Genomic DNA, 56,506 nt, shown 5'->3' on the forward strand with positions numbered 1-56,506 from the left:
GAGCAGCACGCCCTCAGATGACGGCGAGCCCACCGTTGAGGAGCCCGCCGGCGAAGAGTCAGCGGGTGCGGAGCCTGGCACTCGGCCATCGACCGTCAGCCCCGAACGCACACCCACAGTGCCCCCGGCGGGTGGTGATCGCTCTACCGACGAGGACGGGTGCTCGACCGTTGCGCCCTCCGCAAGAGATGACGCCGCCCCTGCCGCCTTCCCTGCCGGGTCCTCTGCCGCCGCAGGTGCGGGCGCTGACGGGCAGGAGCCTGCCACCGGCCGCGCAGCCACCGGCAGCTCGCCCACGGACGGTCCGGCTGCCGCCTGGCCGCACGTCGACCCAAGCGAAAGCGACGAGCGCGGCGACCTGCGCGACGGCGATGACATCCAGCAGGAGCACGCCAACGGCCCCGACGACCCCGACGCCAACCCCGGCGCTGGAGAAGAGGGGATCGAGCGAGGACTGGGCCCTGACGCTCCGTCGGGTGCGGAACACGGCGACGGTGCCTGGCCGGGAGATGAAGCCTGGGCGGGTGCGGGAGCCGACGCTCCGCCGGGCACGGACCCCGACGCTCCGCCGGGCGGAGAACATGGCGGTGGTGCCTGGCCGGGAGATGAGCCCTGGCTGGGAGGTGACGCCTGGCTGGGAGGTGGCGGCTGGGCGGGGATGGGAGCCGACGCTTCGCCAGGTGTGGAAGACGGCGGTCCGCCGTGGGCGGGCGGCAGCGCCGGTGCTCGGTCGGGGGTGGGGGTGAATGGTCCGCCGGGGGTGTGGTTGCGGGGGTTGCCGGGGCTGATCCTGGCGACCGGGCATCTGCTGCCCGTCTCCAGCGTGCACCGGCTGGCTCGCACCAGCACTCTGGTGAGGATCGTCATGAACGCCGCAGGGCAGGTGCTGGACATGGGCCGCAAGGTCCGCCTGGCCACCCCCGCACAGCGCCGGGCGATCTTCGCCCGGTACGCCACCTGCTGGGTCGACGGCTGCCCGCTGCCCGCCACCCTGTGCCAGATCGACCACGCCGACGACTGGTGCAGCGGCGGGCTGACCGACTTGAAGCTGCTCGGGCCGGCGTGCCAGTTCCACAACCGCGACCGTTACCGCCACCCCACCCGCTACACCCGCCGCAACATCGGCGACGACCGGTGGGCCTTCACCTACCGCAACCCCCGAACCACCCGACTGCGGGTATAGAGGCGGGCGTGTGGGAACCGGGCGGGCCGGTCAGGGGGCGGGCCGGTCAGGGGGCGAGGCGGGCGGAGGCGACGGGGATGCCGTCCCCGTTGCTGTAGAGCGACTCGACCGGGGCGAAGGTGACCGCCCCACTCCGCCCACCGCCACGCGGCCTGAGCCCTCGCGCGTCCGAGGGCCCTCGCGTCCGGGCCTGCGCCTGATGGCTCGGACTCAGCGCAGCTTGACGGTGGAGGCGGCGGCAGGTTCGGGCAGGCCGCCCGGCCGGGCGCGCCGAGTCGGCGGCGGGCCGGGCGGCCTCAGGTGTCAGGCCGGTGCTGTCACTCGGGAACCGAGGCGACGCCGGGCTCCAGGAAGCGGGAGCCGGTGACCTCCTCGGAGATGCCCGTACGGTCCAGGTACGGCGTGATCCCGCCGGTGTGGAACGGCCATCCGGCGCCGAGGAGCATGCACAGGTCGATGTCCTGCGGCGCGGCGACCACGCCCTCGTCGAGCATCAGCCTGATCTCCTGGGCGAGGGCCCGCAGGGCGCGCAGCCGCACGTCGTCCGTGGTCGAGGGGGAGGCGGTCGAGGGGGACGTGCCGCCCTCGAACAGCGCCCGCACCTCCGGGTCGATCTGGAAGTCGGGGCCGTAGAGGCCCGGCTTGCCCGCGGCGACCAGCTTGGCGAGGTTCTCCGACACGCCGAAGCGGTCCGGGAACGCCGTGTGCATGGTCTCGGCGACGTGCAGCGCGACGGCCGGGCCGACGAGCTGGAGCAGCGCGAACGGCGTCATCGGCAGGCCGAGCGAGTCGAGCGCGTGGTCGGCGACCTCCAGCGGGGTGCCCTCGTCGGCCGCCGCAGTGACCTCGCCCATGAAACGGGTCAGCAGCCGGTTGACGACGAACGCGGGCCCGTCCTTGACCAGCACACACGACTTCTTCAGCGCCTTGCCGACCGCGAAGGCCGTCGCGAGCGTCGCGTCGTCGGTGGCGTCGCCCCGGACGATCTCCAGCAGCGGCAGCACGGCGACCGGGTTGAAGAAGTGGAAGCCGACCACCCGTTCGGGATGGCGCAGATTCGCCGCCATAGCGGTGACGGACAGCGAGGAGGTGTTGGTCGCGAGCACGCAGGTCTCCGAGACGACCTCCTCCACCTCGGCGAACACCTTCTGCTTCACGGCGAGGTCCTCGAACACCGCCTCGATGACGAAGTCGGCGTCGGCGAAGGCGTCCTTCGTCAGCGACCCGGTCACCAGGCCCTTGAGCCGGTTGGCCTGGTCGGCGGAGACCCGGCCCTTGGCCTGCAGCCTGTCCACCTCGCCGTGGACGTACCCGATGCCCTTGTCGAGGCGGGCCTGGTCGAGGTCGGTCAGCACGACCGGGACCTCCAGGCGGCGGGCGAACAGCAGCGCGAGCTGCGAGGCCATCAGCCCGGCGCCGACCACGCCGACCTTGGTGACCGGGCGGGCGAGCGCCTTGCCGGGCGCGCCGGCCGGGCGCTTGGCCCGCCGCTGCACCAGGTCGAAGGCGTACAGCCCGGCGCGCAGTTCGTCGCTCATGAGCAGGTCGGCGAGGGCCTCGTCCTCGGCGGCGAACCCCTCGTCGCGCGACGCCGTACGGGCCAGGGCGACCAGGTCGAGCGCCCGGTACGGCGCGGGGGAGGCGCCCCGCAGCTTGAGATCGACGAGGGTCCTCGCCTGGTCGACCACCGGCGCCCAGTCCTCCGCCGTGTGGTCGGGGCGCTCCACGGCCACCTCGCCGCGCAGCACCTGGGCCGCCCATCGCAGCGACTCCTCCAGGAAGTCGGCGGGCTCGAACATCGCGTCGGCGATCCCGAGGGCGTACGCGTCGGGGCCCTTGATCATGCGGTTCTGCGACAGCGGGTTCTCGATGATCAGCTTGAGGGCCTTCTCCGGGCCGATCAGCCGGGGGAGGAGCTGGGTGCCGCCCCATCCGGGCACCAGGCCGAGGAAGCACTCGGGAAGCGCGATCGCCGGAACCCCCGACGACACGGTGCGATAGGCGCAGTGCAGGGCGATCTCCAGCCCGCCGCCCATCGCCGCGCCGTTGACGAACGCGAACGACGGCACGCCCAGCTCGCCCAGGCGGCGGAACACGTGGTGGCCGAGCGCCCCGATCGCGACGGCCTCCTCCCGGGAGGACACCTCCGCCGCGCCCTTGAGGTCGGCGCCGACCGCGAAGATGAACGGCTTGCCCACGACGCCGACCGCCGCGACGTCGGTGCGCGCGGTGATCGCGTCGAGCGCGGCGTCCAGCGCGAGCAGTCCGTGCGGGCCGAAGGTGTTCGGCTTGGTGTGGTCGTGCCCGTTGTCGAGGGTGACCAGCGCCATCGTGCCCGCGCCGTACGGAAGCTCGACGTCGCGCACGAGCGCCTTGGTCACGACCTCGTCGGCGTTCCTGCCCTCCAGGAGGGCCTTCCAGGTCTCGATCGTGCTCATGCGAGGTTCTCCCAGATGACCGTGCCGCCCATGCCCATGCCGACGCACATCGTGGTGATCCCGTACCGGACGTCGGGACGCTCGGCGAACTCGCGCGAGAGCTGGATCATCAGCCGCACGCCCGACGACGCGAGCGGGTGGCCGAACGCGATCGCGCCGCCGTACGGGTTGACCCGCGGGTCGTCGTCGGCGATGCCGAAGTGCTCCAGGAAGGCCAGCACCTGCACGGCGAACGCCTCGTTGATCTCGAACAGGCCGATGTCGCCGATGGACAGCCCGGCCAGGCGCAGGGCGCGCTCGGTGGAGGGGATCGGCCCGACGCCCATCACCTCGGGGTCGACGCCGGCGAAGGCGTACGACACGAGGCGCATGCGCGGGGTCAGGCCCAGCTCCTCGGCCACCTCCTGGGCGGCCACGATGCAGCCGGTCGCCCCGTCGTTGAGGCCGGAGGAGTTGCCCGCGGTGACCCTTCCGTGCGAGCGGAAGGGCGTCTTCAGGCCGCGGATGCCCTCCAGCGTGGTGCCGGGGCGGGGTCCCTCGTCCACGGTGGCGAGCCCCCAGCCCTCGGCGGCCTTGCGGGTGGCGACCGGCACCAGGTCGCGCTGGATCCTGCCGTCGGCGTACGCCTTGGCGACCTTCTCCTGGGAGGCGACGGCGAAGGCGTCGGCGCGCTCCTTGCCGATCGACGGATAGCGGTCGTGCAGGTTCTCCGCGGTCATGCCCATGACCAGCGCCGATCCGTCGACCAGCCGCTCGGACAGGAACCGGGGGTTGGGGTCGACGCCCTCGCCCATGGGGTGGCGGCCCATGTGCTCGACGCCGCCCGCGATGGCCACGTCGTACGCGCCGAAGGAGATGCCGCCCGCGACCGAGGTCACGGCGGTCATGGCGCCGGCGCACATGCGGTCGACGGCGTAGCCGGGGACCGACTTCGGCAGCCCGGCGAGCACCGCCGCGGACCTGCCGATGGTCAGGCCCTGGTCGCCGATCTGGGTGGTGGCCGCGATGGCGACCTCGTCCACCCGCTCCGGGGGGAGGCCGGGGTTGCGCCGCATCAGCTCGCGGATGACGCGGACTACCAGGTCGTCGGCACGCGTCTCGGCGTACAGGCCCTTCGGGCCCGCCTTGCCGAAAGGCGTCCGAACGCCGTCGACGAAGACGACTTCACGGGACGCAGGCACGGGTTCGCTCCTACTTGTCGGTAGCTGCCGGAGTCCCATGCTACTGGTCGGTAACCCGTTCCGGGAGCGGTGGGCCCACCACGCCAGTGAGAGATCGTTAACCAGGGAGAAACTGTCAGGAATCAGTACATGTGGTCAACAGCGGTCTCATTCGGGATGTAAGACTCACAAACCCCAAGAATCCCTCATGTAACCCTCGTGATCGGCTTTCTTGGGGCGTTGCACTCGAAAAGGGATCCAATGCACTCCCCTGTGCGCGCCTGGACCAAGGCGCTCGCCGCGGCCGTCACGACCGCGACCCTGTCCACCTCCCTCCTCGCGGGATCCGCGCACGCCGCGCCGCCCAGCCCGATCGGCTCGATCGGGGATGACGGCGCCTGGACCGTCGAACCCGTCGGCGGCGGCCACCGGGTCACCCTTCGCCTGAACACGCCGCTGCCGGTCCGCGACGCCGTCCCCGAACTCGCGGCGGACGGCCGGTCGCTCGGCCCGGCCGAGGAGTCGCCCGACGGCATGACCCTGACCGTCGTCACCCCCGACCCCTCCGTCGCCGCGGCGTCCTCCGTCGAGGTGGCCTGGAACGGCGAGGTGCCCGAGGCCACCGCCACGGCCGCTGACACGGCCGCTGACAGGGCCGCCGGCAGGGCCGCCCCCTCACCCGCCAAGCCCCACGGCCCGCAGGTCCCCGCACCGGTCGACCCGGCCGCGCCCGGCCCGTACGCCGTGACCCACGACGAGTACGACCTCGGCGACACCGCCATCACGCTGGAGGGCCTCGGCGGCCGCCCGGCCGAGATCCGGGCGAAGGTCTACCTCCCCGAAGGCGCCCGCGGCAGGCGCCCGCTGGTCGTCTTCCTGCACGGCCGCCACTCGGCCTGCTACAACCCCACGGCCTGGACGACTTCCAACACCCAGTGGCCCTGCCCGGCGGGGCAGCGGCCCATCGCCAGCCACCAGGGGTACGACGGCCCGGCCGACGTGCTCGCCAGTCAGGGCTACGTCGTGGTGTCGGTCAGCGCCAACGGCGTCAACGCCGCAGACAACCCCTACAGCGAGGACCGGGGCGCGCTGGCCCGGGGCGAGGTCGTCATGCGGCACCTCGACCTGCTCGCCGACGCGGACAGGGGCGTGGGCGAGGCGAAGCTGGTGAGTCTCTTCGAGGGCCGCCTCGACATGGGCGACGTCGGCCTGATGGGCCACTCGCGCGGTGGCGAGGGCGTCGTCAAGGCCGCGCTGATGAACGCGGGCCGGGCGAAGCCGTACGGGATCAGGGCGGTGCTCCCGCTCGCGCCGACGGACTTCGCGCGTGCGACCCTGCCGGGCACGCCGATGGCCGTCATCCTGCCGTACTGCGACGGGGACGTCTCCAACCAGCAGGGCCAGCACTTCTACGACGACTCCCGGTACGCCGTGGACGCGGACCCGGCCTTCCGCTCCTCGCTGATGGTCATGGGCGCCGACCACAACTTCTTCAACACCGAGTGGACGCCGGGGGTGGCGCACGCGCCCGCGTCCGACGACTGGACGAACCGCAACGACCCGGTCTGCGCCGGCGCCGCGCCGTCGCGGCTGACCGCCGCCGAGCAGTACGCCGTCGGCACCGCGTACATCGCCGGGTTCTTCCGCCTGGTCCAGGGCGGCGAGCGGGGCCTGCTGCCGCTGTTCGACGGCAGCGGCGGCACGACCCCCTCCGCCGGGCGGGCCGTCGTCCACACCGTCGCACAGGCGCCCGCCGGGGACCGTCTCGACGTGGCCTCCTTCACGTCGCCGTCGCCGTCCACCCGGGTCTCCGGCGCGGCCACCGCGGTCGTCTGCGCCGGGATGCTCGACCGCTCGCCGCAGAGCGGCCTGCCGTCCTGCGCCACCGCGCTGACCACCTCGCAGGCGCCGTCCTGGACGCCCGCGACGTACGCGGGCAACGTCGCCTCGACGCCGGTGCTGCGGTTCTCCTGGAGCGACCCGACGGGCGCGGTGACCGTGCCCCTGGACAGGCCCGACCAGAACGTCTCCCGCTACGACGCGCTGACCTTCCGTGCGGCCCGGGACGAGAAGGCGACCGGCGACGTGGACCTCGCGGTCGAGGTCGTCGACAAGAAGGGCGCGTCGCGGACGGTCAGGGTGTCGGAGGTGAGCGACGCGCTCACGTCGTTCCCCGGCACGGCCTCGCCGCTGCCCAAGACCTGGCTGCGCACGGTCCGCGTCCCGCTGCGCACGCTCACCGGCGTCAAGCCGCAGCAGATCAGCGAGATCCGGATCTCGGGTGCGAGCCAGAAGGGCGCCGTCTACCTCGCCGACCTCGCGTTCACGACGATGGCCGCGGGTGAGGCCCGGACCGGCGGGCTGCCGCAGGTGTCGGTTGAGGGCGCCACGGTGGACGAGGGCGACGGGCCGGGCACGGCCACGATGACGGTGCGGCTGTCGGAGAGGAGCAAGGCGCCGGTGACGGTCCAGATCCAGACGATCGCGACCGGGGCCGCCCCGGTGGTCGCCTCGGCGGCGCAGGAGGTCGTCATCCCGGCCCGGTCCCTGGAGGCGTCCTTCCAGGTGCCGGTCGCCGGTGACACCGCTGTGGCGTCCGCGCCGCAGTCCTACCAGGTGGTCGCCTCGGTGCCGGTCAACGCGACGATCGGCGGCGGCTTCACCCGGCTCGTCGTGACCGACGACGACGGGAGCTGATCACGGGGAGGGGAGCTCCTGGACGTACCCTGGCCACTGCCGGCCGCGTACCTCCAGGAGCTCCCGCCTGCTCAGCCGGCGTCAGTGGTTCACGCGGGGTCAGGGACGGGCGTGCAGGGCTTCACGGGCGAGCCGGCCCTGGCCAGCCAGGCGCCGAGCGTCCAGGGCCGCTGCGCGTTCCGGTTGTCGCGGAACTCCAGGACGAGCGTCTCGCCCGGCCGGATGAACTCCGGACGGATTCTGATCTCGTGGACGTCGACCACCTGGGTCGCCTGGAACGAGCGCCACCGTTCCACACCCGTCCGCAGCGCGCCGGTGGGGCCCGGCGACCCGTAGGAGGGGTCCGTGCCCTCGAACCGAGGATCCGCGCACCTCGTGCGCGGCGCCAGGAACGACACGTCGGCCGTGACGCCGGCCGCCAGCAGATCGGCCCGCAGCCCCTCCGGGTCGCGCATCTCGTTGAGAACCACCGTGATCGTGCCGTCGGGGTTCTCGGTCACCGCGTACGCCGGGGTCCCGCCGCCGGCGATCAGCGGTGCCGCGACGGCCGCCGCCGCGACGCCGGCCGCGACCAGCAGCCGGGGGGCGGTGAGGACGCGCCGCCGGGTGCGCATCCCGTCCATGAGCCGCCGTCTCGCCCCGGCGAGGTCCTCGAAGGAGGCCACCGGGACGTCCTGCCACATGTCGTCGAGCGCCTTCATGGTCGTTCTCCTTCTCCCAATGACTGACGGATCTGCGCGCGGGCGCGGTTGAGCCGCGAGGCCACGGTGCCGGGCGGGATGGCGAGCGCGTCGGCCACCTCCTGGTAGGTGAGGCCGGCCCAGGCGACGAGCAGCAGCACGTCGCGGTCGGCCCGTTTGAGCCGTAGCAGGGCCCGCGCCAGCGGGCGGTTGACGGCCAGGGTGTTGACGCCGTCCTCCACCCGCGCGCCCGCTATCTCACCCGGGTGCACCCCGCTGCGCAGGTACGCGCGGTAGAGGCCCGTCTCGGCACGCCGGCGTCTGCCGATCATGTTCGAGGCGATGCCGTAGAGCCACGGCCGGGCGTCGGGGCGGCCCCGGTCGTAAGCGCCCCGGCTCTGGAAGGCGGCCAGAAAGGTGTCGGCGACGACGTCCTCCGCCTCGCCGGGACCCAGTCGCCTGGTCACGTAGCGGTGCAGGAGCGGCGCGTGCCGGTCGAACAGGACGGCGAAGATCTCCGGCTCGTGCAGCGATCTCCCGATGAGGGTCGCGTCATCCGCCGCGACGACTTCGCGGGTGGTTGTCATGCATCTCGGCCTTTCCTGGCGTATGCGGTCACCTGTACTTGCCGCGCCAGGCCGAAATGCTTCATTCCCGGGACGTACGCCGGTCGCCGGCGTCCCGGGTCACACCTCTCCCTTGATCTCCAGTCGTTCGAGCGCCTTGGTCAGCGGGTGGACGGTCAGGCCGATCTGCCACTCCCGGGCGCCCAGCGCGCGCAGCCGCGCGGCCACCGACTCCTCCGTGATCGGAGCGGGCGGCTCCCACGTGAGGCGGCGTACGGTGTCGGGCTGGAGCAGGTTCTCGGTCGGCATGCGGTGCTCGTCGGCCAGCGCGGCGACGACGGCCCGCGCCGCTGCGAGCCGCTTGGCCGCGGCCGGGTCGCGGTCGGCCCATCGGTTGGCCGGGGGAGGGCCGTCCCCGGGCCCCACGGGCTGCGGCAGCGCCGGCTCGGGCATCGTGCGGCCCCGGTTCACCGCGGCGAGCCAGTCGTTCAGGTGGCGCCGGGCGCTGCGGCCGACGAAGGGCGTGATCTCGGTGAGCGACTTGGTCGTCCGGGGCTGGTCGAGCGCGGCCTGCACGATCGCCGAGTCGGGCAGCACCCGGCCCGGCGCGAGGTCGGCCTCCCGCGCGATCTCGTCGCGCAGCGTCCACAGCTCCCGCACCACGGCGAGCCCGCGCAGCGAGCGGACCCGGTGGATGCCGGAGGTGCGCCGCCACGGATCGGTGCGCGGCGGATGGGCGGGGGCGGCGAGGATCGCGGCGAACTCCTCCAGCGCCCACTCCAGCTTGCCCGTCCCGGTCAGCTCGTCGTGCAGGAAGTCGCGCAGCTCGACCAGCACCTCCACGTCGAGCGCGGCGTACCGCAGCCAGTCCTCCGGCAGCGGGCGGGTCGACCAGTCCGCGGCCGAGTGCCCCTTCTCCAGCCGCAGCCCGAGGACCAGCTCGACCATGGTGCCGAGGCCCACCCGCTCGTAGCCGAGCAGCCGTCCGGCCAGCTCGGTGTCGAACAGCCGCCGCGGCCGGAAGCCGAGCTCCGCGAGGCAGGGCAGGTCCTGGTTCGCGGCGTGCAGGACGATCTCGGCCTCCCGCAGCGCCTCGTCCAGCGCCGACAGGTCGGGACAGGCGACGGGGTCGATCAACGCGCTGCCCGCGCCGGCCCGGCGCAGCTGCACCAGGTAGGCGCGGCCGCTGTAGCGGTAGCCGGAGGCGCGCTCGGCGTCGACGGCCACGGGTCCCGTGCCGCGCGCGAAGGCCTCCACGGCGGCCCTCAGCGCGGCGGGGTCCTCGATGACGGGCGGGATTCCCTCGCGCGGCTCCAACAGCGGCTGGATTACGGGTTCTGACACTGGCTACGGGACCTTCGGGTCATCTCTGCGGGCGGGACGCGGGTGCAGCGTCGCGACGTCGGGGGGCAACGGGGGGATGCCCGCCGCCAGGCACATCAGATCGCACCACGCGGCCGCGTGGGGCGACATGTCCTCGTCGAGCGGCGACCACGAGGCCCGCAGCTCGATCTCGGTGGTGACGGGGTCGTCCGCCTTGCTGCCGAACCCCTCCGAGACCGCCCGGGTGACCGTGCCGCCGACCGCGGCGTACCGCGCGCCGTGCGCGTCGAGCGCCTCGGTGAGCCAGCTCCAGGCCACCGGCCCGAGCAGCGGGTCCGTGGTCATCTCGGGCTCCACGTCGGCCCGTACGTAGGCGACCAGGCGGAACTGCCCCTCCCAGCCGCGCTGGCCGTCGGGGTCGAACAACAGGATCAGGCGGCCGACGGCGAGCTCGTCGTCGTCGCGGTAGACGGAGGCGCCGACGGCCCCGGAGTACGGCGCGAGCCGCTGGGGCGCCGGGATGTCCTCCAGCTCGATCTCCGGCCGGACCCCGGCGGGGCGCAGCGTCTCCAGCGCGCGCCGGAAGGCGGCGGGAGGCGCCGGCGGCTCACCGAGGGTCATGACGGAAGAGTAGGTCGGATTCGGGAGAGCGCGAAGCAGGGGGGTGGCTGTGGGGGACATGAGAGGTCGTCAAGCCGTCGCCGCCGCTCGCGTTCTCGGGCGCCCGCCTCCCCGGCGGCAGGCAGGTCGCTCGGCACTGTGATCGGCACCGTGATCAGTGCGGTGTTCGGGGGAACTCCACATCGAAGTCATCGCTCCGGGGCCTCTCGTCGGATCCACGGTCGTGGCGGTCGCTCGGGACTGATCCGACGTTGGCACGTCCCGCCGACATTTCCCCGCATCGCACTCGGCGTGTCTCGAAAGTGGTATTGGAATCGATGCCGGATGGCCGATTGACGAACACATTGCCGAGCTGTGAGGCGACTCACAGGAGGGGATGGGGTTCACCTTACGGGATCGGCGGAGTTTTTCGCGTCCTCCGGGAACTCCAGGTGGCGGGTCACGGCGCCGGGCGGCCCCCGGGCATGGCAGGCTGGTGCCGTGAAACCCCAGCTCGCCGAATCCGTCTTCGTCCGCGCCTGCCGGCGGGAGGCCGTCCCGCACACGCCCGTCTGGTACATGCGACAGGCCGGGCGTTCACTGCCCGAGTACCGGAGGGTGCGCGCGGGCGTCGAGATGCTCACCGCCTGCGCCACGCCCGACCTGGTGGTGGAGATCACCATGCAGCCGGTCCGCAGGTACGGCACCGACGCGGCGATCTTCTTCAGCGACATCGTGGTCCCGCTCAAGGCGATCGGCGTCGACCTGGACATCAAGCCAGGCGTCGGCCCGGTCGTCGAGACCCCCATCCGCGACAAGACGGGCATCGACACCCTGCGGCCGCTGGAGCCGGACGACGTGCCGTACGTCACGGAGGCCGTCGGCGCGCTCACCGGCGAGCTGGGCGGGACCCCGCTGATCGGCTTCGCCGGCGGGCCGTTCACGCTCGCGTCGTACCTCATCGAGGGCGGCCCGTCCAAGAACCACGACCGCACCAAGGCCATGATGTACGGCGAGCCCGAGCTGTGGCACTCCCTGATGGAGCGGCTCGGCGCGATCACGCTCGCCTTCCTGCGCGTGCAGGCCCTGGCCGGGGCGTCGGCCGTCCAGCTCTTCGACTCGTGGGTGGGCGCGGTCGCGCCGCAGGACTACCGCACGTACGTGCTGCCGCACACCAGCCGGATCTTCGCCGGGCTCGCGGACCTCGGGGTGCCGCGCATCCACTTCGGCGTCGGCACCGGCGAGCTGCTCGGCCTGATGGGCGAGGCCGGCGCCGACGTGGTGGGCGTCGACTGGCGGGTGCCGCTCGACGAGGCCGCGCTCCGGGTGGGCGCGGGCAAGGCGCTGCAGGGCAACCTCGACCCGGCGATCCTGCTGGCTCCGTGGGAGGTCGTCGAGAGCCGGGCCAGGGACGTGCTCGAACGCGGGCGGGTGGCCGAGGGGCACGTGTTCAACCTCGGCCACGGCGTGCTCCCCTCGACCGATCCCGACCAGCTCGCCCGGCTCACCGACCTCGTCCACGAGGCGTCGGCCCGCTGACCGCTGCTCCGGCCGGTCCTACTCGGGCTCGTCGCCGGGCGCCTGCCCGGGTCCGGGGGTGTACACCGGTGTCCGGACCGGCGGACGCGGCGCGGCGGGTGCGGGAGGCGCGGGCGGCCTGCGGCGGCGGACCCGGCGCGCGATCTCCCGGCCGGCCAGCCACAGCGCGGCGGCCACGGCGATCCAGGGCAGCAGCACGCCCACCACGGTCAGCGTCACCCCGGTCGCCGTGGACAGGGCGTTCCACCCGGCCCGGAGCCCGGCGAGGAAGCCCGGCGTGTCCTCCTGCTTCTTCGCGGGCGGGGAGGGGGAGGCGCCCGGCTGCGGGAACAGGGTGAGCGTCACCGTGCCCATGCCGGTCTGCCCCTCCAGGGCCTTCTGCCTGGCCTGCAGCGACTCCAGCTCGGACTCACGGCTGGAGATCTCCCGTTCGATCTCCATGATCTCGCCGATCTTGTCGGCCTTCGACAGCAGCGTGCGGAACTGGCCGAGCGCGGCCTCGGCCGACTTCACCCGGCTGGCGACGTCGGCGACCTCCTCGGTCACGTCCTCGGTGTTCTGCCGCATCGACTTGCGGACGCCGAGATCGCGGCCGAGCTGGGCCAGCACGCCGGCGTAGCGGTCCGGGGGCACCTTGAACACGATCACCCACTGGCCGCTGCCCGGGGAGTGCTCGTCGCCGGCGTAGAAGTCGCTGCGTTCCTGGGCGACGTATCCGCCCGCGCCGCTCACGATCTCCTTGGCGCGGTCGGCCGCCACCGTGACGTCCTTGGCCTCGACGATGAGCTCCGACGTGTAGACGATGGATCGGTCGGCCTGGCCGAGCTTGAGGTCGCCCTGCTTGCCGTTCCCGCCGGCCGCGGCCTTCGCGTCCTGCGCCGAGCCCGCCGCCGAGCCCCCCGCCGATCCCACTGCGGGGGCCTGCTCCTGGATGGCGGGCGCCGGTGCGGCGGCGTCGTTCGCCGCGCCGCTCGACGAGTCGCCGCCGCCGGAGCATCCCGTCAACAGAAAGGCGGCGGCCGCCAGGGCCGCCGCACCGTACCGGATTCGACTCATGCTAGGTACATCGGTTCACCCGCACGGACAGTTCGACGCCGGCGATCACGATGGCATCACGATGCATCTGGTCATCGCCGCCTCTGGTCATCGCCGGCGTCTCACTGCCGGGGGGTGGAGACGCGTGGGCCCCGGCCGGGCCGGGCCGGAGCCCACGGGGGTCGTGCTAGCTGATCTGCCTGATCAGGTCCTCGGCGTCCCGGACGAGGACGGCGCTGACGGCCGGGTCGGAGACCTTCTTGCCCTCTCCGGCGAACTCGATGAACTTCTCCAGCCTGCCGACGGCCTTGTGGTTGCGGCCCTTGTCGACCACCTGCTCCTCGGCCTTGTCGAGCTCCTTGAGCAGCGACTCACTCTTGATCTTGCCCGCCGCCTTGAAGGTCGCCAGCAGCGCGCGCACGTCGGCGAACGAGGTGGTGACCTGGAAGGTGACGGTCTGCTCGGTGGTGAGGCCGGCCTTGTCGCGGGCGGTGACGGTCAGCGTGTTGTCGCCGAGCGGCAGCGTCCACAGCGGGATCGCCGCCCCGGACTCGACCGTACGGTCGCCGATCTTGGCGGTGACGCTCGCCACGCCGGAGGTCGCGTCGGTGGCCGAGGAGACCGGCGTGATCGAGGCCGAGTCGCCGTACGCCTTGCTCTCGACGCCGCTCACGGCCACCGCGGGGGCGGTCTTGTCGATCTTCACCGTGACGGTGCCGATCTGCGAGACGTTGCCGCCGCTGTCGGTCGCGCGGTAGCGGACCTCGGTGGTGCCCTCGGTGCTGAGAGTCACGGCGTTGTTGGCGTTCAGCCAGGTGGTGCCGCCGTTGACCGAGTACTGCCGGCTCGCGACCGTGCCGTTGTCGGTCGCGGTGACCGTCAGCGTCACGTTGCCCTTGTACCAGCCGTTCTCACCGGTCGGCTGGGCCGGGTTGAGCGTGGCGGTCACGGTCGGCGGGGTCTTGTCGGCGACGCCGTCGCCCACGAAGGTGAACGCGTCCACGTCCACGCCGCCGGTGGAGGTGACGTAGAGCTTGCCGCTGCCCGAGGGGGCGTTCTTCAGGTCGGTGGTCACCGTCTGCCAGCCGGACCCGGCCGGGATGTCGACCGTCGCGAACGGGTTCGCGGTCGGCGAGTTCCAGCGCAGCGACAGGGTGCCCGCGCCGGTCGCCTGGGTCTTCACCGCGGTGATGCCGGCGAGGTTGACCGGGTCGTAGCCGATGTAGTCACCCGCGTCGAACGAGGTGACCTTGTTGAGGCCGGACGCCGTCGCGTCCGGGGTCTTGGTGACGCCCTTGCTGTCGTCCCCGTGCTCGGCCTGCATGAGCTTGGGGTTGAGGATCAGGGTCGCGTCGCCGGAGGCGCCGGGGATGCCGTTGGCGCCGTTGTCGCGGTAGCTGACCACGACCACGCCGAAGATGTTCTCGGTCACGCCGTGCTCGGGAGCGTCCGCGGGGGTCGCCCAGGTGACGGTGCAGCCCGTGCCGGTCGTGATCGGGTGGGCGTGGGTGTCGTGGCCGAGGCCGAAGGTCCACGCGACCCGGCTGCAGGTGGGGCTGTCGCCGTCCTCCTGGTCGGTCACCTTGACCTTGAACGGAACCGCGTTGCCCCAGTCGATGAAGCCGCCGTCGCCGGGGGTCTCGATGGAGACCTTGGGCGCGGTGTTGCCGACGGTGATCTCGACGGTGGCGAGGCCGAACCGGCCGCCCGCGTCGGTGACCCGCAGCCGGGCCGTGTACTGCCCGAGCTTGTCGTAGGTGTGGGTCGCCGTCACGCCCTTGGCGTCGAACGTGCCGTCGCCGTCGAAGTCCCACTCGTAGGTCAGGTCGCCGGCCTCGGAGTCGGAGGACTTGGCGCCGCTGAACGCGACGGTGAGCGGCGCGTTGGTGCCCGACGTCCGGTCCGTGGTGATCTTCGCCTGCGGGGCCTTGTTGCCGGGCGAGTAGTCGATGCGGTACAGGCCCGAGTCGGGGTTGGCGCGGAAGAAGCCGTCGCCGTACTCGAGGACGTACAGCGCCCCGTCGGGGCCGAACTCGAGGTCCATCGGGTTGTCCGTGATGGGCATCGCCATCTTGGTCAGCTCGGCGTTGGGCAGGAAGTGCTCGAGCTTGGTGACCGGCCCGTCGGAGCCGGACACCGTGAACGCCGCCAGGTAGTCCTGCGAGAACTCGCCGAAGAAGAACTTGTTGTCCCAGTACTCGGGGAACTTCGTCGCCGACTTGTTGTCCGCGTCGTAGTGGTAGACCGGGCCGCCCATCGGGGCCTGGCCGTTCTGCACCGGGTCGAACTCGGTCAGCCCGGACCACTCCGCCGGCTGGTCGCTCGCGCGGTCGCCGTAGTACATGTCGGCCGGGGTCGCCGGGGGCAGCTTCTCCAGGCCGGTGTTCCAGACGGAGTCGTTGGTCGCGCCGCCCGCGCAGTCGAAGAACTCACGCGGCTTGGAGTTCGCGTAGTCCCAGTGGTTGTAGTTGAAGTTGTTCCCGGTGCAGTACGGCCAGCCGCCGTTCATCGGCTTGTCCAGCGGGGTGACGTTCCACTCCACGAGACCCATCGGGCCGCGCTGGGGGTCGGCTGCGCCGGCGTCCGGGCCGTAGTCGCCCCAGGAGAGCGTGCCGGTCTTCCCGTCGACGTCGATGCGGAACGGGTTCCGCACGCCCATCACGAAGATCTCGGGCCGGGTCTTGGCCGTGCCCTTCGGGAACAGGTTGCCGTCGGGCACCGTGTAGGAGCCGTCCGCGCCCACCTTGATCCGCAGGATCTTGCCGCGCAGGTCGTTGGTGCTGCCCGCGCCGCGGCGGTCGTCGAAGCCGGGGTTCATGCCGGGGGCGTCGTTGTTGGGCGCCATGCCGTTGGCGCCGGGGGTGCTGGCCGGGGTGTTGTCACCGGTCGCCAGGTAGAGGTTGCCGTCGTCGTCCCAGTCGAAGTCGCCGGCGACGTGGCAGCACTGCCCGCGGTTGGTCTCGACCTTGATGATGACCTGCTCGGTGGACAGGTCGAGCTTGCCGCCGTCCCACTTGAACCGGGAGAGCTGGTTGTAGCCCTTCCACTGGTTCCAGTAGGACACGTCCGCGCCGGCGGGCAGGGAGTTGGGCGCCGATCCGGCCGGGGTCGTCTCCGGGTACGGAGCCGTCATCTTCCGGGGCGCGTAGTAGACGTAGACCCACTTGTTGTCCGCGAAGTCGGGGTCCAGGCCGATCGTCTGCAGGCCGTCCTCGGAGTTGTTGTAGACGTCGATCGTGTTGACGATCTTCGTCACTCCGGTGGCCGGGTCCGTCAGCCGGAGGTCGCCGTTGCGGGCGGTGTGCAGGACGCGGCTGTCGGGCAGGACCGCCATGTCGATCGGCTCGCCGACGTCCTTGGTGAGAGTGACCTTCTCGTAGTTCTGCCAGTTCAGAGCCGGCTCGTCGGCCGCCTGGGCGGGTGCGGCGGTGAACGCCGCGAACGGGAGAGTCAGTGCTGCGGCGAGACCACCGAGCAGCATGCGAGTACGCTTCAAGTCTGCTGCGCCTCTTCTCTTCGTGGGGGGTGGCAAGGCAACGGCGGGCCGCCACGAGTGCCGCTGCGAACGAACACGTGGCGGTCCGCCGATTCCCGGCGGCTGTTGAGAGCGTCAGCCGCGGAGCTTGGAGATGTTGTTGTAGCTGAGCGCCGCGTACTGCAGCGACTGGCCCGGGTTGGCGGTGCCGCCGGGGGCGTTGTCCTGCTCGTACATCGGGTTGTGGTAACCCTTGGCGCCCATCTCGGAGAAGAAGGACTTGTAGTCGATGTCGCCGGTGCCGAACGGGACCATGTCGTAGCCGTTGGCGGTACCGGTGTTGATCTTGCCGTCCTTGGCGTGGAACAGCGGGAACCGCATCGTCTGGGCCTGCACGACGCCGAGGGGGTTGAAGATCTGCGTCTGCGCCGAGCCGTCGGGCGCGGTGTAGGTCTTGTGCTTGTACTGCGCGACGTAGGCCCAGAAGATGTCCATCTCCAGCCACACGTGCTTCGGGTCGGTGTTCTGGAGGAAGTACTCCAGGCGGCGGATGCCGGAGGAGCGGGTGGGCCGGCCCTGCGCGTCGAGCGGGCCGCTGTCGAGCAGGAAGCTGTAGGCCACGTCGTGGTTGTGGGTGTACAGCTTGAGGCCCGCCTCGGAGGCGATCTGGCCGAGGGTGTTCCACTTCTCGGCGGCCACGTCCCAGTCGGCCTTGTAGGCGCTGCCCGTCGGGTCGCTGCCGGTGCCGACGTGCTTCATGCCGAGGATGTTGGCGATCTCCAGGTGGAGCTTGAAGCGGTCCAGGTCGGCCTGGTTCAGCGGCCAGGAGCCGGGGATGAAGCCGTGGTTGCCCTGGGCGACCAGGCCGCTGTCGTCCAGCCAGCCGCGCAGCAGGCGGGCGCCCTCGACGCTCTCCAGGCTCGCGCCGCCCTCGGCGTTCCGGTGCTGGGCGTAGCCGGCGAACTCCACCTGCGCGTAGCCGATCCGGCCGAGCTCCTGCAGGACGGCCTTGAAGCCGGACGCGAGGTTGCTCGTCAGCGGGTCGCGGGTGATCGCGTCCCGGACCGTGTAGAGGATGATGCCGCGCCGCGGCGGCGGGACCAGGATGCCGTTGGCGGCACGCGCGGCCGACTTCATCGGGCCCGCCGCGCTGACCGCGGCGACGGCCGCCATGCCGGTCGTGGCCGCGAGGAACTGGCGCCTGTTGAGCCCCAGCTTGCGTCCGAGGTTGCCGGCTGTCTCCATCTCTTCTTCGTACGCACTCATCTGTCTTACCTACTCCATCTGCGTGGAAGCACCTGGACCCCTGGACCTGTGCGTCGCTCCTGGTGGAGCGGATCGGGAGGTCAGGTGGGTGCGGAGCACTTGACGAGCAAGTTACGCCTCTTTTACCTACCGTGGAAGAAGTTTCGTCATGATCTTTTGAACTTTCTTCCATCACAGGACAAAGTCTGTCAGGGAGTAGTCGGATGACCAGGGATTTCGGGTGGGACGGGAGGGGTTGCCGGGGCGGCAGATGATCTTCCGCACACTGCTGCATCGCAGGTAGATGAACTTTGTGTAGCAAGCCGGAAACTTTTGCTTGTGCGTGGCAAAAGGTCCCACTTAGTATCCGAATGTTCCGGGGTCATCCTTCATACCCGAGTTGACGGGAGAGTTACAGTGCCCATCGGTGTCTGGCTGGTCGGCGCCCGGGGGTCCGTCGCGACCACGGCAGTGGTCGGAGCGGCGGCGGTACGGGCGGGAGCCGCCCTGCCCACGGGTTGCGTCATCGAGGCCGCCGGCTTCCCCGGCGACTTCCCGCCCCTGGCCGACCTGGTGTTCGGCGGCCACGACGTGGTCGGTACGCCGCTGCGCAAGAGGGCCGAACTGCTCGCCCAGGCGGGCGTGCTTCCTCCCGCCCTGACGACTCTGCTCTCGGCGGACATCGACGCCGCCGAGGCCGAGATCCGGCACGGCTACGTCCCCGGCGTGGAGACCCAGGCGGAGGCCGCGCGCCGCCTCGCCGGCGACATCGCGGACTTCCGCGAGCGCCACGGCCTCTCCCGCGTGGTCGTCGTGGACGTGTCCTCCACCGAGCCGCCGGCCGAGGTGCCGTACGCCCGGCTCACCGACCTGGAGGAGGCCCTGGAGTCCGGGGCGGACGCGCTGCCGCCCAGCTCCCTCTACGCCTACGCGGCCTTCTCGGCCGGCTGCGGCTACGTGGCGTTCACGCCCTCCGCCGGCCCGACGCCGCCCGCCCTGGACGAGCTGGCGCGGCGCAACGGCGCTCCGTACACGGGACGCGACGGCAAGACCGGGGAGACGCTGATCAAGAGCGCGCTCGCACCGATGTTCGCCGGCCGCGCGCTGCGGGTCCGCTCGTGGTCGGGGCTCAACCTGCTCGGCGGCGGCGACGGCGCCACGCTGGCCGACCCCGCGGCCCGGGCGAGCAAGTCGGCGAGCAAGGCGCGCGCCGTCCCCGCGATCGTGGGCGAGGACGTCGAGGGCCTGACGCACATCGACTACGTCGCCGACCTGGGGGAGTGGAAGACCGCCTGGGACCACATCACGTTCGAGGGGTTCCTCGGCGTGCGGATGACCATGCAGTTCACCTGGCAGGGGTGCGACTCGACGCTTGCCGCGCCGCTCGTCCTCGACCTCGTCCGCCTCGTCGCGCGGGCGCAGGAGGCCGGGCACAGCGGCGTGCTGCCCGAGCTCGGCTACTTCTTCAAGGACCCGCTGGGCGGCGCCGGGCACGACCTGCCCGCCCAGTACGCCCGGCTGGTCGAGTTCGCCCGCTCGCTCGCTGGTGAGACCGTGACGGACGAGGCCCTGAAGGACGAGACACCGACGGGCGACCGGCCGTGAGGGCCTGGCTGGAGCTGGTCCGCGCGCCCGCCGCGCTCTCCGTCCCCGGCGACACGCTCGCGGGGGCGGCCGCGGCGGGGCGGGCCGCCCGGCCCGGCCTCGCCGCCGCGTCGGTGCTGCTCTACTGGGCCGGCATGGCGCTGAACGACTGGTCCGACCGCGACCTCGACGCGGTGGAGCGGCCGGAGCGGCCCATCCCCTCCGGCCGGATCAGCCCGGCGGGGGCGCTCGGGGTCGCCGCCGCGCTGACCGGCGCCGGGGTGGCCGCCGCCGGGATCTTCGGTGGACGGCGCGGGCTGGCGATCGCGGGCCTGCTCGCGGGCTCCGTGTGGGCCTACGACCTGAAGCTCAAGCACACGCCGGCGGGCCCGGCCGCGATGGCGGCCTGCCGCGTGTTCGACGTCCTGCTCGGCGCGGGCCCGGACACCCGAGCCGCGGCCCCCATGGCCCTGGCCGTCGGCGCGCACACGTACGGGATCACCCTGCTGGGCACCGCCGAGGTCGACGGCGCCGACCCTTCGACGATCGTCGGCGCGATGGCCGCCACCGGCGTGACCGCCGCGCTGGCCGCCGTCGCCTGCCTCGGTGGCAAGAGCAGTGGCGAGAGCGGTGGCGGGGCCGCGGGACGCCTCAGCGCCGCCGGTCTGATCGCCGGGTATCTCGCCACGGCCGGGCGCGCCCAGGTGGCGCTCTGCACCGACCCCGACCCCCAGCACGTGCGGCAGGCCGTGCGGATGAGCATCCTCGGCCTGATCCCGCTGCAGGCGGCGTCCGTCGCCGGGCGGGGCAGGCTCGCCCAGGCGGCCGCGCTGCTCGCCGGGCTGCCCGCCGGCCGGTGGCTGTCGGCGAAGGTGGCCACGTCGTGAGCATCCCCCTGAACAGGGTCCCCGTGAACTGGGCGTACTGCACCAACGGCTTCCGCGACCACCCGCTCGACGAGGCGCTGCGCGTCCTCGCCGGCCTCGGCTACACCGGCGCGGCGATCACCCTCGACCACGGGCACCTCACCCCGGAGGCGACGCCCGCCGAGGTGGACCGGATCGCGGCGCTGGCGCGGCGGCTCGGCCTCGCCCTGGCGGTCGAGACCGGGGGCAGGTACACGCTCGACTCCCGGCGCAAGCACTTCCCGACGCTGCTGCACGCCGAGGGGGAGGCGCGGGCGGACCTGATCCGCCGCGCCATGCGGATCGCGGCCGACCTCGGCGCCCCGGTGGTGCACTTCTGGAGCGGCATCCGGCCGCCGGAGGTGCCCGAGGCGGAGGCCTGGGACCGGCTCGCCCGGCACTGCGAGCGCCTGCTCGCCGAGGCGGACCGGGTGGGCGTCACGCTCGGGTTCGAGCCGGAGCCGGGGATGCTCGTGCAGGACCTCGCCGGGTACGAACGGCTGCGCGGCCTGCTCGGCGGGCACCCCCGCTTCGGCCTCACCCTCGACATCGGGCACTGCCGCTGCCTGGAGCCGTACGACGTGCCCGAGTGCGTCGAGCGGGCGAAGCCCTATCTGGTCCACGTGCAGATCGAGGACATGCGGCGGGGCGTGCACGAACACCTCGAGTTCGGCGAGGGCGAGATCGACTTCCCGCCCGCGCTCGCCGCCCTCGACGGCTTCGGCGGCCTCGTGGCCGTCGAGCTCGCCCGGCACAGCCACGCGGCGCCCGATGTGGCGAGAAGGTCGATCGAATTCCTGAGGAGGGCACATGACCTGGCTGGCGCGGGCCGTAGCCGACGTTGAGCGCGACCCGGAGACCGTCCACGCGCTGTTCCCGAGGGCCGCGCGGGACGGCGGCCCCGGCGCCCGCGCCGAACTGCTGAGAGCGCTCGCGAAGGCCACGCCGGAGCCGGCGGAGGCCGTGACGAGGCTCTACTGGCAGGGCGACGCCGCCGAACGGCTGGACATCCTGCGGACGCTCCCGGACCTCGACCTCGGCCCGGCCGCCCTGCCGCTCGTGCACGACGCCCTGCGCACCAACGACACCCGGCTGGTCGCCGCCGCGCTCGGCCCGTACGGCTCGGCCTGGCTGGACGACCACGCCTTCCGGCAGGGTGTGCTCAAGTGCGTCTTCATGTCCGTTCCGCTCGCGTCGGTCGAGGGCCTCGACCGGCGCTTCGACGAGGAGTTGCGGCGCATGCTCGCGGACTTCGCCGCCGAGCGCCGCGCGGCCGGACGTCCCGTTCCCCCCGACGTTCTCGAGAGGCTCTGATTCTGATGCGGATCTTCGATCCCCACGTCCACATGACGTCCCGCACGACCGACGACTACGAGCGCATGTACGCCGCCGGGGTCCGGGCGATCGTGGAGCCGGCCTTCTGGCTCGGCCAGCCGCGCACCAACGTCGGAAGCTTCCTCGACTACTTCGACGCGCTGCTGGGCTGGGAGCCCTACCGGGCCGCACAGTACGGCATCCGCCACCACTGCACGCTCGCGCTCAACCCCAAGGAGGCGAACGACCCGCGCTGCCTCGGGGTGCTGGACGAGCTGTCCCGCTACCTGCTGAAGGACTCGGTGGTCGCGGTCGGCGAGACGGGCTACGACTCGATGACGCAGGAGGAGGAGCGCGTCTTCGAGGCCCAGCTCGCGCTGGCCGAGGAGCACGGCCTGCCGGTGCTCGTGCACACGCCGCACCGCGACAAGGCCGCGGGGACCCGCCGCACGCTCGACGTGGTCAAGGGGATCGACCCGGGGAAGGTGCTCGTCGACCACCTCAACGAGCTGACCGTCGGCATGGTCCACGAGGCCGGCTGCTGGATGGGCTTCTCGATCTATCCCGACACCAAGATGGACCCGGACCGCATGGTCGCGATCCTCAAGGAGTACGGCACCGAGCGGATGATCGTGAACTCGGCCGCCGACTGGGGGCGCAGCGACGTGCTGAAGACCCGCGAGGTCGGCGAGGCCATGCTGGCCGCCGGGTTCACCGACGACGACGTGGACCAGGTGCTGTGGCGCAACCCGGTGGCCTTCTACGGCCAGAGCGGGCGCCTGGTCCTGGACGACGTCGAGTCCGGCGGCGACTACGAGGGCAACACGATCCTGCGCGGGACGCGCTGACCATGCGCCTGCGTCATCCCGCCGGTTCCGTCGTCCACCTGGCCTACTGCACCAACGTCCACCCCGCGGAGGACCTCGCGGGGATCCACGAGCAGCTCACCGGGGTCGCCGCCCGGGTGCGCGCGCTGACCGGCGCCGGGCGGCTCGGGCTCGGCCTGTGGCTGTCGCGGCGCGCCGCCCGGGCGCTGCGCGACGACCCCGCCGAGCTCGCCCGCCTCCGCGCCCGGTTGGACGAGCAGGGGCTGGAGGTCGTCACCCTCAACGGCTTCCCGTACGGCGGCTTCCACGACGAGGTCGTGAAGCTCCGGGTCTACCGGCCCGACTGGGCGGAGCCGGAACGGCTCGCCTACACCCTCGACCTGGCCGAGATCCTCACCGCGCTGCTGCCGGACGACGTGACCGAGGGCTCGATCTCGACGCTGCCCCTCGCCTGGCGCACCGGCTGGACGCCGGCCAAGGCCGCGGCCGTCAACGCCAACCTGGCCGTGCTCGCCCGGGGCCTGCGGGCCCTGGCGGAGCGCACCGGCAAGACGATCCGGGTCGGCTTCGAGCCCGAGCCGGGGTGCATCGTGGAGACCACCCCGCAGGCGGTGGCGCTGCTCGGCGGCGCCGACCTCGACTATCTCGGCGTCTGCCTGGACGCCTGCCATCTGGCCGTCGGCCTGGAGGAGGCCGCCGACGCGGCGGCCCTGGGGCTGCCGGTCGTCAAGCTCCAGGTCTCGTCGGCGGTGGAGGCGCCGCCGGGCGGCCAGCAGGCGCTGGCGGCGTACGTGGAGGAGCGCTACCTCCACCAGACGCGGTGCGCCGCGGGCTACACCGACGACCTGCCCGAGGCGCTGGCCGGGGGGCTTCCCACGGACCTGCCGTGGCGGACGCACTTCCACATGCCCCTGCACGCCGCGCCCCCGGCGCCGCTCACCACCACCTCCTCCTATCTGGAGGACCTGCTGCGGCTGCTGGTGACGCCCGCCTCCCCGCACGGGGACCTCGCCGCCCCCCTCACCCGGCACCTCGAGGTGGAGACCTACACCTGGAGCGTGCTGCCCGGACCGGTGGACATCGCCGAGGGCATCGCCGCCGAGCTGGACTGGACCCGGCGGCGGCTCGCCGCCCTCGGACTTAAGGAGATCTGATGGCGCCCGTCGTCGTCGTCAACGTCGTCGGCCTGACCCCGCGCCTGCTCGCGCACATGCCGAACGTCGCCAAGGTGGGGGCCGCGGCCACCCTGAAGCCCGTGCTGCCCGCGGTGACCTGCACGATGCAGGCCACCCTGCTCACCGGGGCCATGCCGCGCGACCACGGCATCGTCGCGAACGGCTGGTACTTCCGCGACCTCGGAGAGGTCTTCCTGTGGCGGCAGCACAACCGGCTGATCCAGAGCGAGCAGCTGTGGGACGCGGTGCCCGGGATGCGCACGGCCAACGTCTGCTGGTGGTACGCCATGGGCGGCTCCAGCGACTTCATCGTCACCCCCCGGCCCGTCTACTTCGCGGACGGCAAGAAGGACCAGGACTGCTACACCCGTCCGCCGTCGCTGCACGACGACCTCGTGGCCGAGCTCGGGGAGTTCCCGCTCTTCTCCTACTGGGGGGCGAACGCCAACATCGCGTCGTCCAAGTGGATCATCGCGGCGGCCCGCCGCATCCTCACCCGGGAACGGCCGGACCTGCTGATGGTCTACGTGCCGCACCTCGATTACGACCTGCAGCGGTTCGGCCCGGACGCGCCGCAGGCCGTCGCGGCGGCCCGTGAGGTCGACGCCGCCCTCGCGCCCCTGCTGGCCGAGGACGCCACCTTCGTCGTGGTGTCGGAGTACGGGATCACCAACGCGTCCCGGCCGGTGGACGTGAACCGCGCGCTGCGCCGGGCCGGGCTGCTGGAGGTCTACACCCAGGCCGGGATGGAGTATCTCGACCCCTGGGCCTCGCGGGCCTTCGCCGTGTCCGACCACCAGATCGCCCACCTCTACGTGCGCGACCCCGCCGACCTGCCGCGCGTCCGCGACATCGTGGCCGAGCTGCCCGGCGTGGACGAGGTCCTCGGCCAGGAGGGCAAGGCGAGGTACGGCCTCGACCACGACCGGGCCGGCGACCTCGTCGCCGTGGCCGACCCGGACGCCTGGTTCACGTACTACTACTGGCTGTCCGACGACCGCGCGCCGGACTTCGCGAAGCTCGTGGAGATCCACCGTAAGCCCGGATACGACCCGGCCGAGCTGTTCATGGACCCGGACGACCCGTTCGTGAAGCTCCGCGCCGGCGCGGCGCTGGCCCGCAAGAAGCTGGGCTTCCGCTACATGATGTCGGTGGTGCCCCTCGACCCGGCGCCGGTGCGGGGCAGCCACGGCCGCCTGCCCGACACCGCGGCCGACGGGCCGGTCCTGCTGGGCCCCTTCGAGGGCGAGTCCTACGCCGCGACGGAGTTCAAGGGCCTGCTGACGCAGCTGCTCAAGGGCTGAGAAACGCCTGCGGTATGGCCGCCGTCCCGGAACCGGGGCGGCGGCCTTCGCCGTCGGGAGGCGCTGCTGGGAGGCTCAGTCGGGGGTGGCTCAGTCGGGGGTGGCTCAGTCGGCCGTGAACAGGTGGTCGCTGATCAGGCGGGCCGCCCCGACGATGCCGGCGGTCCCGCCGAGCTCCGACAAGACGATGGGCAGGTTGCCGGTCGCCAGCGGCAGGGAGCGCTGGTAGACGACGCTGCGGACCTCCGCGAGCAGCGCGTGGCCGAGACCCGCCACCCCGCCTCCGATGATCACCAGGCCGGGGTTGAAGAAGCTCACCAGTGAGGCGAGCACGAGCCCCACGTGCCGGCCGCCCTCGCGGACCATCCGCACGGCGGCGGCGTCGCCCGAGCCGGCCGCCGCGCCCACGTCCTCGGCGGTGAGCGCGCCCTCGTGCGCGAGCCGGTCGGCGAGGAAGGCGGACTCGCCGGAGCGGGCGGCGGCCAGGGCGTCGCGCGCCAGCGCCGCGCCGCCGAAGTAGGCCTCGAGGCAGCCGGTGTTGCCGCAGGTGCACAGGGGACCGTTCTCGTCCACCCGGATGTGGCCGATGTCGCCCGCGCTGCCGGTCACCCCGCGGTAGATCTCGCCGTCGACCACGATGCCGCAGCCGATGCCCGTACCGATCTTGACGAGCAGGAAGTCGTCGACGGACCTCGCGAGACCGGCGTGCAGCTCGCCGAGCGCCATTATGTTCACGTCGTTGTCCACCAGCACCGGACAGCCGAACTCCCGGGTCAGCGACTCCCGTACGGGGAAGCGGTCCCAGCCGGGCATGATCGGGGGCGAGACCGGAGTCCGGTCGCGGAAGCTGACCGGGCCGGGCACGCCGAGGCCGATTCCGTGGATCACCCCGTGCATGTCGGCCGTCTCGCCGGTCAGCAGCTTGCCGACGAGCTCCATCGTCTGGTCGAGCACCGCCTCGGGGCCCTCCCGCACGTCGGCCGGCTTCGACAGGTGGCCGAGCACCTCCAGCTCGCCGTTGGTCACGCCCACGTCGATGGAGGTGGCGCCGATGTCGACGCCGACGAAGCGCAGATCCGAGGCGAGGCGGACGATGCCCGAGCGCCGCCCTCCCCGGGACGCCGCGAGGCCTCCGGACTCCACGAGGCCCAGCTGGGTGAGCCGGTCGAGTTCGAGGGCGAGCTTCGACGCGGACAGACGGACCACCTCGCCGAGCTCGGCACGCGAACGCGCGCCGTCCTGACGCAGGAGGCGCAGGAGCCGGGCCTGGTGCGGATTCTCGGGGCGAACCGTCATTCGCTTCACGCCGCTCTTCGGGGTCGGGGAAACTTCGGGCCGGGAAACTTCGGTATCGAGGAAATCGGTTACATGCGGTAACTGACTCTACTTCTGCTCTGGCCCTCTCAACTTTATTACAGGACTGCCTGACTTTTAGCCTCGTATGTGAAAAGTTTCTATTGAATCTTGCCCAGGTGGCGGCCATGCCGGTGCGGGCTCCGGGCGTACGGACAGGTAGCTTTTCTCCATGGGCAGGACGATGGGAGAGACGACGGGTCGTCATGTGGTCGTCGTGGGCGCCGGCATCGCGGGCCTGGCCGCGGCGTTGCACCTGAACCGGGCCGAGGCGGGGCTGCGGATCACCGTGCTGGAGGCCGCGCCGAGGATCGGCGGCAAGCTGCACTCCTCGTCCGTCGCCGGAGTGGAGGTCGACGCCGGCGCCGAGTCGATGCTGGCGCGGCGGCCCGAGGGCGTGGAAATGGCCCGGCTCGCCGGTCTCGGCGACGACCTGGCCGCCCCGGGCACGACCCGGGCGGCGGTCCTGTCGCGGGGGTCCCTGCGCCCGCTGCCCAGGCAGCAGGTCATGGGCGTGCCCGCCGACGTGGTCGCGCTCGCCCGCTCGGGCATCCTGTCGCCCGCCGGGCTCGCCCGCGTGCCGCTCGACCAGTTCCTGCCGCCCACGCTCGTGACCGGCGACGTCTCCGTCGCGGCGTACGTGCGCGCCCGGATGGGCGGCGAGGTCGTCGAGCGGCTGGTCGAGCCGCTGCTCGGCGGCGTCTACGCCGGGCGGGCCGAGTCGCTGTCGCTCGACGCGACCATGCCGCGCGTCGCCGCCGCCGCCCGCACAGAGCGGTCCCTGCTGCAGGCCGCGAGGAGCATGGTCGCCGAGGCCCCGGCGGACGCCGGGCCGGTCTTCACGACGATCAGGAACGGCATGGGCGCGTTGCCGGCCGCCGTGGCCAAGGAGTCCGGCGCGCAGATCCGGACCGGCGTCACCGTACGCGACCTCCTCCGCACGCCGGACGGCTGGCGGCTGGTCACCGGCCCCACCCGCGACGAGGAGACGATCGACGCCGACGCGGTCGTGCTGGCGCTCCCGGCGCGGCCCGCCTCCCGGCTGCTGCGGCGCGAGGTGCCGGGGGCGGCGGCGGAACTGGCCGCGATCGAGTACGCCGGGATGGCGATCGTCACCCTCGCCTACCCTCTGACGGCCTTCCCCGAGCCGCCGGCGGGGAGCGGTTACCTGGTCCCGCCGGTGGAGGGGCGGCCGGTCAAGGCGACGACGTTCAGCAGTGTCAAGTGGCCCCACCTCGCCGAGGCCGGCCCGGACATGATGATCGTCCGGTGTTCGCTCGGCCGGCTGGGGGAGGAGGCCGTGCTCCAGCGCGACGACGCCGACCTGACGGCCCTGGCGGTGAACGAGATGGCCGAGGTGACGGGCGTGCGCGGGCTGCCGGTCGACACCCGGGTGACCCGCTGGGGCGGCGCGCTCCCGCAGTACGAGGTCGGCCACCTCGACCGGGTGGCCCGGGTGCGGGCCGCGATCGCCGGGCAGCCCGGCCTGGCCGTGTGCGGCGCGGCGTACGAGGGCGTCGGCGTCCCGGCCTGCGTCGCCACCGCGCGCACGGCCGCCCGGCTCGTGCTCGACCATCTGCGGGCGGAGCGGGCCGCCCCGAGGGCCTGACCACCTCTCCGTACGGGCAGAATGGAGCCATGACGGAGCCCGCCCCGCGCCCCAAGGCGCGCGATCTCAACCTGGTCATCCGCTACACGATGTGGTCGGTCTTCCGGCTGCGCGACCGGCTCCCGGACGCCCGTGAGGGCGTCGCCGAGGAGGTCGAGGAGCTGCTCGCCCAGGCGGCGGGCAAGGACGTGACGACGCGCGGCTGCTACGACGTGGCGGGGTTCCGCGCCGACGCGGACTACATGTTCTGGTGGCACGCCCCCTCCCCGGAGGACCTCCAGGAGACCTACACCCGCTTCCGCCGTACGGCGCTCGGCCGCGCGAGCGAGCCGGTCTGGTCGGCGATGGCCCTGCACCGGCCCGCGGAGTTCAACAAGTCCCACGTCCCGGCCTTCCTCGCCGAGGAGGAGCCCCGCGGCTTCGTCTGCGTCTACCCCTTCGTCCGGTCCCTGGAGTGGTACCTGCTGGAGGACTCCGAGCGCCGCAAGATGCTCGCCGAGCACGGGATGATGGCCCGGGACTATCCCGACGTGCGGTCCAACACGGTCGCCTGCTTCGCGCTCAACGACTACGAGTGGATGCTGGCCTTCGAAGCCGACGAACTGCACCGCATCGTCGACCTGATGCGCCACCTGCGGGGAGCCGAGGCGAGGCGGCACACCAGGATCGAGATCCCCTTCTACACCGGCACCCGCAAGCCGGTCAGCGAACTCGTCGCCGCGCTGCCCTAGCGATCGACACCCCGAGGACGGCCCAGGTCAGGGCTTCGACCAGGGGTCCCGCCGCGCCGAGCGCCATCGTCAGCGGCAGCGTCGCGGGCAGGACGGCCGCCACGGGACGGGGCACCGTCCCGTGGCGGAAGCACGCGATCGCCAGCAGGACCAGCCCGGCCATCCACAGCGCGATCCCCGGCACGAACAGCACCCCGAGCGGGTCCGGCGCGTCGTGGCCGAGGAGGAATGTGGTCGTCACCGGGACGGCGACGAGCGCGTGGCCGAGGCCGTACAGCAGCGCCCCGGCGTCGCCGGTCCGCCCCCAGCCCCGCGCCCGCCCGTGGGCGCGGCGCAGGGCCAGGACGGCCGCGACCGCCGCCACCAGGTAGAGCGCGTACGCGCCCTCGATGACGTGGTCCGCCGCGGAGGCGAACGGCACCGTCTGCGTGTGCAGGATCTGCGTCACGCCGAGCGTCAGCGCCGCCGCGGCGGCGACGGCCGGAGCCAGGGGTATGGGAGCGGTGGAAGCGCGGGGCGACGCGGTGGCGTCCATGACTGTTCTCCTCCGGAGGGCGGTGTCGTTGCCCGTCCAGGGTCGGGCCGTGCCGATCCCGGCCGGAGGAGCCGATGTTCCCGTCCGCGGGGGAACGCCTCCCGGACTTCCGGGACGCCGGCTCAGCCCGTGGCGAGTCCCGCCGCGCGGGCGGCGGCGACCGCCTCGGCGCGGTCGCGCACGCCGAGCTTGACGAGGACGCCGGAGACGGCGTTGGCCACGGTCTTCGGGCTGACGCCCAGGCGCGCCGCGATCGCCTGGTTGCCCAGGCCCGACGCGACGAGTTCCAGGATCTCGTACTCCCGGCCGGTGAGCGCGGGGAACGGCCGCGGGGACACGCGGGGCGGCGCGTGCAGCAGCTTGACCAGGGACTCGGCCGCGCCGGTCCCGAACACGGCCTGTCCCCGGGCCGCCGCGCGCACCGCGGCGACCACGTCGTCCTGGCCGGCGTTCTTGAGCAGGTAGCCCCTGGCCCCCGCGCGGACCGCCGCCAGCAGCGACAGGTCGTCGTCCGACATCGTGAGCATCACCACGTTCGGCGGGCGGGATCCGGCGGACAGCCGCCGGGTCGCCTCGATCCCGTCCATGTTCGGCATCGAGATGTCCATCAGCACGACGTCGGGGGTGTGCTCGCGGGCGGCCACGAGCGCCCGCAGGCCGTCCTCGGCCACCGCGACGACCTCGATGCCCTCCACGGTCGACATCAGCGCCCCGAGGCCGTCGCGGACCACCGGGTGGTCGTCGACGACGAGCAGCCTGATCACAGGGGAATCCACGCGGTCACCACCGTTCCGCCGCCGGGGGCGGCGTCGATCGTCAGCTTTCCGTCCAGCTCCTCCACCCGCTCCCGCATCGAGGTCAGCCCGACTCCCGGGACGGCCTCGGGCGGGAGCCCCCGCCCGTCGTCGCGCACGGCCAGCTCGAACCCCGTGCCGTCCTCGGTCCGCCCGAGCCGTACGGCGCAGCGGCGGGGCTCGCCGTGCCGCACCGCGTTCGTCAGCGCCTCACGGGCGACCAGATAGGCCGTGACCTCCACGGCGGCCGGCAGTCCGCTCACGTCCGCGGCCGTGACGTCGATCTCCACCCCGCCGGCGCCCAGCGTCGCGGCGGTGTGCTCGACGGCGCCGGCCAGCCCGAGCTGCGCCAGTTCGGGTGGCCTCAGCCCCCGCACCAGCCGGCGCACGCCCGAGCCCGCCTCGGCCACCTGCGTCCTGATCTGGGTCAGCAGGCCGCGCGCCCGCTCCGGGTCGGCCGTCAGCGCGTTGCCCGCGGCGTCCACCGTGAAGCCGATGCCCGCGAGGAAGGCGCCCAGCCCGTCGTGCAGGTCCCTGCTGAACCGCCGCCGCTCCTCCTCCCGGGCGGTGACCAGCAGCGTCCGCGAGCGCTGCAGCGCCGCGGCCCGGTGGGCGGCGGCGAGCGCCGCCCCGGCGTGCGACGCGAGCGGGGTGAGCACCCGCACGTCGCCTCCCGACAGGCCGAGGGCGCCGAGGACCTCGTCCTGGAAGCGCAGCGGCACCGACACGCCGAGCGGGGCGGGCGTGCCCCGCTCGACGACCTTCAGCGGCTCGCCCGGCGCGCCCAGCTCGGCCCGTACGTAGGCGGCCCGGGTCGCCTCGGCCGCCGCGTCGGCGACCGCGGCGAGGATCTCCGCGGGCTCCGAGGTCGCGGCCAGGCGGGCGCCCAGCCGGGCGTGGACGGTCTCGGGGTCGGCCCGGCCGCCGTACAGGATGCGGCCGGACGCCCGGCGCAGCCAGCGGTGCAGCGGCTCGACCGCGACCGCCACGGCCGCCGCGGCGGCGACGGGCGCGCCGGTGAGCCCGGCCACCGTGAAGTACAGCAGGGCCAGGGCCCCGGTCAGCAGGCCCAGGGTCAGCACGCGGCGCAGCCACGGCCCGGTCCCGTACAGGTCGTGGCGCAGCATCGCCACGCCGACGCAGGCCGGCAGGGCCAGGATGAACGGCACTCCGGCGGCGGGCAGCCGGGTGACGGCCGGCAGGAAGACCCCCGCCACGAACGCGCCGGCGCCGAGGCAGATCCACAGCAGCTGGGTGCGCCGCTCGCCCTGCGCACTGGCGGTACGGACGACGAGCCCGGCCGCGCACGCGAGCGAGACCGCGGCCAGGAGCACGACGACGGCGGGCAGCGCGTCCCGCACGGGTGCCAGGGCCTCGACCGGGAACGGCCTGTCCGGCCCCTCGGGCACCAGCGCGGCCAGGACCGTGAACGCCGCCGTGGCGGCCACTCCCGTCGCGGCCACCGGCCGCCAGGCCCGCCCGGGCAGGCGGCCGTCCGGCACGAGCAGCAGCAGGACGCCGCCCACGGTCAGCAGGGCGGGGGCCCAGGCCCACGCGCCCACCCAGGCGGCCCAGCGGCCGCCGGGCAGGCCGGGCCGGAGCGCGTAGGAGTCGGCGAAGTAGGCGACGGCGCCGAGCGCGGTCACCAGGCAGCAGGGTCCGACGGCGCCGCCCCTGCGTCGGGCCGTCAGATAGGCGCCGAGCGGGGTGAAGCCGAGCGCGACCGCGGCGTCCACCGGGTCGGCGCCGCCCAGCGCCCCTCCGGCCGCGACCAGGGCGCAGGACAGCCCGAACACGAGCCAGGACAGCGCGGAGGACAGGGCGGCCGGCACGCACCCTCCCTGGTGACGGTGGAGGACGGGACTCTGGAAGGGACATTCTGTCGGACCACGTGCGAAACGCCCGAAAGGGACTTGGCGGCGTCTGGACTTTGCCATACTGTGACGAGGGATCTACGTCTAGGTGAGGCAGAGTGTCAAGCGGGCTGGCACGTTCCAGGGGGCGCCGTCGTAAGGGGCGGACCCGTTCACACGTCGTCGAACTGTCGCTCGGAGCGGCCGCCTTCGCCGTCGGGGCCTTCGCGATCGCCGGGCCGCTGTCGCACCCGGACGCGGCTCCGGCGAACACGGCCGCCGCGCCCGCGCCGCACGCCTCCCCGGCCGGTGAGCTGACCGTCGCCAGCGTCGACACGGGGAAGAAGACCGACGGCGCGCGGAAGAAGGCGTCGGCGAAGAAGGCGTCGGGACCGTCCAAGTACACCGACAAGAAGGCGGACGCCTACTTCCGCAGCCGGTGGAAGGACAAGACGGCCAAGAAGGTCAAGGACATCCGCACCACCGGCCGCTACCTGCGCATCTACACGAACCTCCCGGAGAACGCCGACAACTCCAAGGCCGCGATCACCCTGTGCAAGCGCGGCCTGGAGTACCTGGCCGAGCGGGGGGAGGTCAACCCCGTGGTGTTCGTCCAGTCCAGGTTCGGCGAGAACGGCAATCCCGTCCTCGCCAACATCCTCGGCCCGGACGACGACGACTGCCGGGTCACCTACCCCAAACCGAACTGAGGCTGCCGAACTGAGTCGGCCTTATTCGGCCGGGCGCAGGGTCAGGCTGACGGAGTTGATGCAGTACCGGTCGTCGGTCGGGGTGGGATAGCCCTCGCCGTGGAACACGTGCCCGAGGTGTGAGTCGCACTGCGCGCAGCGCACCTCGACCCGGCGCATCCCGAGGGAGTCGTCCTCGTGCAGCGTCACGGCCTCCGACTCGGACGGCTCGAAGAACGACGGCCAGCCGCAGTGCGACTCGAACTTGGTCTCTGACCGGAACAGCTCCGCCCCGCAGGCGCGGCAGGAGTAGACGCCGACGGTCTTGGTGTCGACGTACTCGCCGGTGTAGGGGCGCTCGGTCCCCGCCTGCCGCAGGACGCGGAACTCCTCCGGGGAAAGCTGCGCGCGCCACTCGGCGTCGCTCTTGACGACCTTTTCCATGCTCACCACCCTGTGTCCGGTGGCCCCTCGCGGGGATTACGAAGTGAGGAACCATCAGGCCGTCCAGGATCTTCCCCGGGGGTAGGGTCGCCTACATGGCTTCGCCGTACATCGAGATCGAGGTGGGTGACCGGGTCGTCAAGGTCACCAACCCGGACAAGGTCTACTTCCCGGCGATCGGCGCGACCAAGCGCGACCTGGTGACGTACTACGTCAGCGTGGGGGAGGGCGCGCTGCGCGCCATGCGCGAGCGGCCGACCTACCTCAAGCGGCACCCGGACGGCGTCGGCTCCGAGGCGATCTACCAGAAGCGGATGCCCAAGCACCCCGACTGGATCGAGACCGTCACCGTGCGCTTCCCCAGCGGGCGCACGGCCGACGCCTTCTGCCCGACCGAGGTGGCGGCCATCGCCTGGTGCGCCAACCTCGGCACGATCGACTTCCACCCGTGGCACGCCCGCCGCGCCGACCTCGACCATCCCGACGAGCTGCGCATCGACATCGACCCGCAGCCCGGCACGTCGTTCGAGCAGGCCCGTACGGTCGCCTTCACGGTGAAGGAGGTCCTCGACGAGCTCGGCATGCGGGGGTTCCCGAAGACCTCCGGCAGCCGCGGCGTCCACGTCAACGTGCGCATAGAGCCGCGCTGGACCTTCACGGAGGTGCGGCACGCCGCCATCGCCTTCGCCCGGGAGGTGGAGCGGCGCACGGATCTCGCGACGACCGCCTGGTGGAAGGAGGAGCGGGGGGAGAAGGTCTTCATCGACTACAACCAGAACGCCCGCGACCGGACGGTGGCGTCCGCCTACTCGGTCCGCGCCCGGCCCGACGGCCGGGTCTCCGCCCCGGTGACCTGGGCCGAGCTGGAGGACTGCGACCCGGGCGCCTTCGACCTGAGGACGATGCCGGAGCGGTTCGCCGCGCTGGGGGACGTGCAGCGGGAGATCGACGACCGCGCCTTCGGCGTCGGCACGCTCCTGGAGTGGTACGACGCCGACGAGCGGGGCGACCTGCCGTACCCGCCGAACTATCCGAAGATGCCCGGCGAGCCCAAGCGGGTGCAGCCGTCCAAGGCCCGGCCGTCCGGCGACGCCGCCGGTGACTGAGCCGCCGCCGGCGGATCAGTGGTGGAAGCTCGTCGCGTCGTCCGGGCCGAATATGGGCGCGGACTGCCTCCGCAGCCAGGGCAGCAGGCCGCGAAGGTCGTCCACCAGCCGGTCGGCCAGATCGAGCGAGAACCCGTTGCGGCACACCACCCTCAGCACGTGCAGGTCCTCCCGGTCGGGCGGGAAGGCGTAGGCCGGCACCAGCCAGCCCCACTCCCGCAACCGCCGGGAGACGTCGTAGACGTTGAACCGGGTGACGTCGTCGCCGGTGGTGAAGGCGAACACCGGCAGCTGGTCGCCCCGGGTGAGGAGCCGGAAACAGCCGAGATCCTCGATCTGCCCGGCGAGATGCGTCGCCACCCGCCGCAGTGCTCCCTGCACCTCGCTGAAGCCCGCGTGACCGAGCCGGAGAAAGTTGTAGTACTGCGCGACGACCTGCGATCCGGACCGGGAGAAGTTGAGGGTGAACGTCGCCACGTCTCCGCCGAGATAGTCCACGTGCTCCACCAGGTCGCCGGGGAGCGCGTCCCGGTCCCGCCACAGGATCCACCCGAGTCCCGGGTAGACCATCCCGTACTTGTGGCCCGAGACGTTGATGGAGGCGACCCGCGGCAGGCGGAAGTCCCACACCAGGTCCGGATCGAGGAAGGGGGCGATCATCCCGCCCGACGCGGCGTCCACGTGCACGGGCACGGACCACCCCGTGCGTTCCTCCAGCGCGTCGAGCGCCGCGCAGACGTCGGCGACCGGCTCGTAGCTTCCGTCCATCGTGGAGCCGAGGACGGCGACGACGCCGATGGTGTTCTCGTCGCACCGCTCGGCGGCCTCCTCCGCGCCCAGGTGGAACCGGTCGCCCCGCATGGGAACCAGGCGGGGCTCCACTTCCCAGTAGTTGCAGAACTTCTTCCAGCACACCTGGACGTTGACGCCCATGACCAGGTTGGGCCGCGCCCCGGCGGCGCGGCGGCCGACGTCGCGCCGCGCCCAGCGGCGCTTGAGCGCCATGCCGCCGAGCATGCAGGCCTCACTGGAGCCGACGGTGGAGGTTCCGACCGCTGCGTCGGGGTCGGGGGCGTTCCACAGGTGGCCGAGCATCGGAACGCAGCGCCGCTCGAGCTCCGCCGTCGCGGGATACTCGTCCCTGTCGACGAGGTTCCGGTCGGAGATGCCGGCCATGAGCGCGTGCGCCTCCGGCTCCATCCAGGTGGTCACGAACGTCGCGAGGTTCAGCCGCGGGTTGCCGTCCAGCATCAGCTCGTCGCGGATGAGCCGGGACACGGTGGCGGGCGCCGCGGGCCCGTCCGGCAGCCGGTGCCGGGGAGGAACCGTCGTGATCCCGGAGGCGGGGTCGGCCGCCCCGAACAACGGATTGACCCATACCGGCCGTCGCCCGGACTGTCCGCCGTCCCGTGAAGCCACCGTCCGCTCCTCTCCGCCGGCCCCCCGAACGAGTCTGGCAGCCGGCGGCTACAGACCGGGCAGACGGTGGTCAAAGCCGCGGTACATGCGTCTCCGTCACTCCGGTGCCACCGGGTTGAAGGGGTGCATCTCGAAGAAATCCGGTTTGACGATCGTGTACGTCGACTCCGGAACCTCCAGCCACAGACCCGGCAGGTCGCGCAGAGGCTCGGACACGACGACCCGCGCGTCGTCCGAGAGCTCCACGGACTCGAACACCTCCGGATGCAGATGATGGAGAGTCTGCGTGTTCGCGCTGTGGAACAGCGATCGCGAACGATGGTCGCTGGAGTAGCGGAAGGACCACACGTGCTCGCCGTCCGACGTGGCCAGCGACATCTGGAGCGGGTGCTCCACGCCGTGCCCGCGCGCCGTCCGCTCCACGAGACCGGTCATCCGCGCCACCGCGCCCGGCGGGTCCTCCCGCAGCCCCAGCGTGAGCGCCAGGAAGAACATGACCTCCGAGTCCGTGGACCCCTCGATGGACGCGAACAGGTCCGGGGCGACGGCCATGACGAGATCCCGTTTCATGCGGCCGAACTCGGAGATCGCGCCGTTGTGCATCCACAGCCACGGGCCGTACCTGAACGGATGGCAGTTCGTCTGCTGTATCGCCGTTCCGGAGGACGCCCGCACGTGCGCCATGAACAGCGGCGACCGGACATGGCGGGCGAGTTCGCGCAGGTTGCGGTCGCCCCACGCGGGCTTGGTGTCCTTGAACACCGCGGGCGCCGCGCCACCGTCCCCGTGGTGGCCGTCCCCGTGGTGGCCGTCCCCGTGGTGGCCGTCCCCGTGGTGGCCGGCACTGTGGTGGTCGGCGCTGTAGTAGCCCACGCCGAACCCGTCGCCGTTCACCGTCTCCTGGCCGTACCTGGAATGGAGACTCTGGTCGATCAGTGAGTTCTCCGGCTCGTAGAGCAGTTTGTCCATAGTGATCGGCGAGCCGGAGTAGGCCAGCCAGCGGCACATGTCCCCTGTCCCTCCCGTCGCATCGGCTCGTCCGGCGTCCGGGGCCCCGCCCGGCGCCGGCGACGACGCCTCCCCCCGATGTGCCGTTCCCGCGCTGCCGGTCCGTACGCGTGGCGCGGCCGGGCCGGTGCGGTGTTGTCGGTGCGGTGTGCGAGTGTGGGAACCGTGCGCCGCATCCATCCCCACGCCGAGGACGATCCCGACATCGCCGCGGCCTACGCCTACCCGCGTGACCACTGGCTGCGTCTCAACATGGTGGCGAGCGCCGACGGCGCGGCCTGGGTCGAGGGCCACTCGGAGGGCCTGTCCGGCCGGGCCGACAAACGGATCTTCGGGCTGCTGCGCGGCCTGGCCGACGTGGTGCTCGCCGGCGCCGCCACCGTCCGCACGGAGGGCTACCGTCCGGCCCGCCCGCGCGAGTCGTGGCGGGCGCCGCGCGAGGGCCGTCCGCCCGTGCCGCCGATCGCCGTCGTCACCCGCCTGCTCGACCTCGATCTGGGCGGTCCGCTGTTCACCGAGGCCGAGCCGTACGCCCGGACCATTGTGATCACGACGGAGTCGGCGCCCAAGGAGCGCCGGGAGGAGGCCGCGGACAAGGCCGTCCTGATCGTCGCCGGAGACGACCGGGTCGATCTCGCGACCGCGGTGGACGAGCTGCGCGGCCTCGGACTCGGCCGGATCCTGTGCGAGGGCGGGCCGCGGATCAACGCGCAGCTCGCCGCCGCCGGGCTCGTCGACGAGCTGGCGCTGACGGTGAGCCCGCTGCTCGCCGGGGGCGACGCCGCGCGCATACTGGACGGCGTCGCCTCGCGCACGCCGCTGACCCTCGCCCAGGTGCTGGAGGAGGACGGCTTCCTCTTCTGCCGATACCTCAGGGAGGCGCATGATGAAGCCGCCGGTTGAGCCGCAGATCCCCGACCTGGACCTGCCGGTGGTGCCGCCGGTCGCGCCGATGCTCGCCAAGGCCGTCAAGAGGCTGCCCGAGCAGGACGGCACGCTCTACTACGAGCCCAAGTGGGACGGCTTCCGCTGCGTCGTCTTCCGCGACGGCGACGAGGTCTTCCTGGGCAGCAGGAACGAGCGGCCCTTCACACGCTACTTCCCGGAGCTGGTCGAGGCCGTCAGGAAGGAGCTGCCGCCCCGGTGCGTGGTGGACGGCGAGATCGTGCTCATCAGGGGCCAGTCGCTCGACTTCGACGCGCTCCAGCAGCGCATCCACCCGGCGCAGTCCCGGGTGCGGCTGCTGGCCGAGAGCACGCCCGCCTCCTTCGTCGCCTTCGACCTGCTCGCCCTCGGCGGGGAGGACCTGATGGAGGCGCCGTTCTCGGAGCGGCGGGCCCGGCTGGAGGAGGCGCTGGCGGGGGCGGGCCGGTCGGTGCGGCTCACCCCGGTCACCCGGGACGAGGGCCGGGCCGCCGAGTGGTTCGACGCGTTCGAGGGCGCCGGGCTCGACGGCATCGTGGTCAAGCCGGGAGACCAGCCGTACACGCCGGACAAGCGGGTGATGTTCAAGGTCAAGCACGAGCGGACGGCCGACTGCGTCGTCGCGGGCTACCGCGAGCACAAGTCGGGGCCGGTCGTCGGGTCGCTGCTGCTCGGGCTGTACTCCGCCGACGGCCGCCTGCACCACGTGGGGGTGGCCGCCTCCTTCCCGATGAAGAGGCGCGAGGAGCTGGTCGGGGAGCTCGCGCCGTACCGGCTGGACGACCTGGGCGAGCACCCCTGGGGACACTGGGCCGAGGTGGCGCAGGGCGGCGGGCAGAGTGGGGGGCAGGGCCAGCGCCTGCCGGGCGCCGTCTCGCGATGGAACGCCAAGAAGGACCTGTCGTTCATCCCGCTGCGGCCCGAGCGGGTGATCGAGGTCGCCTACGACCACATGGAGGGCGACCGGTTCCGGCACACCGCCCAGTTCCGGCGCTGGCGCACCGACCGCACGCCCGAGTCCTGCACCTACGACCAGCTCGAACGCCCGGTGAGCTACGACCTCGACGAGATCCTCGCCCGCTGAGCCGCTCCGGCGTCCGGAAGCCGGCCGCGGTCGGGCGGCGGCCGGCGAAGACCGCAAGGGCGCAGCGGGGTTCGGCAGGCCAGCGAGCTTGAGCGGGGTTCGGCAGGGTCAGCGGGGCTCGGCAGCACCGTTCAGCACGTGTCAGCACGGGTTCAAAGCACGTTTGAGCACAGCTCAGCCGGTCAGGGCGCGTACGGCGGCGGTGACGGCGACGGCCGCCGCGACGGTCACCAGGAAGGGCGCGCGCAGCAGCAGCGCGACGGCCGCCGCGGCGAGGCCGGCCGCCCGGGCGTCGACGACGAGCGTGCGGCCGTCGGCGAAGGTCTGCAGGGCGATCAGCGCGGCCAGTGCCGCGATCGGCACGAGCGCGGCGAGTCTGCGCACGAGCGGCCGTTCCAGTACCGCCGCCGGGACCGACAGCCCGAGGAGCTTGACCGCGTAGCACCCGGCGACGGTGACCGCGATCGCGATCCAGGCCCCCATCACGCCTCCTCCGCCCGCTCCGCCGCGGTCCGCTCGCGCCGCGCGGCGGAGCGGGACCGGAGGGCGGCGACGGCCAGGACGGCGGGCGCGGCGAGCACGGCCACCAGCACCGGGACGCCCGCGGGCAGGAACGGCACGCAGGCCAGGGCCAGCAGGACGGCCAGCACCGCCACCGCCACCTCATGCCGGAGGGCCGCGGCCCGGATCGGCCGGGCCGTCGCCGTGCCCGCCTCACCCCGGCCCGGAGCCGGGGTGGCCCCGGCCCGCGCCGGAGGAGCGGCGGAGGAGCGGTCCCGGATCATGGGCAGGAGCAGGGCGAGGAAGACGGCCGGACCGGCCACGTCGAGTCCCCAGGCCGCCGGGTCGCCCAGGGCCTCGGCACCCAGCGCGCCGAGGAGGGTCGTGATGTTCCACCCGGCGTACAACGTCACGCCCGTGACGGTGAAGCCGAGCCGGGCGAGACGCCGGTCGGGCTGTGCCAGGGCCACGGCGGAGGTCTCGTCGATCACCCACTGGGCGGCCAGCGGGCGGACCGCCGCGGGAAGGCCGAGCATCTGCGACAGACGCAGCCCGTAGAAGGCGTTGCGGACGCCCAGCAGCAGCGCCCCCGCCGCGGCGGCGAGCGGGGCCCCGCCCGCGCCGAGCGCGCCCACCAGCGCGAACTGGGACGCCCCGGTGAAGACCAGCAGCGACAGCACGCAGGTCTGGGCGAGCGTCATCCCGGCCCCCGCCGACGTCACGCCGAACGCGAACCCGGAGAGGCCGACCGCCGCGCCGACCCCGAGGGCGTCCCGCACGACCGCCGCCCGTGGCTTCGGCGGCAGGCCGGCGTGCGGTGGGGCGGGTGGCGGGATGGGTGGTGGTGGGGTGGGTCGTGCCGGGGTCACCCGAGCGAGGGTAGCGGGCGGCTCGGACCGCCGGCGCACACGAGGACGCGCATGGACCGGCCGGTGACGCTGACCTTGGACCCGGCGGCCAGTGGCTCCGCCGCCTCCGCGTCGTCCGGCGGGTCCTCGTCGGCGGTGTCGAGCACGGGACGCCAGGCCGCGCCCAGCTCCGGGCCGGGGAGGGCGAAGGTCAGGTTCTCGTGGTGCGCGTTGATCAGCAGCAGGAACGTCGCGTCCGTGATCCGCTCGCCCCGCGAGCCGGGCTCGCTGATCGCGTCGCCGTTGACGTAGACGCCGAGCGACTTGGCGTAGCCGGTCTGCCAGTCGGCGTCGGCCATCTCGGTGCCCGACGGCGTGAGCCAGACGATGTCCCTGCTGTCGTCTCCCACCGAGTGGCCCAGGAAGAACCTGCGGCGCCGGAAGACGGGGTGGGCCCGCCGTAACGCGCCCAGGCGGCGGACGAACTCCAGCAGGCCGGGTTCCCTGCCGACCTGGGACCAGTCGATCCAGGACGTCTCGTTGTCCTGGCAGTAGGCGTTGTTGTTGCCCTGCTGGGTGCGGCCGAACTCGTCGCCCGCCAGCAGCATCGGCACGCCCTGCGACACGAACAGGGTGGTGAGGAGGTTGCGCCGCTGGCGCCGCCGCAGCCGGTTGATCGCCGGGTCGTCGACCGGCCCCTCGGCGCCGCAGTTCCACGACCGGTTGTCGTCCGTGCCGTCGCGGTTGCCCTCGCCGTTGGCCTCGTTGTGCTTGTGGTCGTACGACACCAGGTCGTTGAGCGTGAACCCGTCGTGGGCGGTGACGAAGTTGATCGAGGCCACCGGGCGGCGGCCGCTGGTCGCGTACAGGTCGCTCGACCCGGCGAGGCGCGAGGCGAACTCGGGCAGCGTCCGGGAGTCGCCCCGCCAGAAGTCCCGCACGGAGTCGCGGTACTTGCCGTTCCACTCGGTCCACAGGGGCGGGAAGTTGCCGACCTGGTAGCCGCCGGGACCGACGTCCCACGGCTCGGCGATCAGCTTGACCTGGGAGATCACCGGGTCCTGCTGGATGAGGTCGAAGAACGCGCTCAGCCGGTCGACGTCGTGCAGTTCGCGGGCCAGCGCGGCGGCGAGGTCGAAGCGGAAGCCGTCCACGTGCATGTCGAGCACCCAGTAACGCAGCGAATCCATGATCAGCTGGAGCGCGTGCGGCGAGCGGACGTTCAGCGAGTTGCCGCATCCGGTGTAGTCGATGTAGTAGCGGCGGTCCTCCTCGCGCAGCCGGTAGTAGGCGTTGTTGTCGATGCCCCGGAACCCGAGCGTGGGGCCCATGTGGTCGCCCTCGGCCGTGTGGTTGTAGACCACGTCGAGGATCACCTCGATCCCCGCGTCGTGCAGGGCCCGGACCATCGCCTTGAACTCCTGGACCTGCTGGCCGCGCTGCCCCGCGGAGGAGTACGCGTTGTGCGGCGCGAGGTAGGCGATCGTGTTGTAGCCCCAGTAGTTGGTCAGCCCCCGGGCGACCAGGAAGTGCTCCGGTACGAACTGGTGGACGGGCATGAGCTCGACCGCCGTCACGCCGAGCGACCGCAGATGGTCGATCACGGCCGGGTGCGCGAGACCGGCGTAGGTGCCCCGCTGCTCCTCCGGCACGGCGGGGTGGCGCATGGTGAGCCCGCGCACGTGCGCCTCGTAGATCACCGTCTCGTGGTACGGCGTGCGGGGCGGCCGGTCGTTGCCCCACTCGAAGAACGGGTTGACCACCACGTTCTTCGGCATGTGCGGCCCGGAGTCCTCGACGTTCAGCTGTGCGGGGTCGGCGAAGCGGTAGGAGAACAGCGACTCGTTCCACCGCACCGAGCCCTCGATCGCCTTCGCGTACGGATCGAGCAGCAGCTTGGCCGGGTTGCACCGGTGGCCGTGGTCGGGCCGGTAGGGGCCGTGCACGCGGAGGCCGTACCGCTGGCCGGGCATGATCCCCGGCAGGTAGCCGTGCCAGACGAAGCCGTCGACCTCGGGCAGGTCGACGCGGGTCTCCGCGCCGTCGTCGTCGAACAGGCACAACTCGACCCGCTCGGCCACCTCCGAGAACACCGAGAAATTGGTGCCCACGCCGTCCCAGGTGGCGCCGAGCGGGTACGGCTCTCCAGGCCAAACCTCGCGCATGTAACCTCATTCTCCACTGCCGGGACGATTCGTGCACCTGGGGCGGTACCCCTGCTCCCGGTCCGCGCACGCGGAGGCCCCCGCCGGACCGGTCCGGCGGGGGCCCCGCTGGTGGTTCAGCCGACGAGTTCGGCGTTCAGGGTGATCGTCGTGCCGGCCAGCGCCTTGCTCACCGGGCAGTTCGCCTTCGCGGTCTCGGCCGCCTGCTGGAAGTCCTCGGCCGACAGGCCGGGCACCTGGGCCCGTACGGAGAGCACGATGCCGGTGATGCCCTCTCCGGGCTGGAAGGTCACGTCGGCCCGGGTCTCGACCGACTGCGGCGGGGTGCCCGCCTGGGCCAGGCCGTGGGACAGGGCCATCGAGAAGCAGGAGGAGTGGGCGGCCGCGATGAGCTCCTCCGGGCTCGTCTTGCCGTTCGCCTGCTCGGCCCGGGAGGGCCAGGAGACGTCGAAGGTGCCGACACCGGAGGTGTCGAGCGAGACGGTGCCCGAACCGTCGAGCAGGGCGCCCTTCCACTGCGTCGTCGCGGTACGAGTGGTCGCCATGGCGACATCCCTTCACTAGCGAGTCTTAATCCATCAGCAGCGACCTTAACGCCACCCGCGCCGCCGATCGTCCCGCGACCCTCCCCATCACGCCGGCTCCATCACGTCGGCGCGGCGGCGAGCCGCGCCTGGTGGGCCCGGTGCTCGGCCCGGACCAGGTCCTCGACCTCGGCCCTGATCCGCAGGAACTCCGCGGAGCGCCTGATCTCCAGCGGGCGTGGTCCCGGCAGGTCGATGACGATCTCCTGGCTGATCCGGCCGGGATCGCTCGACAGCACGACGACCCGGCGGGCGAGGAACACGGCCTCCTCCGTGTCGTGGGTCACCATGACGACGGTCGGGCGTTCCCCGGTCGGCGTCACGTCCTGCCAGACCTGCCGTACGAACAGCTGCATGTCCTCCTTGGTCTGCACGTCGAGCGCGCCGAACGGCTCGTCGAGCAGCAGCACGCGCGGCGCGCAGGCCAGGGCGCGGGCGATCGCCACCCGCTGCTGCTGCCCGCCCGACAGACGGCCCGGCAGGGCCCCGGCCAGGTGGCCGAGGCCCACCTCGTCGAGCAGCCACCGCACCCGCTCGCGCCGGGCGGCGCGCGGCAGGCCGAGCGCCTCCAGGCCGAACGCGACGTTCTGGGCCACGGTCCGCCACGGATACAGCGAGGCGGTCTGGAACACCAGCCCGCGGTCCGGGCCGGGGCCCGAGACCTCCCGGCCGTCCAGCAGCACGCGGCCGGCCGTGGGCGGCACGAGGCCCGCGACCATCCCCAGCAGGGTCGACTTGCCCGAGCCGCTCGCCCCCACCACGCAGACGAAGTCGCCCGACGCCACGGACAGGTCCACGTCCTGGAGCACCGGCCGGCCCGGGACGAACTCCTTGCGCACGCCCTCCAGCCTGAGACCACTCATCGGGCCCACCTCCCCACCCGGGCGCGCAGCAGGCGCAGCGCGACGTCGATGGCCAGGCCGATCAGCCCGATGACCACGAGGATCGCGAAGATGCGGTCGGTCTGCAGGAACCGCTGGGCCCGGGTGATCCGGTAGCCGAGGCCCGAGGTGGCCGCGACCAGTTCGGCGACGACCACGAAGTTCCACGCCGCCGCGGCGTTGACCCGCATCGCGTCGATGATCCCCGGCAGCGCGTACGGGAACACCACCCGGGCGGCCACCCGCGGCCGGGACGCTCCGAGGGTCGCCGACACCTCCAGCAGCCGGCGCGGCACCTGCCGTACGGCGTCGGCGGTCATGAGCGTGTTGAAGAACACCACACCGAGGACGAGCAGCGCCACCTTCGACGCCTCGCCGATGCCCAGCCAGATGATCAGCAGCGGGATGAAGGCCGACGCGGGCAGGTAGCGCAGGATGCCGACGGCCGGTTCGAGCAGCGGCTGCGCCCAGCCGAGCGTCCCCATCGCGAACCCCAGCGGCACCGAGATCAGGACGGCCAGGCCGAAGCCCGCCGCGATCCGGCCGAGGCTCGCCGCGAGGTCGGCGGCCAGCTCGCCCCCGGCCGCCATGTCCAGGCCGGCCGCCCAGACCGCCGACGGGGACGGCAGGAACGCGGGGTCCACCCGTCCGCTCGCGCTGACCGCCTGCCAGGCCGCCAGCGGCACGAGGATCGACAGGCACCGCAGCAGCCACGCCGTACGCGCGGAGACCGACCTCGTGAGCGGCCTGGTCGTGCGCGTCCGGCGCGGCGCGGGCCCTTCCGCCGCCGGGGCCCTCTCGATGTCCTGTCTCGGCATCGCTTCGGCCGCGGTCACGGCTGCACCGCGCGGACGAACTGGGGCGCGAACAGTCCCTCCAGCGGAGGGGCCCTGTCCACCAGCTTCGACGAGACCAGGAAGTCAGCGATCTCCTTGGCGCGGCCGTCCAGCTCGCCGGAGAACGCGGTCCGGTTGCGCTCCAGCGTGAAGATCGTCGTGCCCTTGTCGTACGACTCGTAGTCGGACACGCTCACCCCCGCCCGCTTCGCCATGATCTGCAGGGCCTCCGGCCGGTGCTCGCCGATCCAGGTGAGCGCGTCGAACCAGGCCGACACGAGCCCCTGCACGGCCTTCGGGTCGCGGGAGACGAGGTCACGGGTCACCACCAGGTGGTCGGGGATCGCCCCGGGAAAGTCGGCCGACGTCGCGATGGCACGGCTGCCCTTCCGCTTGAGCGCGGTCGTGGTGAAGGGGGCGAAGACGCCGACGGCGTCGACCTGCCCGGCGACGAAGGCCGCGGCGGCGGCGTCGGTCGGCATGGGCCGGAACTGCACGTCCGCCTCGGTGAGACCGGCCTTCCGCAGCGCGAGCAGGAGCAGGTAGTGATCGACGGTGCCCTGCTCGGCGGCGACGGTCCGGCCCTTCAGCTCGGCCGGCGACGAGATGCCCGGCCCGGCGATGATCTGGTCGTTGCCGCTGGAGTTGTCGTTGACCAGCACGACGCTCTGCTTCGCCCCGCCGGCCACGGACGCCAGCGTGTCGTTGAGCGTCTGGCTGTTGGCGTCGATCGTCCCCGTGGCCAGCGCGTTGAGCGAGTCGGTGTAGCTGTCGAAATACTTGAGCTCGACGTCCACGCCGTTCTTGCGGAACAGGCCCTGCTCCCCGGCGACCTGCCAGGGGAACCAACCCGGCCAGGCGCTGAAGCCCAGGGTGATCGTCGAACCGGCCGGGGCGGCGGCCTGCTTTTCCCCGGGTGAGGCGCAGCCCGCGAGCAGGAGCAGGGCCAGGAGCAGGGCCAGGGACAGGGACGGTACGGCGGCGAGGTGTCGGCGCGTCATCGGACCGCCTCCTTCTTCCTCTTCGGCAGGTGTCCCGAGCGCACCAGGCACCCGAGGGTGTCGCAGATGACCCGGGTGGCGATGAGCGAGGTGATCTCGGCGTTGTCGTACGGCGGCGAGCACTCCACCACCTCGATCCCGGCGAGCGGCCGGGCGTCGGCGATGAGCTGGATGAACTTGAGCACCTCGCGGGGGAGGAACCCGCCGGGCTCGGGCCAGCCCGTTCCGGGCACGAAGGCCGCGTCGAGGCAGTCGACGTCGAAGGACAGCCAGACGGCCTCCGCGCCGTCCCAGGCGACCTCCAGGGCCCGCTCGGCGGCGGCCTCGATGCCCATCTCGACGCAGTCGGTCACCGTCATGATCGTGGTGCCCCGCTCGCGGCCCACCTTCACGCCGGGGCGGGGCGCCTGCCAGCCGCCGATGCCGATCTGCACGAGGTTCTTCGGCGGCACGTTCGGAATGTCGGTGGCGTGGAACCAGGGGGTGGTGTGCATCCGCTCGTCGAGGTCGGTCTCCTGGGTGTCGACGTGGCGGTCGAAGTGGATGATGCCGACGTTTCCCCGCACGTGTTCGGCCACCCCGCGCACGGTCGGGTAGCCGATCGAGTGGTCCCCGCCGAGGATCACCGGGAAGGCGCCGCTCTCGAAGACGTGCGCGACGCCCTTGCTGATCTGGTCGAAGGTCTTCTCGATGTTGCCCGGGATCGTGAAGATGTCGCCCAGGTCGCAGATCGTGATCGACTCGCGGAGGTCGACGCCGAGCTCGAAGCTGTACGGGCCGTACAGCGCGGAGATCTTGCGGATGCCCTGCGGCCCGAAGCGGGTGCCCGAGCGGTAGGTGGTGCCCCCGTCGAAGGGCGCGCCGAGCACCGCCACGTCGTACTCCCCGCAGCGCCGCACGTCCTCGACGTACGGCGCCTTGAGGAAGGTGTTGATCCCGGCGAAGTGCGGCAGTTCGCCCCGGGAGAAGGTGGGGATGGTGCGGTCGACGATCGAGTCGGCGCCCTGCAGGCCGAGTTCGAGCCCGCGGGCGATCTCCCGCTCGTGCATGGTGGTGGGGATCTCGGCCTCACGCTCGACGGCGTTGCGGGCTTCGGGACCGTAGTGGGAATGGAGGTGGCCCACGGCACTCCTCGGGGGACGGCTGGTCCACCGCCGCCCGGCGGGCGGCGGGCTTCGCGACCCGCGGCGTCTCCCCGGTCCCGGCCGCGCCGCTGACCGGGGAGACGCCGAAGTCGCAGCCTCCCGGGCTTTTGTCCCGCCGTGGAACGGCTCCGCGCCGAGCCGCCTGCACCTCTCGGACCAGCCGAACGGAACCCTAGGTGCGCCTCACCGGCGTGAGCCGGTGAGTCCCCTTCATGACAGCGGCGGCCTGTTTCCGCCGGATTTCCGTTTCGTAGCCGTCCCGTGACCCCCTGCTCACGCGGGCGCCGCGCGGTCCAGGATCGGCTCCAGGTCGAGGCCGGGCGGGAGCGTGCCGAAGGCGCGGCCCCAGTCCCCGCCGAGGCGGGAGGCGCAGAACGCGTCGGCCACCGGCGCCGGGGCGTGCCGCACGAGCAGGGACGCCTGCAGGACCAGCGTCATCTCCTCGGCCACCCGGCGGGCGTCGGCCTCCCCGGCGGAGGCGAGCGTCTTCAGCACCCGTTCGGCGGCGTCGTCGACGCGGCGGTCCCCGGCGCGGGCGACCTCGGCGAAGAACGCCTCGACCGCCTCCGGCTCCCGGGCGAGCACCCGCATCAGGTCGAGGGCGGCCACGTTGCCCGAGCCCTCCCAGATGCCGTTCAGCGGTGACTCCCGGAACAGCCGGGGCAGCTGCGACTCCTCGACGTACCCGTTGCCGCCCAGGCACTCCAGCGCCTCGGCGGCGTGGACCGGCGCCCGCTTGCAGATCCAGTACTTGGCGGAGGCGAGGGCGGCCCGGCGGAACAGGCCCTCGGCGGCGTCGCCCGCCACCGCCCGGTCGGTCGCCCCGGCCAGGCGGGTCATCAGCGTGGTCGCCGCCTCGGACTCCAGCGCGAGGTCGGCGAGCACGGCGCGCATCAGCGGCTGGTCGGCCAGCGGCCGGCCGAACGCGCTCCGGTGGCGGGCGTGGTGCAGGGCCTGCGTCAGGCCCTGCCGCATGCCGGCGGCCGAGCCGATCACGCAGTCGAGCCTGGTCATGTTGACCATCTCGATGATCGTCCGGACGCCCCTGCCCTCCTCGCCGACGAGGAAGGCCGTCGCGCCGTCGTACTCGACCTCCGCGGAGGCGTTGGACCGGTTGCCGAGCTTGTCCTTCAGCCGCATCAGGCGCATCGCGTTGCGGGTGCCGTCGGGCAGCACGCGGGGGAGCAGGAAGCACGACAGCCCGCGCGGGGCCTGGGCCAGCACCAGGAACGCGTCGCACATCGGGGCGGAGTTGAACCACTTGTGCCCGGTCAGGGCGAAACTCCCGTCGCCCAGGGGTTCGGCCCGGGTGGTTCCGGCCCGCACGTCGGAGCCGCCCTGCTTCTCGGTCATGGCCATCCCCGCCAGCACCCCCCGCTTCTCCAGCGGCGGGCGCAGCCCGAAGTCGTACGTGCGGGAGGCCAGCAGGGGCTCCCACTCCGCCCGCAGCGACGGCGAGTGCCGCAGCGCGGCCACGGCGGCGTACGTCATGGAGATGGGGCAGCCGTGCCCGGCCTCCACCTGGGACCAGACGAAGAACTTGGCGGCCCTGGCGACGTGCGCCCCCGGCCGGGCCGAGGTCCAGGGGGAGGCGTGCAGCCCGTTGCCGACCGCGACCGACATCAGCTCGTGCCAGGCGGGGTGGAACTCGACCTCGTCGATCCGGTTGCCGTACCGGTCGTGGGTGCGCAGGACGGGCGGGTACTCGTTGGCCAGCCGCCCCCACTCCTGCGCCTTCTCGGAACCGGCCAGCAGGCCGAGCCGGCGCAGCTCCCCGGTCGCCCAGTCCGCCCCCTCCCTGGCGAGCCCCTCCAGCAGCGCCTGGTCGGCCGAGACGTCGTGCCCGGTCAGCGGGGGCGGCTGGTTGGTCACGTCGTGAGTCGCGTCGCGGTTCACAGGGTCCTCCTCGGGTGATGCCGGGTCCTCGGCGCCGGGAACCGGGGCGAGGCCGGACCTCCATCTCAGCACCCGGGCACGCCGGGACAAACACCCGCCGCCGCGCTCAGGCGCCGGAGATGTCCAGGCCCAGCTCCTGGGCGGCCTCGAGCGCGAGGTCACGGGCGTAGCCCTGGCCGGCGCCCGCCTCGCACAGCACCCGGTGGACCCCGTCGAACGCCCGCCTGTCGCCGCGCGCCGCGAGGCCGCGGGCCGCCTCGGCCACGGTCGTGATGTCGTGGTCGGTCAGCCGGGCGGCCAGCGCCTCCCTGATCCGGGCGGTGTCGGCCGGCAGGCCGGCGAGGCCCATGGTCGCCCAGTCGCGCACCTCGTCGTCTCCGCACTCCGTCAGCCGGATCAGGGCGGTGAGGCCGTCCTCGTCGCCGGGCGGCAGGACCGCGGCGAGCGCGACCGCGTCGTTGACGGTGGGCTGCCGCCCCGGGCCGCCGACGATCGCCAGCACCTCGGGGAGGGCCCGCTCGTCGGCCCGGTGGCCGAACGCGGCGAGCAGCGCCTCGACCACCGCGGGCTCGGTCTCGCGGCGGGCCAGGTCGCGCAGGATGCCGAGGACCTCGTCCTGCCGTTCGTCGTGTCCGGTGTGCTGGCCGGTGTGCTGGGCGGTGTCGGGGCCGGGCTGGGCGAGGACGTCGACGCCGAACTCCCGCCACGCCGGGTCGTCGCTCTCGCACAGCCGCGTCACCGCCCGGAACGTCTCCTCGTCGTGGCGCCCCCGCAGCGCGTGGACGGCCGCCCACCACGTCTCGTCGTCCTCGTCGAGGTCGCGGTAGGGCAGGACGCGGCGGAGCAGCGCCTCGGGCGGCGGCCGGAGGCCGAGCGCCGCCTCCAGGACCGTGGTGGCGGCGGCGTGCCCGTACTGGCGGGCCACCGTATAGACGCCGGAGTAGGCACCGGTGCGGGCGTCCTCGGCGCGCGCCTCGACGGTGACCCGTCGAGTGCCGTCCGGCGCGGCGGAGTGCGCCACCAGGACCGTGTGCTCGCGGCCCAGCCGCGCGGCGGCGTCGTCCCGGAGGACCGTCTCCAGATCGGCCGCCGCCAGCCGGGCGGCGATCTCCAGCGGGGTCGCGCCGTCCCAGCCGGGCGCGGCCGGGTCCGCGCCGTGCTCCAGCAGCGACCAGACGATCCCGTACGCCCCGAACAGGGCGGCCAGCGTCAGCGGCGTGTCGCCGTCCTCGTCGGGCAGGTCGGGGTCGGCCCCGGCGTCGAGCAGCACGTCGGCCGACTCGAGGTTGCCGTTGGCCGCCGCCCAGAGCAGGGGCGTCCAGCCGCCCTCCTCCGCCGCGTCGGGGTCGGCGCCCCCGTCCAGCAGCGCCTGCACGGTCGCGGCGTGGTCCCAGCAGGCCGCGGCGCACAGCGGCAGCCCCTCCTCGGGCCCGCCGCTCGGCCGGTCGGGGTCCGCGCCGTGGTCCAGGAGCAGCCGGACGATCTCGTGGTGCCCACCGGCGGAGGCGCGGTAGAGCGGCGTCGTCCCCTGGGCGGGGTCGACAGCGGCGGCCACAGCGGGGGACACGGTGGGAGACACGGTGGGGGACACGGCGGGAGACACAGCGGGGGACACGACGGCCTCCGGGTGCAGCAGCTCCGCCACCCGCGCGGCGTCCCCCTCCGCGATCGCCTCCAACAACCTGCTGCGGGTCACGTCTCCATGCTCACACAGCCCCTTCTGGAGGACCCCGCAGGGATCGTCCCCAGGGAGGATGGGGAGGGGGGCCGGTGGGGGTTACGGTGGAGGGCGTGAACGATCCGGGTGGCATGCGGGCGTCCGACGCCGAGCGCGAGTCAGTGGTGGAGCAGCTTCGAGTGGCCTCCGCCGAGGGGCGGCTGACGCTGGCCGAGCTGACCGAGCGCACCGAGGCCGCCTATCTGGCCCAGACGCACGGCGAGCTCGCCCAGATCACCGCCGACCTGCCGGGCGGCGCCCCGGCCGCGGCCCCGGCGCCCGCGGCTCCGGCCGCTCCGCAGGGCAGGATGCGCAAGTGGATCGTGGCGGTGCTGGGCGACACCAAGAGAAGCGGCTCGTGGCGGATCGACGACGGCATCGGCGCGGTCAGCGTGCTGGGCGACGTGACCCTCGACCTGCGGGAGGCCGAGGTGCGCGGGCGTGAGGTGGACGTCGTCGCCACCTGCGTCCTCGGCGACCTGAAGATCATCGTGCCGGACGGCGTCGACGTGGAGCTCTCCGGCATCGCCGTCCTCGGCGACAAGAAGGTCCAGGTGATCGAGGCTCCCGCTGGGCAGGCCGCCCCCGTCGTCAGGGTCCGGGCGTACGTCCTGCTGGGCGACGTGAAGATCATCGGAGACTCCCGGGCGCAGCCGATCAAACGCGGCTGGCACGCCTGGAGCGAGTGGTGGCAGGAGCGCCGCGCCTCCCTCACCGAGGGGGACGCGTTCGACGAGCACGGCCGGTACGGCCTGCACGACATTCACAGGATGCACGGCATGCACGGGTTCCGCCCGCCCCGCCCGCCCCGGCTCCGCGACCGCCGGCGCGACTGAGGCGGGGGAACCGGATCGCCGTCCGAGGCAACGGCGCGGCGCGCCCAGGGCGTAGTCATCGGTGACCGTCCACCGAGGACCGCACCGATCACTGGGGGCCGCACATGCGCGACCGGGCCGACTTCGAGCGCTACGTCGAGCAGCGCTCGGACCGCATGCTGCGGACGGCCTACCTGCTCTGCCGCGACTGGGCCACGGCCGAGGACCTGGTCCAGACGGCGCTGGCCAAGGCGTGGCTGGCCTGGCGGAGGGTCGGCGACAACCCCGACCCGTACGTCTACCGCATCCTGGCCAACACCCATGCCAGCTGGTGGCGCAGGCGCTGGCGCGGCGAGCAGCCGACCGAGGTGCTGCCGGAGCCCGCGGTCGGCGACGCCGCCGACCTGTTCGGCTCCCGCGACGCCGTACGGCGGGCCCTCGCGGGACTGCCGCCGAAACAGCGTGCCGTGATCGTGCTGCGCTACTTCGCCGACCTCGGCGACGACCGGATCGCGGAGATCCTCGGCTGCTCGGCCGCCACCGTGCGCAGCCAGGCGAGCAGGGCACTGGCCAGGCTGCGCGTCGATCCCGCCGCCCGCTCCGCGATGAGCCTGGAGGGCTGACGATGACACCGACCGAGACAGTGACCGAGACAGAGCTCCGCGACCTCCTCGCCGGGGACGCCGCCACGGCAGGGAGCGGGGGCGTCACCCTGGCCGGCGTGGACCGGCGCGTGCGGCGTCTCCGCCGCCGTCGCGCCGGCGCCGGGGCGGTGCTGGCCGCCGGCCTGGCCGCCGCGGTGACGGTCGCGGCCACGCCCCGCACGGTCACGATCGCGCCACCCGGAGACGGCGGACCGGCCGCCGTGGCGGCCGTGCCCACCGTGGGCTCGTACCTGACGGGGGAGCGGGTGTTCCTCAGCGAGGCGATCGAGACGGGCGGGCGGGTGCTGACGTTCACCTACACGGGCATCAGCGAGTCGGTGAACGTGCGGGTCGAGTGCCGGGACCCGTCGTACGCGCTCGTCTGGCTGAACGGCCGGCTGGTGACGCAGGGCGTGTGCGGCATCCAGAGCGACGACGTCGACCACGCGGTGTCGTGGACCGACGAGTCCGGCGGGCATCTGCGGGGAACCAACGACGTGGCCGTGGCGCTGGTGCCGGTCCAGCGGGTCGCGGCGGGCCTCGAAGCGGGGGCGCCGGTCCCCGCGCTCGGCGAGCGGGAGGCCGAGCGCGTCATCGGGGAGTCCGGCGAGTACCGGACCGGCGGACGGCTCACGATCAGGGACGCGTGGCCTCTCGTCGCGGCGCCGACCCCGATCTCCTGTGACCAGGACATCGTGATCCGCAATCCCAACGGGCAGGAGATCCTCTCCTCCGCGTGCGGGGATCCCACCGTGGTGCGGTCCCCCGGATGGCCGGAGAGCTGGAGATGGCTGGAACCGGGAAGCGGCGGTTAGGCCGCCTCGCGGGCGGCGCGTACGGCCTGGGCGTGGCGTTCGAGCAGGAGCGTGACCAGTTCGGGGGCGGCGCCGAGGACGCCGGCCACGGCGTGCGCCCCGGCGTCCAGGGCGTCGCGCCGCACGGCGTCGGCGAAGTGGCCGGGGGCCAGCAGGTACGGCGCGACGACGACCCTCGGCGCGCCCGCCCGCCTGAGCCGTTCGACCTCCTCGCGGGGCCTGGGCGCGGCGGCGGAGGCGTAGGCGGCGGTGACCGACCACCAGGGGCGCTCCCGCGCCCACGCGCGGGCGACGGCGGCGATCGTCGCGTTCGCCCGGCGGTCGCCGGACCCGGCCGAGACCAGCACCACGGCGGTGCCGGGGTCGCCGGTCTCCACCCCGGCCTCGGCGAGGCGGCGTTCGAGCGCCCGGACCAGCAGGGGGTGCGGGCCGAGTGTGGGGCCGCAGACGGCCCGCAGGCGCGGCGTGCGGGCCGACGCCTCCCGCAGGGCCGCCGGGATGTCCACCCGGCTGTGATAGGCGGCGGTGAGCAGGAGGGGGAGCACCACCGCCTCGTCCAGGCCCGACAGCGCCCGCGGCAGCGACGGCGGGGCGTGGTCGAGGTAGGCGGCGCGGACGTCAAGGCCGGGCCGGGCCCGCCGTACGCCGTCGAGCAGGGCCTCCACCGTCGCGGCGGCGCGCGGGTCGCGGGACCCGTGCGCCACCGCGATCAGCGGCGCGTTCCGGTGTGGAGCACTCGTCACAGGTGGATGCCGCACTCGATCTTGCCGAGGCCGGACCAGCGCCCGCTGCGCGGGTCCTCGCCCGGCGCCACACGGCGGGTGCAGGGGGCGCAGCCGATCGACGGATAGTCGTCGTAGTGCAACGGGTTGATCAGCACGCCGTTGTCGGCGATGTAGTTGTCGACGTCGTCCTGGGTCCACCGGGCGATGGGGTTGACCTTGACCATCTGCCGCTTGGCGTCCCACTCCACGACCTTGGTGTTCGCCCGGGTGGGCGACTCGTCGCGGCGGATGCCCGACACCCAGGCGAGGTACGGCTCCAGCGCCCGGTTCAGCGGCTCCACCTTGCGCAGGTAGCAGCACAGGTCGGGGTTGCGCCCGTAAAGGCGCGGGCCGAGGTCGCGGTCCTGCTCCTCGACCGTCCTGGACGGCTTCACGTTGATCACGTTGACCTTGTAGACGGTCTCGACCGCGTCGCGGGTGCCGATGGTCTCGGCGAAGTGGTAGCCGGTGTCGATGAACAACACGTCGACGCCCGGCTTCACCCTGCTGACCAGGTCGATCAGCAGGGCGTCGCTCATCGACGAGGTGAGACAGAGGCGGTCGCCGAACGTGGCCGCGGCCCACCGGATGATCTCCCGGGCGGGGGCGTCCTCAAGGAAGCGCGCCGCGGACTCCACGATCCCCTGGAGGTCCAGCGTCGCCCGCTGCCGCTCCAGGCCCGCCTCTATCTCTGCCACCGACATCGTTACTCCTCACACGTCGTTCACTGGTTCATCGGATGATCGGACGACAAGCCTTCGAACAATCACGAACGCACGCCGACGCCGAGGAATTTCACCCGGAAGGCACGGGCGCAGGCCCTGCAGTACCATCCGTGGCTCTCCTCCTCGGTCACGTAGGGCTCCAAGTCCTCGTCGCCGCAGTACGGGCAGTAGAACGGCGCCGCCCGCTCGCTCACTTGAGATCGCTTTCGTCGGCGCGCTGGACCCACTCGGCGAAGGTCTCGCCCTCGTTCCGCTGCTTCTCGAAGTTGCGGGCGACCCGCTCGACGTAGTCGGGCAGTTCCTCCGCCGTGGCCTTGAGCCCGCGCACCTTGCGGCCGAAGGTCGGGTTGAGCCCGATCGAGCCGCCCAGGTGCACCTGGAAGCCCTCGACCTGCTCACCCTTGTCGTTGGCCACGAGCTGGCCCTTGAGGCCGATGTCGGCGACCTGGATGCGGGCGCAGGAGTTCGGGCAGCCGTTGACGTTGATCGTCAGCGGCTCGGCGAAGTCCGGCAGGCGCCGCTCCAGCTCGTCGATCAGGGCCGACGCGGTGGCCTTGGTCTCGACGATCGCGATCTTGCAGTACTCGATGCCGGTGCAGGCCATCGTCTGGCGGCGGAACGTGGACGGGTTGACCTGGAGGTCGGCGGCCTCCAGCTCGCTGACGATCGACTCCACCTGGTCGGGGGCGACGTCGAGGATGACCATCTTCTGCTCGACCGTCGTGCGGATCCGGGCGGAACCGTGCCGCTCGGCGATGTCGGCGATGCGGTGCAGCGTGTCGCCGTCCAGCCGGCCCACGCGCGGGGCGAAGCCGACGTAGAAGTTGCCGTCCCGCTGCGGGTGGACCCCGACGTGGTCGCGCCGGCCGCTCTGCGGCGCCTCCGGAGCCGGGCCGTCGGGCAGGGCGTACTGCAGGTACTCGGTCTCCAGGACCTGGCGGAACTTCTCCGCGCCCCAGTCGTTGACGAGGAACTTGATCCGCGCCCGGTGGCGCAGGCGGCGGTAGCCGTAGTCGCGGAAGATGCCGGTGACCCCGGCCCACACCTCGTGGACCTGGTCGGGCCGGACGAACGCGCCGATCCGCTGGGCGAACATCGGGTTGGTCGACAGGCCGCCGCCCACCCAGACGTCGAAGCCGGGCTCGCCCTGCTCGTTCACCACGCCGACGAACGCGACGTCGTTGATCTCGTGGACGGTGCAGTGGGCGGTGCAGCCGCTGATCGCCGTCTTGAACTTGCGCGGCAGGTTGGAGAACGCCTTGTCCCCGACGTACCGGTCGTAGATCTCGTGGATCTGCGGCGTGCCGTCGATCACCTCGCCGGCGTCGATCCCGGCCAGGGGGCAGCCGAGGATGACGCGAGGGGTGTCGCCGCACGCCTCGGTGGTGGACAGGCCGACCGCCTCCAGCCGCCGCCAGATGTCCGGGACCGACTCGATCTCGATCCAGTGGAGCTGGATGTTCTGCCGGTCGGTGACGTCGGCGGTGCCCCGGCCGTAGTCGTTGGAGATGTCGGCGATGGTGCGCAGCTGCTCCAGGCTGAGCTGCCCGCCGTCGATGCGGACCCGCAGCATGAAGTAGCGGTCGTCCAGCTCCTCGTCCGGCAGGATCGCGGTCTTGCCGCCGTCGATGCCGGGCTTGCGCTGGGTGTACAGACCGAACCAGCGGAAGCGGCCACGCAGGTCGGCGGGGTCGATCGAGTCGAACCCGCCCTTCGAGTAGATGTCGATGATCCGCTGACGGACGTTGAGCCCGTCGTCGTTCTTCTTGTTCTCCTCGTTCTTGTTCAGTGGCTCACGGTAACCGAGAGCCCACTGACCTTCGCCGCGCGGGCGTCTGTGGTGGCGGTTCGCCGGGCGGGCCGGGGTGCTCATGGGCACACGTCCTTCTCCGAGGCTCGGGTCGAGATCGGTCTTCGGCGGACACCGGCGCAGGCGGCCTCTCACCTCGCCGGCGGCGTGCGCGGCAGAGTGTGAGGGCATGAAAAAGACGCCTGGCCGAGCGCCCGGATAACGGAGGGCGACGGTCAGCCGGCGTCGATACAGATCGCGCTACGGACGCGCAGGAGATCGACGTGGCGTCGCACGACGAGCAACGGGTCCGCTGGCATGTCCCAAACGATACCCCCGAGATCCTGGATGTCCAAGTTCGTGTCCAGGATGCGGGATTGTAACGGCATAATGACGGGAGGTTGTCAGCCCTTGCGGACCCAGTTCTCCGGCGGCTCCGCCTCGCGGTCCTGCTCGGCCGGCTCCTTGTGCTGGCAGTCGCACCAGGACCCGCCACGGCACTCCTCGTGCCTGTGCTCCCCGCACGCCCGGCAGATCATGTCTTCAGTGTTCCCCTCCCATGACAGCCGCATGACACCCGCACAGATCCAAGTGAGAGGCACGCGAGCGAGCCTGAGGGGCGCGCCGCCGGTCTGGACTGAGGAGCGCGCGGGAGCGAAGCGACCAGAGCGCGACGAGGGCTGTGTTCCTGGCGCGCCTCCGGCACGACCAGGCGGATGTGAGCGCCCGGCGGTGAGCGGGAGACCCGGGTGAGAGGCGCGATTATCGCGAGAGGGGGGCG

At 72.8% G+C, this 56,506-nt stretch carries 51 protein-coding genes and 1 riboswitch; of the genes, 19 read left to right on the plus strand and 32 right to left on the minus strand.

Annotated elements, in window-relative coordinates; translation table 11 throughout:
• Positions 1–766: 766 nt before the first annotated feature.
• Positions 767–1,183, plus strand: a complete 417-nt coding sequence (locus tag Mam01_RS11575) for an HNH endonuclease signature motif containing protein (RefSeq protein WP_204285375.1) — start codon at positions 767–769, stop codon at positions 1,181–1,183.
• A gap of 317 nt (positions 1,184–1,500) precedes the next feature.
• Here the strand turns inward: Mam01_RS11575 and Mam01_RS11580 are convergent, their stop codons facing one another.
• A complete protein-coding gene (locus Mam01_RS11580; protein ID WP_204285376.1) occupies positions 1,501–3,621 on the minus strand; it encodes a 3-hydroxyacyl-CoA dehydrogenase NAD-binding domain-containing protein in 2,121 nt (706 codons plus the stop codon).
• On the minus strand, positions 3,618–4,802 hold the full coding sequence (locus tag Mam01_RS11585) for a thiolase family protein (RefSeq protein WP_204285377.1): 1,185 nt from the start codon (positions 4,800–4,802) through the stop codon (positions 3,618–3,620). Before Mam01_RS11585 ends, Mam01_RS11580 begins: the two co-directional genes overlap by 4 nt.
• A gap of 240 nt (positions 4,803–5,042) precedes the next feature.
• Between Mam01_RS11585 and Mam01_RS11590 the strand changes: the two genes are divergently transcribed.
• Complete coding sequence (locus Mam01_RS11590) at positions 5,043–7,478, plus strand: hypothetical protein (protein ID WP_204285378.1); 2,436 nt, start codon at positions 5,043–5,045, stop codon at positions 7,476–7,478.
• A gap of 89 nt (positions 7,479–7,567) precedes the next feature.
• Here the strand turns inward: Mam01_RS11590 and Mam01_RS11595 are convergent, their stop codons facing one another.
• The 4 genes from Mam01_RS11595 to Mam01_RS11610 form a co-directional block, all read right to left on the minus strand.
• Complete coding sequence (locus Mam01_RS11595; protein ID WP_204285379.1) at positions 7,568–8,179, minus strand: hypothetical protein; 612 nt, start codon at positions 8,177–8,179, stop codon at positions 7,568–7,570.
• Positions 8,176–8,745: an RNA polymerase sigma factor gene (locus Mam01_RS11600; RefSeq protein WP_204285380.1), complete on the minus strand. Its 570-nt coding sequence runs from the start codon at positions 8,743–8,745 to the stop codon at positions 8,176–8,178. The genes Mam01_RS11595 and Mam01_RS11600 overlap by 4 nt, the downstream gene beginning before the upstream one ends.
• A gap of 99 nt (positions 8,746–8,844) precedes the next feature.
• Positions 8,845–10,068: an HRDC domain-containing protein gene (locus tag Mam01_RS11605; protein WP_150931821.1), complete on the minus strand. Its 1,224-nt coding sequence runs from the start codon at positions 10,066–10,068 to the stop codon at positions 8,845–8,847.
• A gap of 3 nt (positions 10,069–10,071) precedes the next feature.
• Positions 10,072–10,668 carry a DUF3000 domain-containing protein gene (locus Mam01_RS11610; protein ID WP_204285381.1) on the minus strand — a complete coding sequence of 199 codons (597 nt, stop codon included), beginning with the start codon at positions 10,666–10,668 and terminating at the stop codon, positions 10,072–10,074.
• Positions 10,669–11,148: 480 nt separating this feature from the next.
• Between Mam01_RS11610 and hemE the strand changes: the two genes are divergently transcribed.
• A complete protein-coding gene (gene hemE / locus Mam01_RS11615; RefSeq protein WP_204285382.1) occupies positions 11,149–12,186 on the plus strand; it encodes a uroporphyrinogen decarboxylase in 1,038 nt (345 codons plus the stop codon).
• Between the two features lie 18 nt (positions 12,187–12,204).
• Here the strand turns inward: hemE and Mam01_RS11620 are convergent, their stop codons facing one another.
• From Mam01_RS11620 to Mam01_RS11630, 3 genes are all read right to left on the minus strand, one after another.
• A complete protein-coding gene (locus tag Mam01_RS11620) occupies positions 12,205–13,242 on the minus strand; it encodes a DUF4349 domain-containing protein (protein ID WP_204285383.1) in 1,038 nt (345 codons plus the stop codon).
• Between the two features lie 166 nt (positions 13,243–13,408).
• Positions 13,409–16,717, minus strand: a complete 3,309-nt coding sequence (locus tag Mam01_RS11625) for a PQQ-dependent sugar dehydrogenase (RefSeq protein WP_204285384.1) — start codon at positions 16,715–16,717, stop codon at positions 13,409–13,411.
• A gap of 114 nt (positions 16,718–16,831) precedes the next feature.
• On the minus strand, positions 16,832–17,962 hold the full coding sequence (locus Mam01_RS11630; RefSeq protein ID WP_204285385.1) for a sugar phosphate isomerase/epimerase family protein: 1,131 nt from the start codon (positions 17,960–17,962) through the stop codon (positions 16,832–16,834).
• Positions 17,963–18,358: 396 nt separating this feature from the next.
• On the opposite strand from Mam01_RS11630, the gene Mam01_RS11635 reads away from it, so the two are divergent.
• Genes Mam01_RS11635 through Mam01_RS11665 form a run of 7 tightly spaced genes read left to right on the plus strand, consistent with a single transcriptional unit; the run spans position 18,359 to position 25,050 of the window.
• Positions 18,359–19,546, plus strand: coding sequence for an inositol-3-phosphate synthase (locus Mam01_RS11635; RefSeq protein WP_204285386.1), 1,188 nt, complete (start codon positions 18,359–18,361; stop codon positions 19,544–19,546).
• On the plus strand, positions 19,543–20,412 hold the full coding sequence (locus tag Mam01_RS11640) for an SCO3242 family prenyltransferase (protein WP_204285387.1): 870 nt from the start codon (positions 19,543–19,545) through the stop codon (positions 20,410–20,412). Before Mam01_RS11635 ends, Mam01_RS11640 begins: the two co-directional genes overlap by 4 nt.
• A complete protein-coding gene (locus Mam01_RS11645; protein WP_239101229.1) occupies positions 20,409–21,275 on the plus strand; it encodes a sugar phosphate isomerase/epimerase family protein in 867 nt (288 codons plus the stop codon). The genes Mam01_RS11640 and Mam01_RS11645 overlap by 4 nt, the downstream gene beginning before the upstream one ends.
• Positions 21,241–21,744, plus strand: coding sequence for an EboA domain-containing protein (locus Mam01_RS11650; RefSeq protein ID WP_204285388.1), 504 nt, complete (start codon positions 21,241–21,243; stop codon positions 21,742–21,744). Before Mam01_RS11645 ends, Mam01_RS11650 begins: the two co-directional genes overlap by 35 nt.
• Positions 21,745–21,749: 5 nt before the next feature.
• Entirely contained in the window at positions 21,750–22,592 is an 843-nt protein-coding gene (locus Mam01_RS11655; RefSeq protein WP_204285389.1) for a TatD family hydrolase, read from the plus strand.
• Positions 22,593–22,594: 2 nt separating this feature from the next.
• Positions 22,595–23,725: a metabolite traffic protein EboE gene (eboE, locus tag Mam01_RS11660; RefSeq protein ID WP_204285390.1), complete on the plus strand. Its 1,131-nt coding sequence runs from the start codon at positions 22,595–22,597 to the stop codon at positions 23,723–23,725.
• Positions 23,725–25,050, plus strand: a complete 1,326-nt coding sequence (locus Mam01_RS11665; protein WP_204285391.1) for an alkaline phosphatase family protein — start codon at positions 23,725–23,727, stop codon at positions 25,048–25,050. The genes eboE and Mam01_RS11665 overlap by 1 nt, the downstream gene beginning before the upstream one ends.
• Before the next feature lie 105 nt (positions 25,051–25,155).
• Here Mam01_RS11665 and Mam01_RS11670 read toward each other — a convergent pair whose 3' ends face one another.
• A complete protein-coding gene (locus tag Mam01_RS11670) occupies positions 25,156–26,346 on the minus strand; it encodes an ROK family transcriptional regulator (protein ID WP_204285392.1) in 1,191 nt (396 codons plus the stop codon).
• 229 nt (positions 26,347–26,575) lie between these two features.
• Between Mam01_RS11670 and hemG the strand changes: the two genes are divergently transcribed.
• Positions 26,576–28,012 carry a protoporphyrinogen oxidase gene (gene hemG, locus Mam01_RS11675; protein WP_239101230.1) on the plus strand — a complete coding sequence of 479 codons (1,437 nt, stop codon included), beginning with the start codon at positions 26,576–26,578 and terminating at the stop codon, positions 28,010–28,012.
• Between the two features lie 29 nt (positions 28,013–28,041).
• The gene (hemQ, locus tag Mam01_RS11680) at positions 28,042–28,743 is read left to right on the plus strand and encodes a hydrogen peroxide-dependent heme synthase (protein WP_204285393.1); all 702 of its coding nucleotides are present in this window, start codon (positions 28,042–28,044) and stop codon (positions 28,741–28,743) included.
• Here the strand turns inward: hemQ and Mam01_RS11685 are convergent.
• The 3 genes from Mam01_RS11685 to Mam01_RS11695 all read right to left on the minus strand — a co-directional run bounded on the left by Mam01_RS11685 (position 28,715) and on the right by Mam01_RS11695 (position 31,904).
• Positions 28,715–29,278: a hypothetical protein gene (locus tag Mam01_RS11685; protein ID WP_204285394.1), complete on the minus strand. Its 564-nt coding sequence runs from the start codon at positions 29,276–29,278 to the stop codon at positions 28,715–28,717. The genes hemQ and Mam01_RS11685 overlap by 29 nt on opposite strands.
• A gap of 122 nt (positions 29,279–29,400) precedes the next feature.
• Positions 29,401–30,054, minus strand: a complete 654-nt coding sequence (locus Mam01_RS11690; RefSeq protein WP_225311197.1) for a response regulator — start codon at positions 30,052–30,054, stop codon at positions 29,401–29,403.
• Positions 30,039–31,904 (minus strand): sensor histidine kinase, encoded by a 1,866-nt coding sequence (locus Mam01_RS11695; RefSeq protein WP_204285395.1) that lies wholly within the window; start codon positions 31,902–31,904, stop codon positions 30,039–30,041. The genes Mam01_RS11690 and Mam01_RS11695 overlap by 16 nt, the downstream gene beginning before the upstream one ends.
• 140 nt (positions 31,905–32,044) lie before the next feature.
• Here Mam01_RS11695 and Mam01_RS11700 point away from each other — a divergent pair, with 140 nt between their 5' ends.
• Positions 32,045–32,635 carry a hypothetical protein gene (locus Mam01_RS11700; RefSeq protein ID WP_204285396.1) on the plus strand — a complete coding sequence of 197 codons (591 nt, stop codon included), beginning with the start codon at positions 32,045–32,047 and terminating at the stop codon, positions 32,633–32,635.
• A gap of 21 nt (positions 32,636–32,656) precedes the next feature.
• Here Mam01_RS11700 and msrB read toward each other — a convergent pair whose 3' ends face one another.
• Positions 32,657–33,058, minus strand: coding sequence for a peptide-methionine (R)-S-oxide reductase MsrB (gene msrB / locus Mam01_RS11705; RefSeq protein ID WP_204285397.1), 402 nt, complete (start codon positions 33,056–33,058; stop codon positions 32,657–32,659).
• A gap of 95 nt (positions 33,059–33,153) precedes the next feature.
• Here msrB and ligD point away from each other — a divergent pair, with 95 nt between their 5' ends.
• Positions 33,154–34,164: a non-homologous end-joining DNA ligase gene (gene ligD / locus Mam01_RS11710; RefSeq protein ID WP_204285398.1), complete on the plus strand. Its 1,011-nt coding sequence runs from the start codon at positions 33,154–33,156 to the stop codon at positions 34,162–34,164.
• A 15-nt stretch (positions 34,165–34,179) separates the two neighbouring features.
• On the opposite strand, the gene gad is transcribed toward ligD, so the two are convergent.
• Complete coding sequence (gene gad, locus Mam01_RS11715; protein WP_204285399.1) at positions 34,180–35,583, minus strand: glutamate decarboxylase; 1,404 nt, start codon at positions 35,581–35,583, stop codon at positions 34,180–34,182.
• Positions 35,584–35,679: 96 nt separating this feature from the next.
• Complete coding sequence (locus Mam01_RS11720; RefSeq protein WP_204285400.1) at positions 35,680–36,591, minus strand: class II glutamine amidotransferase; 912 nt, start codon at positions 36,589–36,591, stop codon at positions 35,680–35,682.
• Positions 36,592–36,747: 156 nt separating this feature from the next.
• Here Mam01_RS11720 and Mam01_RS11725 point away from each other — a divergent pair, with 156 nt between their 5' ends.
• Together Mam01_RS11725 and Mam01_RS11730 are read left to right on the plus strand one after the other, a co-directional pair.
• On the plus strand, positions 36,748–37,494 hold the full coding sequence (locus tag Mam01_RS11725) for a pyrimidine reductase family protein (RefSeq protein ID WP_307819975.1): 747 nt from the start codon (positions 36,748–36,750) through the stop codon (positions 37,492–37,494).
• A complete protein-coding gene (locus Mam01_RS11730) occupies positions 37,478–38,599 on the plus strand; it encodes an ATP-dependent DNA ligase (protein ID WP_239101231.1) in 1,122 nt (373 codons plus the stop codon). Before Mam01_RS11725 ends, Mam01_RS11730 begins: the two co-directional genes overlap by 17 nt.
• A gap of 174 nt (positions 38,600–38,773) precedes the next feature.
• Here the strand turns inward: Mam01_RS11730 and Mam01_RS11735 are convergent, their stop codons facing one another.
• The 10 genes from Mam01_RS11735 to Mam01_RS11780 all read right to left on the minus strand — a co-directional run bounded on the left by Mam01_RS11735 (position 38,774) and on the right by Mam01_RS11780 (position 50,152).
• Positions 38,774–39,082, minus strand: a complete 309-nt coding sequence (locus tag Mam01_RS11735) for an AzlD domain-containing protein (RefSeq protein ID WP_204285402.1) — start codon at positions 39,080–39,082, stop codon at positions 38,774–38,776.
• Positions 39,082–39,969, minus strand: a complete 888-nt coding sequence (locus tag Mam01_RS11740) for an AzlC family ABC transporter permease (RefSeq protein ID WP_239101232.1) — start codon at positions 39,967–39,969, stop codon at positions 39,082–39,084. Before Mam01_RS11740 ends, Mam01_RS11735 begins: the two co-directional genes overlap by 1 nt.
• Entirely contained in the window at positions 39,966–42,113 is a 2,148-nt protein-coding gene (glgX, locus tag Mam01_RS11745) for a glycogen debranching protein GlgX (RefSeq protein ID WP_204285403.1), read from the minus strand. The genes Mam01_RS11740 and glgX overlap by 4 nt, the downstream gene beginning before the upstream one ends.
• A 116-nt stretch (positions 42,114–42,229) precedes the next feature.
• On the minus strand, positions 42,230–42,658 hold the full coding sequence (locus tag Mam01_RS11750) for an OsmC family protein (RefSeq protein WP_150931779.1): 429 nt from the start codon (positions 42,656–42,658) through the stop codon (positions 42,230–42,232).
• Positions 42,659–42,759: 101 nt separating this feature from the next.
• A complete protein-coding gene (locus tag Mam01_RS11755) occupies positions 42,760–43,560 on the minus strand; it encodes an ABC transporter ATP-binding protein (protein WP_204285404.1) in 801 nt (266 codons plus the stop codon).
• A complete protein-coding gene (locus Mam01_RS11760; protein WP_204285405.1) occupies positions 43,557–44,414 on the minus strand; it encodes an ABC transporter permease in 858 nt (285 codons plus the stop codon). The genes Mam01_RS11755 and Mam01_RS11760 overlap by 4 nt, the downstream gene beginning before the upstream one ends.
• On the minus strand, positions 44,411–45,415 hold the full coding sequence (locus Mam01_RS11765) for an ABC transporter substrate-binding protein (protein WP_204285406.1): 1,005 nt from the start codon (positions 45,413–45,415) through the stop codon (positions 44,411–44,413). The genes Mam01_RS11760 and Mam01_RS11765 overlap by 4 nt, the downstream gene beginning before the upstream one ends.
• On the minus strand, positions 45,412–46,539 hold the full coding sequence (locus tag Mam01_RS11770) for an agmatinase family protein (protein ID WP_150931775.1): 1,128 nt from the start codon (positions 46,537–46,539) through the stop codon (positions 45,412–45,414). Before Mam01_RS11770 ends, Mam01_RS11765 begins: the two co-directional genes overlap by 4 nt.
• 115 nt (positions 46,540–46,654) lie before the next feature.
• Positions 46,655–46,747, minus strand: a riboswitch (guanidine-I (ykkC/yxkD leader).
• 86 nt (positions 46,748–46,833) lie between these two features.
• A complete protein-coding gene (locus tag Mam01_RS11775; protein WP_204285407.1) occupies positions 46,834–48,456 on the minus strand; it encodes an isovaleryl-CoA dehydrogenase in 1,623 nt (540 codons plus the stop codon).
• 106 nt (positions 48,457–48,562) lie between these two features.
• A complete protein-coding gene (locus Mam01_RS11780) occupies positions 48,563–50,152 on the minus strand; it encodes an ankyrin repeat domain-containing protein (protein ID WP_239101233.1) in 1,590 nt (529 codons plus the stop codon).
• A gap of 95 nt (positions 50,153–50,247) precedes the next feature.
• Here Mam01_RS11780 and Mam01_RS11785 point away from each other — a divergent pair, with 95 nt between their 5' ends.
• The 3 genes from Mam01_RS11785 to Mam01_RS11795 all read left to right on the plus strand — a co-directional run bounded on the left by Mam01_RS11785 (position 50,248) and on the right by Mam01_RS11795 (position 52,447).
• On the plus strand, positions 50,248–51,009 hold the full coding sequence (locus tag Mam01_RS11785) for a DUF1707 SHOCT-like domain-containing protein (protein WP_204285408.1): 762 nt from the start codon (positions 50,248–50,250) through the stop codon (positions 51,007–51,009).
• A 104-nt stretch (positions 51,010–51,113) separates the two neighbouring features.
• Positions 51,114–51,611, plus strand: coding sequence for a SigE family RNA polymerase sigma factor (locus Mam01_RS11790; protein WP_150931768.1), 498 nt, complete (start codon positions 51,114–51,116; stop codon positions 51,609–51,611).
• 2 nt (positions 51,612–51,613) lie between these two features.
• Positions 51,614–52,447: a hypothetical protein gene (locus Mam01_RS11795; protein ID WP_204285409.1), complete on the plus strand. Its 834-nt coding sequence runs from the start codon at positions 51,614–51,616 to the stop codon at positions 52,445–52,447.
• Here the strand turns inward: Mam01_RS11795 and Mam01_RS11800 are convergent.
• The 6 genes from Mam01_RS11800 to Mam01_RS37320 form a co-directional block, all read right to left on the minus strand.
• Positions 52,444–53,190 (minus strand): sirohydrochlorin chelatase, encoded by a 747-nt coding sequence (locus tag Mam01_RS11800; protein ID WP_239101234.1) that lies wholly within the window; start codon positions 53,188–53,190, stop codon positions 52,444–52,446. The genes Mam01_RS11795 and Mam01_RS11800 overlap by 4 nt on opposite strands.
• Positions 53,187–53,915 (minus strand): phosphoadenylyl-sulfate reductase, encoded by a 729-nt coding sequence (locus Mam01_RS11805; RefSeq protein WP_150931766.1) that lies wholly within the window; start codon positions 53,913–53,915, stop codon positions 53,187–53,189. The genes Mam01_RS11800 and Mam01_RS11805 overlap by 4 nt, the downstream gene beginning before the upstream one ends.
• Positions 53,916–53,977: 62 nt before the next feature.
• Positions 53,978–54,130, minus strand: a complete 153-nt coding sequence (locus Mam01_RS36555) for an Insertion element protein (RefSeq protein WP_111699548.1) — start codon at positions 54,128–54,130, stop codon at positions 53,978–53,980.
• A complete protein-coding gene (locus tag Mam01_RS11810; protein WP_204285410.1) occupies positions 54,127–55,809 on the minus strand; it encodes a nitrite/sulfite reductase in 1,683 nt (560 codons plus the stop codon). The genes Mam01_RS36555 and Mam01_RS11810 overlap by 4 nt, the downstream gene beginning before the upstream one ends.
• 152 nt (positions 55,810–55,961) lie before the next feature.
• Positions 55,962–56,114, minus strand: coding sequence for a putative leader peptide (locus tag Mam01_RS37635; protein WP_373868690.1), 153 nt, complete (start codon positions 56,112–56,114; stop codon positions 55,962–55,964).
• 15 nt (positions 56,115–56,129) lie between these two features.
• Complete coding sequence (locus Mam01_RS37320; RefSeq protein ID WP_259402300.1) at positions 56,130–56,264, minus strand: hypothetical protein; 135 nt, start codon at positions 56,262–56,264, stop codon at positions 56,130–56,132.
• Between the last annotated feature and the right edge of the window lie 242 nt (positions 56,265–56,506).

Source organism: Microbispora amethystogenes (assembly GCF_016863015.1).
GTDB classification, from domain to species: domain Bacteria; phylum Actinomycetota; class Actinomycetes; order Streptosporangiales; family Streptosporangiaceae; genus Microbispora; species Microbispora amethystogenes.

Coding starts and splice junctions, on each gene's coding strand:
- Mam01_RS11730 (WP_239101231.1), top strand. CDS start 37,478: ATGAAGCCGCCGGTTGAGCCGCAGATCCCCGACCTGGACCTGCCGGTG.
- Mam01_RS11600 (WP_204285380.1), bottom strand. CDS start 8,745: ATGACAACCACCCGCGAAGTCGTCGCGGCGGATGACGCGACCCTCATC.
- Mam01_RS11665 (WP_204285391.1), top strand. CDS start 23,725: ATGGCGCCCGTCGTCGTCGTCAACGTCGTCGGCCTGACCCCGCGCCTG.
- Mam01_RS11630 (WP_204285385.1), bottom strand. CDS start 17,962: ATGAGTGCGTACGAAGAAGAGATGGAGACAGCCGGCAACCTCGGACGC.
- Mam01_RS11685 (WP_204285394.1), bottom strand. CDS start 29,278: ATGGACGCCACCGCGTCGCCCCGCGCTTCCACCGCTCCCATACCCCTG.
- ligD (WP_204285398.1), top strand. CDS start 33,154: ATGGCTTCGCCGTACATCGAGATCGAGGTGGGTGACCGGGTCGTCAAG.
- Mam01_RS37320 (WP_259402300.1), bottom strand. CDS start 56,264: ATGATCTGCCGGGCGTGCGGGGAGCACAGGCACGAGGAGTGCCGTGGC.
- Mam01_RS11755 (WP_204285404.1), bottom strand. CDS start 43,560: ATGAGTGGTCTCAGGCTGGAGGGCGTGCGCAAGGAGTTCGTCCCGGGC.
- Mam01_RS11580 (WP_204285376.1), bottom strand. CDS start 3,621: ATGAGCACGATCGAGACCTGGAAGGCCCTCCTGGAGGGCAGGAACGCC.
- msrB (WP_204285397.1), bottom strand. CDS start 33,058: ATGGAAAAGGTCGTCAAGAGCGACGCCGAGTGGCGCGCGCAGCTTTCC.
- hemG (WP_239101230.1), top strand. CDS start 26,576: ATGGGCAGGACGATGGGAGAGACGACGGGTCGTCATGTGGTCGTCGTG.
- Mam01_RS11765 (WP_204285406.1), bottom strand. CDS start 45,415: ATGACGCGCCGACACCTCGCCGCCGTACCGTCCCTGTCCCTGGCCCTG.
- Mam01_RS11650 (WP_204285388.1), top strand. CDS start 21,241: ATGACCTGGCTGGCGCGGGCCGTAGCCGACGTTGAGCGCGACCCGGAG.
- Mam01_RS11655 (WP_204285389.1), top strand. CDS start 21,750: ATGCGGATCTTCGATCCCCACGTCCACATGACGTCCCGCACGACCGAC.
- Mam01_RS11595 (WP_204285379.1), bottom strand. CDS start 8,179: ATGAAGGCGCTCGACGACATGTGGCAGGACGTCCCGGTGGCCTCCTTC.
- hemQ (WP_204285393.1), top strand. CDS start 28,042: ATGACGGAGCCCGCCCCGCGCCCCAAGGCGCGCGATCTCAACCTGGTC.
- Mam01_RS11720 (WP_204285400.1), bottom strand. CDS start 36,591: ATGTGCCGCTGGCTGGCCTACTCCGGCTCGCCGATCACTATGGACAAA.
- Mam01_RS11735 (WP_204285402.1), bottom strand. CDS start 39,082: ATGGGGGCCTGGATCGCGATCGCGGTCACCGTCGCCGGGTGCTACGCG.
- Mam01_RS11810 (WP_204285410.1), bottom strand. CDS start 55,809: ATGAGCACCCCGGCCCGCCCGGCGAACCGCCACCACAGACGCCCGCGC.
- Mam01_RS11805 (WP_150931766.1), bottom strand. CDS start 53,915: ATGTCGGTGGCAGAGATAGAGGCGGGCCTGGAGCGGCAGCGGGCGACG.
- Mam01_RS11670 (WP_204285392.1), bottom strand. CDS start 26,346: ATGACGGTTCGCCCCGAGAATCCGCACCAGGCCCGGCTCCTGCGCCTC.
- glgX (WP_204285403.1), bottom strand. CDS start 42,113: ATGCGCGAGGTTTGGCCTGGAGAGCCGTACCCGCTCGGCGCCACCTGG.
- Mam01_RS11620 (WP_204285383.1), bottom strand. CDS start 13,242: ATGAGTCGAATCCGGTACGGTGCGGCGGCCCTGGCGGCCGCCGCCTTT.
- Mam01_RS37635 (WP_373868690.1), bottom strand. CDS start 56,114: ATGCCGTTACAATCCCGCATCCTGGACACGAACTTGGACATCCAGGAT.
- Mam01_RS11750 (WP_150931779.1), bottom strand. CDS start 42,658: ATGGCGACCACTCGTACCGCGACGACGCAGTGGAAGGGCGCCCTGCTC.
- Mam01_RS11795 (WP_204285409.1), top strand. CDS start 51,614: ATGACACCGACCGAGACAGTGACCGAGACAGAGCTCCGCGACCTCCTC.
- Mam01_RS11590 (WP_204285378.1), top strand. CDS start 5,043: ATGCACTCCCCTGTGCGCGCCTGGACCAAGGCGCTCGCCGCGGCCGTC.
- eboE (WP_204285390.1), top strand. CDS start 22,595: ATGCGCCTGCGTCATCCCGCCGGTTCCGTCGTCCACCTGGCCTACTGC.
- Mam01_RS11610 (WP_204285381.1), bottom strand. CDS start 10,668: ATGACCCTCGGTGAGCCGCCGGCGCCTCCCGCCGCCTTCCGGCGCGCG.
- Mam01_RS11790 (WP_150931768.1), top strand. CDS start 51,114: ATGCGCGACCGGGCCGACTTCGAGCGCTACGTCGAGCAGCGCTCGGAC.